Annotated in this window: 48 protein-coding genes (2 of these 48 only partly in view); 17 read left to right on the top strand and 31 right to left on the bottom strand. The window is 65.5% G+C overall.

Annotated elements, in window-relative coordinates; translation table 11 throughout:
- Positions 1-803 carry the 5' portion of a LysR family transcriptional regulator gene (locus BTH42_RS07950; protein ID WP_075297615.1) on the bottom strand. 142 nt of this gene lie to the left of the window's left edge, so only the first 803 of its 945 coding nucleotides appear in the window; its start codon is at positions 801-803; its stop codon lies off the left edge, out of view.
- 186 nt (positions 804-989) lie between these two features.
- Here BTH42_RS07950 and BTH42_RS07945 point away from each other — a divergent pair, with 186 nt between their 5' ends.
- From BTH42_RS07945 to BTH42_RS07935, 3 genes are all read left to right on the top strand, one after another.
- On the top strand, positions 990-1,922 hold the full coding sequence (locus BTH42_RS07945; RefSeq protein WP_075297613.1) for a dihydrodipicolinate synthase family protein: 933 nt from the start codon (positions 990-992) through the stop codon (positions 1,920-1,922).
- 75 nt (positions 1,923-1,997) lie between these two features.
- Entirely contained in the window at positions 1,998-3,287 is a 1,290-nt protein-coding gene (locus BTH42_RS07940) for an FAD-binding oxidoreductase (protein ID WP_075297611.1), read from the top strand.
- A gap of 156 nt (positions 3,288-3,443) precedes the next feature.
- Entirely contained in the window at positions 3,444-4,169 is a 726-nt protein-coding gene (locus BTH42_RS07935; protein WP_075297609.1) for a TetR/AcrR family transcriptional regulator, read from the top strand.
- Between the two features lie 124 nt (positions 4,170-4,293).
- On the opposite strand, the gene BTH42_RS07930 is transcribed toward BTH42_RS07935, so the two are convergent.
- The 3 genes from BTH42_RS07930 to BTH42_RS07920 all read right to left on the bottom strand — a co-directional run bounded on the left by BTH42_RS07930 (position 4,294) and on the right by BTH42_RS07920 (position 8,655).
- Positions 4,294-5,916, bottom strand: a complete 1,623-nt coding sequence (locus tag BTH42_RS07930; protein ID WP_083654695.1) for a glycoside hydrolase family 28 protein — start codon at positions 5,914-5,916, stop codon at positions 4,294-4,296.
- Between the two features lie 401 nt (positions 5,917-6,317).
- Positions 6,318-7,670 (bottom strand): MFS transporter, encoded by a 1,353-nt coding sequence (locus BTH42_RS07925; RefSeq protein WP_075297605.1) that lies wholly within the window; start codon positions 7,668-7,670, stop codon positions 6,318-6,320.
- A 46-nt stretch (positions 7,671-7,716) separates the two neighbouring features.
- A complete protein-coding gene (locus tag BTH42_RS07920) occupies positions 7,717-8,655 on the bottom strand; it encodes a shikimate dehydrogenase (protein WP_075297603.1) in 939 nt (312 codons plus the stop codon).
- A 440-nt stretch (positions 8,656-9,095) separates the two neighbouring features.
- Here BTH42_RS07920 and BTH42_RS07915 point away from each other — a divergent pair, with 440 nt between their 5' ends.
- The 3 genes from BTH42_RS07915 to BTH42_RS07905 all read left to right on the top strand — a co-directional run bounded on the left by BTH42_RS07915 (position 9,096) and on the right by BTH42_RS07905 (position 11,938).
- The gene (locus BTH42_RS07915) at positions 9,096-10,979 is read left to right on the top strand and encodes a bifunctional sugar phosphate isomerase/epimerase/4-hydroxyphenylpyruvate dioxygenase family protein (RefSeq protein ID WP_075297601.1); all 1,884 of its coding nucleotides are present in this window, start codon (positions 9,096-9,098) and stop codon (positions 10,977-10,979) included.
- A gap of 218 nt (positions 10,980-11,197) precedes the next feature.
- Positions 11,198-11,530 (top strand): hypothetical protein, encoded by a 333-nt coding sequence (locus BTH42_RS07910; RefSeq protein ID WP_075297599.1) that lies wholly within the window; start codon positions 11,198-11,200, stop codon positions 11,528-11,530.
- A gap of 153 nt (positions 11,531-11,683) precedes the next feature.
- Complete coding sequence (locus BTH42_RS07905) at positions 11,684-11,938, top strand: hypothetical protein (protein WP_075297597.1); 255 nt, start codon at positions 11,684-11,686, stop codon at positions 11,936-11,938.
- 140 nt (positions 11,939-12,078) lie between these two features.
- Here the strand turns inward: BTH42_RS07905 and BTH42_RS07900 are convergent, their stop codons facing one another.
- From BTH42_RS07900 to BTH42_RS07875, 6 genes are all read right to left on the bottom strand, one after another.
- Positions 12,079-12,405 (bottom strand): hypothetical protein, encoded by a 327-nt coding sequence (locus tag BTH42_RS07900; RefSeq protein WP_075297595.1) that lies wholly within the window; start codon positions 12,403-12,405, stop codon positions 12,079-12,081.
- Positions 12,406-12,430: 25 nt separating this feature from the next.
- The gene (locus BTH42_RS07895; RefSeq protein ID WP_075297593.1) at positions 12,431-13,198 is read right to left on the bottom strand and encodes an AraC family transcriptional regulator; all 768 of its coding nucleotides are present in this window, start codon (positions 13,196-13,198) and stop codon (positions 12,431-12,433) included.
- Positions 13,199-13,338: 140 nt separating this feature from the next.
- Positions 13,339-14,772 carry an FAD-dependent oxidoreductase gene (locus BTH42_RS07890; protein WP_075297591.1) on the bottom strand — a complete coding sequence of 478 codons (1,434 nt, stop codon included), beginning with the start codon at positions 14,770-14,772 and terminating at the stop codon, positions 13,339-13,341.
- Entirely contained in the window at positions 14,769-15,044 is a 276-nt protein-coding gene (locus BTH42_RS07885) for a 2Fe-2S iron-sulfur cluster-binding protein (protein WP_075297589.1), read from the bottom strand. The genes BTH42_RS07890 and BTH42_RS07885 overlap by 4 nt, the downstream gene beginning before the upstream one ends.
- Positions 15,037-16,215 carry an FAD-binding oxidoreductase gene (locus BTH42_RS07880; RefSeq protein ID WP_075297587.1) on the bottom strand — a complete coding sequence of 393 codons (1,179 nt, stop codon included), beginning with the start codon at positions 16,213-16,215 and terminating at the stop codon, positions 15,037-15,039. Before BTH42_RS07880 ends, BTH42_RS07885 begins: the two co-directional genes overlap by 8 nt.
- Complete coding sequence (locus tag BTH42_RS07875) at positions 16,212-17,174, bottom strand: 4-hydroxyproline epimerase (RefSeq protein WP_075297585.1); 963 nt, start codon at positions 17,172-17,174, stop codon at positions 16,212-16,214. Before BTH42_RS07875 ends, BTH42_RS07880 begins: the two co-directional genes overlap by 4 nt.
- Before the next feature lie 490 nt (positions 17,175-17,664).
- Here BTH42_RS07875 and BTH42_RS07870 point away from each other — a divergent pair, with 490 nt between their 5' ends.
- On the top strand, positions 17,665-18,966 hold the full coding sequence (locus BTH42_RS07870; protein ID WP_075297583.1) for an MFS transporter: 1,302 nt from the start codon (positions 17,665-17,667) through the stop codon (positions 18,964-18,966).
- A 347-nt stretch (positions 18,967-19,313) separates the two neighbouring features.
- The gene (locus BTH42_RS07865; protein WP_075297581.1) at positions 19,314-21,095 is read left to right on the top strand and encodes an MFS transporter; all 1,782 of its coding nucleotides are present in this window, start codon (positions 19,314-19,316) and stop codon (positions 21,093-21,095) included.
- A gap of 151 nt (positions 21,096-21,246) precedes the next feature.
- On the opposite strand, the gene BTH42_RS07860 is transcribed toward BTH42_RS07865, so the two are convergent.
- The 5 genes from BTH42_RS07860 to BTH42_RS07840 all read right to left on the bottom strand — a co-directional run bounded on the left by BTH42_RS07860 (position 21,247) and on the right by BTH42_RS07840 (position 23,410).
- Positions 21,247-21,519, bottom strand: coding sequence for a hypothetical protein (locus tag BTH42_RS07860; RefSeq protein WP_075297579.1), 273 nt, complete (start codon positions 21,517-21,519; stop codon positions 21,247-21,249).
- Between the two features lie 76 nt (positions 21,520-21,595).
- Positions 21,596-22,030 (bottom strand): DoxX family protein, encoded by a 435-nt coding sequence (locus tag BTH42_RS07855; protein ID WP_075297577.1) that lies wholly within the window; start codon positions 22,028-22,030, stop codon positions 21,596-21,598.
- 114 nt (positions 22,031-22,144) lie between these two features.
- Positions 22,145-22,609: an RbsD/FucU family protein gene (locus BTH42_RS07850; RefSeq protein WP_075297878.1), complete on the bottom strand. Its 465-nt coding sequence runs from the start codon at positions 22,607-22,609 to the stop codon at positions 22,145-22,147.
- Positions 22,610-22,682: 73 nt separating this feature from the next.
- Positions 22,683-22,991, bottom strand: a complete 309-nt coding sequence (locus tag BTH42_RS07845) for a hypothetical protein (protein WP_256701868.1) — start codon at positions 22,989-22,991, stop codon at positions 22,683-22,685.
- A 50-nt stretch (positions 22,992-23,041) separates the two neighbouring features.
- On the bottom strand, positions 23,042-23,410 hold the full coding sequence (locus BTH42_RS07840) for a nuclear transport factor 2 family protein (RefSeq protein ID WP_075297575.1): 369 nt from the start codon (positions 23,408-23,410) through the stop codon (positions 23,042-23,044).
- Between the two features lie 239 nt (positions 23,411-23,649).
- Between BTH42_RS07840 and BTH42_RS07835 the strand changes: the two genes are divergently transcribed.
- The 4 genes from BTH42_RS07835 (at position 23,650) to flhC (ending at position 27,514) form a co-directional block, all read left to right on the top strand.
- A complete protein-coding gene (locus tag BTH42_RS07835; protein ID WP_256701867.1) occupies positions 23,650-24,522 on the top strand; it encodes a helix-turn-helix domain-containing protein in 873 nt (290 codons plus the stop codon).
- Positions 24,523-24,848: 326 nt separating this feature from the next.
- Positions 24,849-26,072 (top strand): YeeE/YedE family protein, encoded by a 1,224-nt coding sequence (locus tag BTH42_RS07830; RefSeq protein WP_075297571.1) that lies wholly within the window; start codon positions 24,849-24,851, stop codon positions 26,070-26,072.
- Between the two features lie 537 nt (positions 26,073-26,609).
- Positions 26,610-26,930, top strand: coding sequence for a flagellar transcriptional regulator FlhD (gene flhD, locus BTH42_RS07825; protein ID WP_075297569.1), 321 nt, complete (start codon positions 26,610-26,612; stop codon positions 26,928-26,930).
- Between the two features lie 14 nt (positions 26,931-26,944).
- Entirely contained in the window at positions 26,945-27,514 is a 570-nt protein-coding gene (gene flhC, locus BTH42_RS07820) for a flagellar transcriptional regulator FlhC (RefSeq protein WP_075297567.1), read from the top strand.
- 173 nt (positions 27,515-27,687) lie between these two features.
- Here the strand turns inward: flhC and BTH42_RS07815 are convergent, their stop codons facing one another.
- The 6 genes from BTH42_RS07815 to BTH42_RS07790 form a co-directional block, all read right to left on the bottom strand.
- Positions 27,688-29,016: an Nramp family divalent metal transporter gene (locus BTH42_RS07815; protein WP_075297565.1), complete on the bottom strand. Its 1,329-nt coding sequence runs from the start codon at positions 29,014-29,016 to the stop codon at positions 27,688-27,690.
- Positions 29,017-29,075: 59 nt separating this feature from the next.
- Complete coding sequence (locus tag BTH42_RS07810; protein ID WP_372237250.1) at positions 29,076-30,254, bottom strand: acyl-CoA dehydrogenase family protein; 1,179 nt, start codon at positions 30,252-30,254, stop codon at positions 29,076-29,078.
- A gap of 232 nt (positions 30,255-30,486) precedes the next feature.
- Positions 30,487-32,163 (bottom strand): efflux transporter outer membrane subunit, encoded by a 1,677-nt coding sequence (locus tag BTH42_RS07805; RefSeq protein ID WP_075297563.1) that lies wholly within the window; start codon positions 32,161-32,163, stop codon positions 30,487-30,489.
- Between the two features lie 14 nt (positions 32,164-32,177).
- A complete protein-coding gene (locus BTH42_RS07800) occupies positions 32,178-35,363 on the bottom strand; it encodes an efflux RND transporter permease subunit (RefSeq protein ID WP_075297561.1) in 3,186 nt (1,061 codons plus the stop codon).
- 34 nt (positions 35,364-35,397) lie between these two features.
- Positions 35,398-36,618: an efflux RND transporter periplasmic adaptor subunit gene (locus BTH42_RS07795; RefSeq protein WP_075297559.1), complete on the bottom strand. Its 1,221-nt coding sequence runs from the start codon at positions 36,616-36,618 to the stop codon at positions 35,398-35,400.
- A 33-nt stretch (positions 36,619-36,651) separates the two neighbouring features.
- The gene (locus tag BTH42_RS07790; protein WP_075297557.1) at positions 36,652-37,506 is read right to left on the bottom strand and encodes an alpha/beta hydrolase; all 855 of its coding nucleotides are present in this window, start codon (positions 37,504-37,506) and stop codon (positions 36,652-36,654) included.
- Between the two features lie 186 nt (positions 37,507-37,692).
- Between BTH42_RS07790 and BTH42_RS07785 the strand changes: the two genes are divergently transcribed.
- The 3 genes from BTH42_RS07785 to BTH42_RS07775 all read left to right on the top strand — a co-directional run bounded on the left by BTH42_RS07785 (position 37,693) and on the right by BTH42_RS07775 (position 40,516).
- Positions 37,693-38,697 (top strand): LysR family transcriptional regulator, encoded by a 1,005-nt coding sequence (locus BTH42_RS07785; protein ID WP_075297555.1) that lies wholly within the window; start codon positions 37,693-37,695, stop codon positions 38,695-38,697.
- Between the two features lie 242 nt (positions 38,698-38,939).
- A complete protein-coding gene (locus tag BTH42_RS07780) occupies positions 38,940-39,245 on the top strand; it encodes a DUF4148 domain-containing protein (protein WP_075297553.1) in 306 nt (101 codons plus the stop codon).
- A 290-nt stretch (positions 39,246-39,535) separates the two neighbouring features.
- Positions 39,536-40,516, top strand: a complete 981-nt coding sequence (locus BTH42_RS07775) for an aldo/keto reductase (RefSeq protein ID WP_075297551.1) — start codon at positions 39,536-39,538, stop codon at positions 40,514-40,516.
- Between the two features lie 119 nt (positions 40,517-40,635).
- Here the strand turns inward: BTH42_RS07775 and BTH42_RS07770 are convergent, their stop codons facing one another.
- From BTH42_RS07770 to BTH42_RS07755, 4 genes are all read right to left on the bottom strand, one after another.
- On the bottom strand, positions 40,636-41,541 hold the full coding sequence (locus BTH42_RS07770) for a cation diffusion facilitator family transporter (RefSeq protein ID WP_075297549.1): 906 nt from the start codon (positions 41,539-41,541) through the stop codon (positions 40,636-40,638).
- Between the two features lie 147 nt (positions 41,542-41,688).
- Positions 41,689-46,527 carry an NAD-glutamate dehydrogenase gene (locus tag BTH42_RS07765; protein ID WP_075297547.1) on the bottom strand — a complete coding sequence of 1,613 codons (4,839 nt, stop codon included), beginning with the start codon at positions 46,525-46,527 and terminating at the stop codon, positions 41,689-41,691.
- Positions 46,528-46,690: 163 nt separating this feature from the next.
- Entirely contained in the window at positions 46,691-47,563 is an 873-nt protein-coding gene (locus BTH42_RS07760) for an alpha/beta fold hydrolase (protein ID WP_075297545.1), read from the bottom strand.
- Positions 47,560-48,597, bottom strand: a complete 1,038-nt coding sequence (locus BTH42_RS07755; protein WP_075297543.1) for a M14 family zinc carboxypeptidase — start codon at positions 48,595-48,597, stop codon at positions 47,560-47,562. The genes BTH42_RS07760 and BTH42_RS07755 overlap by 4 nt, the downstream gene beginning before the upstream one ends.
- A 210-nt stretch (positions 48,598-48,807) precedes the next feature.
- Between BTH42_RS07755 and BTH42_RS07750 the strand changes: the two genes are divergently transcribed.
- Together BTH42_RS07750 and BTH42_RS07745 are read left to right on the top strand one after the other, a co-directional pair.
- Positions 48,808-49,965 (top strand): aromatic ring-hydroxylating dioxygenase subunit alpha, encoded by a 1,158-nt coding sequence (locus BTH42_RS07750; RefSeq protein WP_075297541.1) that lies wholly within the window; start codon positions 48,808-48,810, stop codon positions 49,963-49,965.
- A gap of 118 nt (positions 49,966-50,083) precedes the next feature.
- A complete protein-coding gene (locus BTH42_RS07745; protein ID WP_075297539.1) occupies positions 50,084-50,920 on the top strand; it encodes a DMT family transporter in 837 nt (278 codons plus the stop codon).
- 22 nt (positions 50,921-50,942) lie between these two features.
- On the opposite strand, the gene BTH42_RS07740 is transcribed toward BTH42_RS07745, so the two are convergent.
- From BTH42_RS07740 to BTH42_RS07715, 6 genes are all read right to left on the bottom strand, one after another.
- Positions 50,943-52,097, bottom strand: coding sequence for a porin (locus tag BTH42_RS07740; protein ID WP_083654693.1), 1,155 nt, complete (start codon positions 52,095-52,097; stop codon positions 50,943-50,945).
- A 184-nt stretch (positions 52,098-52,281) separates the two neighbouring features.
- Positions 52,282-53,493, bottom strand: a complete 1,212-nt coding sequence (locus tag BTH42_RS07735; RefSeq protein ID WP_075297537.1) for a CynX/NimT family MFS transporter — start codon at positions 53,491-53,493, stop codon at positions 52,282-52,284.
- A gap of 79 nt (positions 53,494-53,572) precedes the next feature.
- Positions 53,573-54,376, bottom strand: coding sequence for an amidohydrolase (locus tag BTH42_RS07730; protein ID WP_075297535.1), 804 nt, complete (start codon positions 54,374-54,376; stop codon positions 53,573-53,575).
- A 94-nt stretch (positions 54,377-54,470) separates the two neighbouring features.
- A complete protein-coding gene (locus BTH42_RS07725) occupies positions 54,471-55,193 on the bottom strand; it encodes a hypothetical protein (protein WP_143751995.1) in 723 nt (240 codons plus the stop codon).
- A gap of 91 nt (positions 55,194-55,284) precedes the next feature.
- Positions 55,285-56,703 (bottom strand): MFS transporter, encoded by a 1,419-nt coding sequence (locus BTH42_RS07720; protein ID WP_075297531.1) that lies wholly within the window; start codon positions 56,701-56,703, stop codon positions 55,285-55,287.
- 103 nt (positions 56,704-56,806) lie between these two features.
- A protein-coding gene (locus BTH42_RS07715) for a LysR family transcriptional regulator (protein ID WP_178392132.1) crosses the window boundary here: on the bottom strand, positions 56,807-57,671 show its 3' portion. The gene runs 512 nt beyond the window's last position; the window shows 865 of its 1,377 coding nt (coding positions 513-1,377); its start codon lies beyond the right edge, outside the window; the stop codon is at positions 56,807-56,809.

Raw genomic sequence — 57,671 nt, 5'->3', positions numbered from 1 at the left:
ATTTTATGTCGCACGAACGGTCCGGCAATCGCGCTCGGCAATAGCGACACCAGTTCCGCGCTGCTTTGCAGCAACGCGACCGTGACGAACGTCGATGCGGTCGAGATCGGATTGCCGGGCATGTCGAGGCCGGCCAGATCCATCTCGCGTTCGAGCAGCGCATGCAGCGGCATATGCGACGGATACATGACCCAGCGATGTCCGGCCAGCTCGCGCAGCGTCATCTCGCGGCGCGGCAGCGGCGGGTGTTGGTAGCCGACCACCACTGATAAAGGCTCGTCGCCGAGTTGCCGGTACTGATACTTCGACGGCTCGGCCGCGACCGCCGCGCGCCCGACCACCAGATCGAGCCGGCCGTCGTCGAGTTGCGCGAGCATCCGCGCGCTGGTGTCCTCGACCACCTCGATCGACAGATCCGGCTGCGCCGCATGCAGCTGATTCAGCGCCGGCACCACGCAGTCCGGAATCGCGCCCATGATCGCGCCGACCGCGAGCCGGCCGCCGCGCCCCGAGCGAATCTCGGCGACGTCCTGGCACAGCGCGGTCAGGTCGGTCGTGACCACCCGCGCGTAGCGGATCACGCAGTGGCCGAGCTGGTTCGGAATCATCCCGGTTTTCGAACGCTCGAACAGCGGCGCTTCGAGCATCGATTCGAGTTCCTGCAACGCCTTGCTCGCGGCCGACTGGGTCATCGCCATTACGCCGGCGGCTTTGTGCAGCGACTTGTGGTCGTCGAGCGCGATCAGCAGATGCAGCTGCTTCATGCGCAGTTTCGAGAGCAGGACGTTCAGCGTGTCTTTCATCGGAAGAAGATGCAGTGGCGGCGAGGTGAGTCGCAAAAGCGATCACAGGATGGAAACAATTCAATATACCTGCGGGCCGTGGAGCCGTATAGTCGGCGGCACGGACTTTCAACGGGTGCGCGCTGCGCTCAACCAACGCGAGCGCATCCGATCCATTCAAAAGCATCGCCGGAGACGAGAATCGCCATGATCCAATCCCAGACCCAGGCCGCGCTGCGCGGCGTCTTCCCCGTCGTCCCGACGATCTTCGACGAGGCCGGCCGCCTCGACCTCGAAGGCCAGAAGCGCTGCCTCGACTTCATGATCGACGCCGGTTCGAACGGCCTGTGCATCCTCGCGAACTTCTCCGAGCAGTTCGCGCTGTCCGACGACGAGCGCAACACGCTGATGCAGGTCTCGCTCGAACACGTCGCCGGCCGCGTGCCGGTGATCGTCACGACCACCCATTTCAGCTCGTACCAGTGCGCGGAGCGCAGCCGCGCCGCCCAGGCCGCGGGCGCCGCGATGGTGATGGTGATGCCGCCGTATCACGGCGCGACGATCCGCATCGGCGAGCGCGGCATTGTCGAGTTCTATCGCACGGTCTCCGATGCGATCGACATTCCGATCATGATCCAGGACGCGCCGGTCAGCGGCACGCCGCTGTCCGCGCCGTTCCTCGCCCGGATGGCGCGTGAAATCGAACACGTGTCGTACTTCAAGATCGAAACGCCGCAGGCCGCGAACAAGCTGCGCGAGCTGATCGAACTGGGCGGCGACGCGATCGTCGGTCCGTGGGACGGCGAAGAGGCGATCACGCTGATGGCCGACCTCGATGCGGGCGCGACCGGCTCGATGACGGGCGGCGGCTATGCGGACGGCATTCGCCTGATCATCGATGCATACGCGGCCGGCGATACCGAACTCGCGGCCACGCATTATCAGCAGTGGCTGCCGCTGATCAACTACGAAAACCGCCAGGGCGGCCTCGCGTCGTGCAAGGCGCTGATGAAGGAAGGCGGCGTGATCCGCTCGGACGCGGTGCGTCATCCGCTGCCGCAGATGCATCCGGCCACGCGCGAAGGATTGCTGAAGATCGCGCGCCGGCTCGATCCGCTGGTGCTGCGCTGGGGCCGGTAACGCGCTGCGACACACAGGCTGGACGCCCACCCGCGATTGCCGCTACGCTAGGGCCTCTTCAGAGGCTCTAGTCCCATGCAAAGTTTCTACGAAGCGACCGTCACCCGCCCTTCTGCGTACACGCCGCTCAATGGCCGGCGCAGCGCCAACGTGTGCATCGTCGGCGGCGGACTCGCCGGATTGTCCACCGCGTTGGGACTCGCGGAGCGCGGCGTCGAAGACGTCGTCGTGCTCGAAGCGCGGCAAGTCGGCTTCGGCGCGTCGGGCCGCAACGGCGGCTTCGTGTTCGGCGGCTACAGCCTCGATTGCGCGGACCTGCTGAAAACGCTCGGCCCGCTCCGCGCGCGCGAACTCTATACGCTGACCACCGACGCGGTCGATCTGATGCGCAAACGCATCGCGCGCTACCGGATCGATTGCGACGCGACCGACGCCGGCGTGATCCTCGCAAACTGGTTCGACGAACCCGCACGGCTCGACACCCAGCGGCGGCTGATGCGCGATTCGTTCGGCGTCGACTGGGAACCGCTCGGCGCCGATGCACTCGCGACGCAACTGAACACGCACCGCTATCACGGCGGCCTCTTCGAGCGCAACGCGTTCCACTTCCATCCGCTCAAGTACGTGCTCGGGGTCGCCGCGGCGGCCGCGCGAGCCGGCGTGACGATCCACGAAAACTCGCCGGTCGTCAGCCTGCAACGCGACGGCGCCGGCTTCGTCGTGCAGACCTCGCACGGTGCGCTCGACGCGCGTCACGTCGTGATGGCCGGCGGCGGTTATGCGCGCAACGTGTATGCGCAAGTCGAACGCGCGGTGCTGCCGATCGCCACCTACGTGATGGCCACCGAACCGCTCGGCGCGCGTCTGTCCGACGCAATCGCGACCCGCGCCGCGATCTACGACACCCGTTTCGCATTCGACTACTACCGGCCGCTGCCCGACACGCGCATCCTGTGGGGCGGCCGCATCTCGGTGCGCGACCGCGAACCGGCCGCGATCGCGCGGCTGCTGCGCCAGGATCTGCTGAAGGTTTGCCCACAATTGCACGACGTGCGTATCGAATATGCATGGGGCGGCCTGATGAGCTACGCGCGCCACAAGATGCCGCAGATCGGCCGCAGCACGGACGGCGTCTGGTACGCGGTCGGCTTCGGCGGTCACGGGATGGCGCCGACCACCGTGTCCGGTGAACTGCTCGCGGCGGCGATCGCCGGCGAGCGGCCGGTGCCCGATGCGTTCGCGGCCTTCGGCCTGACTCGCACCTACGGCGCGCTCGGTCTGGCCGCCGCGCAGCTGACCTACAGCGCGATGCAAACGCGCGATGCGTGGGCCGCGCGCCGCCGCCCCGCGCGGCCTGTCACGTAAGGCGTCTGTAAAAATCGACGGGCGTTGCCGGCTCTCCCAGCGATGTCCGGTCACAATCCAACGACGCCCCGCCGAAGCCCAGCCCAAGCCCGAAAGCCGCGCCGGAGGCGGGTTTGCCCATGCTAGAATGCGCCGTCACTGCCGCTTGAATACACAATGAAAAAGGGAAGCAAGGCCACCGAGCCTGATAGCAACGGCATCGTCCAGGAGACACCCACTGCCGATGCCCGTCGTAGCGACGTCCGGCGTGGCGACACCCGGCGCAAGTACGATCCGGAGCAGACGAAACGCAACATCCTCGACGTCGCGACCCAGGAGTTCTCCGCGATGGGCCTGACCGGCGCACGCGTCGATGCGATCGCGGAACGCACGAACACCACCAAGCGCATGCTGTACTACTACTTCGGCAGCAAGGAAGGGTTGTACCAGGCGGTGCTGGAAAAGGTGTACGGCGACATTCGCGCGCTCGAACAGGATCTGCACATCAGCGAACTCGACCCGGTCGAGGGCATGCGCGCGCTGGTCGAATTCACGTTCGACTACCACGACCGCCAACGCGATTTCGTGCGCCTCGTGACGATCGAAAACATCAACGGCGCGAAATACGTCGAGCAGGTGAAGACGTTCAAAGGCCGCAACGTCACGGTGATTCACACGATCGAAGATCTGCTCGCGCGCGGTATCGCGTCCGGGCAGTTCCGCAGCGACATCGATCCGATCGACCTGCATCTGATGATCAGCTCGATGTGCTTTCACCGCGTGGGCAACCGTCATACGTTCGGCACCGCGTTCGGCCGCGACCCGTCGCATCCGCGGCTGCGCGCGCGTCATCGGGCGATGATCGTCGATATGATCCTGCGCTACGTGAAAAAGGAAGCTTGACCGCGCGCGCATTGCGCGGCGGTTCAAATGCACGAATGCAAAACGGGAGGCGGTGAAAACCGCCTCCCGTTTTTTTATCTGGCGCCGCACGCCACATCACGAAGCGCGCGGTCCATTCAGCCGCTTACTGCCCCGGCAAACCGGTCACGTTGGTCGACGTCGCCGCCAGCGTCGGCACGAGGTTGTTGCCCGCCGCGTCCTTGATCGTGCTGTTGGTGAAGGTCCAGTTGCCGGCATTGGCAATCGACCCCGCGCCCACCGAAGCACCCGACGATTTGGACGCCGTGATGTTCACGTTGTTGAACGTGAAGTTGGTGAAACGCCCCTTCTCCGCTTCGCCGGCGATCGTATAACCGGTCACGCCGAACACCGCGCTCTCGACGTGCTTCATGTTGATGTTCTCGAACTTGAAGTTGCGGTAAATCGGATAGCCATCCGAAGCATTCGCGGGCATCGCGAGAATCGACGGCCAGTACGACGGTTCGAGGTAAGTGGTGCCGAACGTCGCCGGCACCGTGCCACCGGCCGGCCAGTTCTCGTTGCCCTGCATGAAGTAGTACGCGTCGTCGACATTGATGTCGTGCACGTAGACGTTTTCCATCGTGCCGCCGCGCGTCGGCGCCGACTTGAACACGAACACGCTATACACGGCCGGGCCGCCCGCCTTGTAGCCGACGTTGCTGTTGATCTGCCCGGTCAGCGGCGACACCTGAATATTCGACACTTCGATGTTGTTCGCGCCGCCCGAGGTTTCGCTGCCGATCGTGAAGGCCGTCGCGCCGGCGCGCACCGTCGAGTTGCGGATCACCACGTTGGCGGTCGGCTTGTTCACGCGCAGCCCGTCGCCGTCGCGGCCCGACTTGATCACGAAGCCGTCGTCGTTGGCGACGATGTCCGCGTTCTCGACGAGGATGTTGGTCGACGAGTCCATATCGATGCCGTCGGTACTCGGCATGATCCCGGTCGCGGCGGTCGGGAAGTTGTAGACCTTCACGCCGTCCAGATGCAGCTGGTCCGAATAGCACAGGTGGATGGTCCAGAACGGCGAGTTCTGCACGGTCACGTCCTTGATCGTCACATTGCTCGACTCATAGGTTTCGATCCCGCGCGGCCGCTGTTCGTCCCAGTTCAGCGCCCAGCCGACGCCCAGCGACGAGTGGAACGACGTGCCGTCCGCGTAATAGTGCGTCCACCACGCCTGGCCATTGCCGTCGATCACGCCCTTGCCGGTGATCGTCACGTTCTGCGCGTTGCGCACGTTGATCAGCGCGGACGCCCAGTTCATCTCGATGCCCTGCACGCGGGTCGGCACCTGCGGATACAGCGCGAGACCGTCCGGATAGAAGCCGTTGGTCACGCCGGACGCGATCGTGGTCTCGACGTTCCACCACGTCTGCGCCTGGATCGCCTTCAGCGTCACGCCTTCGTCGAGTTGCACGGTGGTGTTCGAGCCGACGAACAGCGCGCCGGTCATGAAGGTGCCCTGCGGGAACGTGACCGTGCCCTTCGCGGCGCTCGCCGCGTTCAGCGCTTTCTGGATCGCGGCGGTGTCGTCGGTCGAGCCGTCGCCCTTCGCGCCGTAGTCCGCGACGTTGAAGGTCGTGCTCACCTGCGGGGACGAAGCCGGCGTGTCCGGCTTCGACGGCGTTGCCGCCGCTTGCGAATCACTATCGCTGCCCGACACCCCGCCGCCGCAACCGGCCAACGCCATGCATGCCACTGCGATCGCCAACAATCCCGTCCTCATGTCCCCTCCAATGGTTTCAAGTTACGACTCGAAAATTATGTAGTAGGCATTCTCTTTATTGGTGGGATGTCATACAAGATGGTTTACCCTTGTAGGACGGTGTAATGCTCAGAAATTACTTTTGTCGCATTGATTCGTGTGATTACCCTCTAATTTATTGAGAATCAACGTAGTTTTTAGAAAATTACGCAATGTAATTTCCACCTCCGTACGCAGTAGTTTTTACTGAATTTAGCGAGTTTATAAGACATCCTATAACTAGGCGTGCTTTGACGCCCGCTTGGCCACTCCCCGCCCCAAACGCAAAAATCCCCGGTCATCGCCGCTTTCGCGACAACAACCGGGGATCCGGGTACAGCAACCGGCCGTCGTCGACCCGCGACGACGGCCCGCGAGACCGCTCAATCCACCAGCACGATCCGCTTGATATCGCCGACGATAAAGATGTACGACAGCGCGCCGACCAGCGCGATCACGCCGATAAACACCAGCGCGCCGACGAACGAGCCGGTCGCCGCGACGATCAGACCGACCACCAGCGGCGTGATGATGCCCGCCAGGTTCGCCGCGAAGTTGAAGATGCCGCCGGTCACGCCGAGCAGACCTTCCGGCGCGATATCGGAAACCAGCGTCCAGCCGAGCGCGGCCATCCCTTGCGCGAAGAACGCGACCGACAGGATCGCGATCACCACCACGTTGCTTTCCACGTAGTTCGCGAGAATGATCGTCGACGCGAGCAGCAGGCCGGCGATGATCGGCAGCTTGCGCGCCACGTTCGCCGAGACGCCGCGGCGCAGCAGCCAGTCGGAGAACACGCCGCCGAACATCACGCCGATCGACGCCGCGATGAACGGCATGATCGCGAAGAAGCCGATCTTCAGCCACGCCATGTGACGCTCGGTGGCGAGGTAAGTCGGGAACCACGTGAGGAAGAACACCAGCGTCGAGTTACCGGCGAACTGGCCGAGACAGATGCCGGTCAGCTGACGATGCTTGAGCAGCTTGCCGATCGTGCCCCACTGGAAGCCGCTCTTCTTCGGCTCCGCTGCGGCATCCGCACTCTGGTTGCTATGCGTGAGACCGCCGCCTGCTTCGATGTAGTCGAGTTCTTCCTGATTGGCCGACGGATGATCGCGCGGCTCGCGATACAGCATCCACCAGATCACGCCGAACACGATACCGACGCCGCCGACCACGAGGAACAGCGAGCGCCAGCCGAACGCGCCCATCAGCATGAACAGGAACGGGCTGAAAAACGCGAGGCCGATGTATTCGCCGACCGTGTAGGTGCCGGTCGCCATCGCGCGTTCGCTTTGCGGGAACCATGTGGCGACCACGCGGCTATTGGTCGGGAAGCACGGCGCCTCCGACACGCCCAGCCCGAGCCGGAACGCGAACAGGCCGCCGATCCCGCTGACCAGACCTTGCGCGAGCGTGCACAGCGACCAGAAAGTCATCGACAGGAAGTACGTGAGCTTGCTGCCGAAGCGGTCCAGAAACAGACCGCCCGGAATCTGCGAAGCCACATAGCTCCACGAGAACACCGAGAACAGCAGACCCATCAGCGCGGCGTTGATGCCGAGTTCCTTGGTCAGCTGCGGCGCGGCGATGCCGAGCACGGTGCGGTCGAGGTAGTTGATCATCGTGCCGATCGCGAGCAGCGCGAGGATCTTGTAACGCGCTTTCGAACGGCGGCCGGTGCTCACCGTCCGGCCGTTTTGCGCGGGTTTGCTGGAATGAACCGATTGCTGCATGTCCTGATAGTCTCCTCAGCTTGTGTGCCGGTCTTTACGCGGCCGGTTAGCGTTGCAACAGCGCTTGAAAATGGGTGTACACGCGCTCGGCATCCGGTTCGAGGCCGGTGAAAATGCGCATCGCGTCGACCGCCTGGTAGACCGCCATCCCGCCGCCGCTCAGCGTGCGGCAGCCGAGCGCCTCGGCGGCCTGCAGCAGCGAGGTGCGAATCGGGAAATAAACGATGTCGGCGACCCACAGGTCGCGGTGCAGCAATTCGGCCGGCAGCGGCAGGCCCGGCAGTTTCGCCATGCCGGTCGGGGTCGCGTGGATCAGCCCCTGCGCGGCCGCCATCGAGTCCGCGAGCGAGGTACCCGCGCTGACCTTGGCGTTCGGGAAACGCTGCTGCAATTCGGCGGCGAGCGACTGCGCGCGGTTCGCGTCGACGTCGAACAGCGTCAACGCCTGGGCGCCCATGCTCAGCGCCGCATGCGCGACCGCCGCGCCCGCGCCGCCCGCGCCGAGCTGCACCACGCGCTCGAGCGCGACGCCCGGCAGACCGCGCTGGAACGCGCGGGTGAAACCGGAACAGTCGGTGTTGTGACCGATGCGCTTGCCGTCCTTGAACAGCACGGTATTGACCGCGCCGAGCGCGCGCGCTTCGTCGGACAGATCGTCGAGCAGCGCAATCACCGCCTGCTTGCACGGGTAGGTGATGTTCAGACCGTTGTAGCCCGTCCGTTCGGCCGCGGTCAGCAGCTCCGGCAACGCGGACGCGTCGAGCTTCTGCGCGTCCAGATCGATGCGCCGGTACACGTAATGCAGACCGAGCTTGCTGCCCTCTTCCTCGTGCATCGCCGGGGTCAGCGAGCCGCTGATGCCGGCGCCGATCAGGCCGACCAGGTATGACTGCGGGGTCGCCCGCAAGCTCGCCTGGGCATTCGCCAGCGCGGCGATCTGCGCATCGTCGCGCGGGTTGGGTTGAGTGTTCGCTTGAGTGTTCATTTCACCGCCCTATCCTTAAGAATTGTCGCCATCCGTTCCAGCGCGAGCCTATAGCTCTGGGGTGCCGGGCAGGTTGAGATTCGGTCCGTTCAGGACCCGTACGGAGGCAAAGCCCATGACGACGACTCCTGCAATGTAAAACGCGTGTAGAGGCGCGGCATGCGCGGCGCTCTTTCGACGCGTAGCGAAGTGTGCGCGCATCCGCGCTCGCCGTCATTCGGGGTTTGTACGAATTTGTACCATCTAGTTAGTTTGTATAGACTATCGAAACTCGCGGCTAGTGTGGGAGTTTTCTGGCTTGCGTCTTGCTGAGGTGGGTAACGAAGTGGCCCATTTTGCGCAACGCAGCAAGCTGTCGAGCCGGCGCCGGCCGGCGCTTCCCACCTGTTTGCCCGCTTACGTTTTCACCTTCGTCTGTTCGTTTTCCGTAGGAGCCGTTCATGCAACGTTCGATTGCCACCGTGTCGATTAGCGGGACCCTCGTCGAGAAGCTGAGCGCGATCCGCGCGGCCGGCTTCGAAGGCGTGGAGATCTTCGAGAACGATCTGCTGTACTTCGACGGCTCGCCCGCCGACGTGCGCCGGATCGCCGACGATCTCGGGCTGAAGATCATGCTGTTCCAGCCGTTCCGCGACTTCGACGGGGTCAGCCCGGAGCGGCTCGAACGCAATCTGGAACGGGCCAGGCGCAAGTTCGACGTGATGCACGAGCTCGGCACCGACCGCATCCTCGTGTGCAGCAACGTGTCGCCGGAAACGATCTGCGACGACGCGCTGATGATCGACCAGCTCGGCGCGCTGGCGCGCGCGGCCGAAGCGGCCGGCGTGATCGCCGGCTATGAAGCGCTGGCGTGGGGCAAGCACGTGAAGACCTACCGCCATGCGTGGAAGCTGGTCGACGCGGTCAATCATCCGAATCTCGGGCTGGTGCTCGACAGCTTCCATACGCTGTCGCTGAACGACACGCCGGACGCGATCGCCGATATTCCGGGCGAGCGCATCGCGTTCGTACAGATCGCCGACGCGCCGAAGCTCGCGATGGACGTGCTCGAATGGAGCCGCCACTACCGCTGCTTCCCCGGTCAGGGCGACTTCGATCTGGCGAACTTCACCGCGCAGGTCGTCAAGGCCGGCTACAAGGGGCCGCTGTCGCTGGAGATTTTCAACGACGGTTTCCGCGCCGCGCCGACCACGATCACCGCCGCGGACGGTCATCGCTCGCTGCTGTTCCTCGAAGAGCAGACCCGCGAGCTGCTCGAAAAACAGCAACAAACCGCGACCGATCTGTACCGCTCGCCGGCGGCGCCCGCGCACGTCGGCTATCAATTCCTCGAATTCGCGGTCGACCCGACCACGCGCGAGCGGCTGGTCGACTGGCTCGGCCGGCTGCGCTTCCGCCAGGCCGGCGAGCATCGCTCGAAAGACGTGACGCTGTTCCAGCACGGCGCGGCCTCGATCGTGCTGAACGCCGAACCGGATTCGTTCGCGAACGCGTTCTTCCAGCAGCACGGGCTGTCGCTGTGCGCGTCGGCGTTTCGCGTCGACGATGCGAGCCAGGCGTTCGAGCGCGCGGCCGGCTTCGGCTACGCGCCGTTCTCCGGCCAGATCGGCCCGAACGAGCGCGCGCTGCCCGCGGTCCAGGCGCCCGACAGCAGCCTGAACTATTTCGTCGACGAAACCCCGGATCAGCCGACGCTGTTCGAAGCCGATTTCGTGCTGACCGACGTCAACGGGCCGACCGAAGTCGGGCCGCTCACGCGGATCGATCACGTGTGCCTGTCGGTGCCGGCCGAGTCCCTCGATACCTGGGTGCTGTTCCTGCGCACCGCGCTCGGCTTCCAGGCGGAAGCCGGCGTGCTGGTGCCCGATCCGTACGGCCTCGTGCGCAGCCGCGCGCTGCGCAGCCACGACGGCTCGGTGCGGATCGTGCTCAATGCATCGGTGGATCGCCATACGGCGGTGGCCGAGGCGCTGCACACGTATCACGGCTCGGGTCTGAGCCATGTCGCGTTCAGCACCGGCGACATCTTCAGCGCGATCCCCGAATTCGTCGCCGACGGCGTGCCGGTGCTGCGCATCCCGCGCAATTACTACGACGACCTCGAAGCGCGCTACGCGCTGTCGGACACGATGCTCGAAGCGCTGCGCGCGAACAACATCCTCTACGACCGCGACGAGCGCGGCGGCGAGTTCTTCCACGCGTACACCGAACAGCTCGACCAGCGCTTCTTCCTCGAGATCGTCGAGCGGCGCGGCGGTTACGACGGCTATGGCGCGGCCAATGCGGCGGTGCGGTTGGCCGCGCAGGCGCAGCGGCGTAAGTAAGCGGACGTCCTCGTGCGCTGCCGCTAAGCGATCCGCATAAGCGGCAGCGCCCTTCTCCACGAAACGCGTTCAGGCACGCGACCTGCGTGCCAACCGGGTCCGCCGCGCCGTCTCGATATAATGGCGCCTCTTTTGCAGTCCAGCCCGCGTCATGTGCGCAATGCTCGGCGCGCGCGCCGGACCGTCCGCCGAACCGCCGAATCAACGCCAGGAGAGCCATGAAGAAGTTCGTTGTAGTCCTGTCCCTTCCGCTGCTGCTCAGCGCTTGCGCGTATTTCCAGAAAAATCCGGATGCCGGCGAGCCCGTCACGGACACGACCACGCAACGCTCGGTCGACGATGTGGTCGCCTGCCTGACCCAGTTGGCCAACAAGCACAATGCGTCGTTCAAGTCGACCGCGATCCCGCAGGGCCAGATGCTCGACTTCGGCGACTCCAACGTGATCAAGGTGCGCAGCGACGCCGGCGCGACGACTTACCGTTTCTATGCGGGCAAGCGCCACGTCAGCAATCTGTGGATCGAAGCGGCGGCCAAAACCTGCGCCCCGTAAGGTTTTGGTGCGCATAACGCAAGGTTTCGGGCGGCTTTTTTCCAGCCTTTTGCAATGTTCATGTCACGGTGTTACAGGACAATGGAGTCTTAAGAATCGTTTAAGACTTCGTCCGCAAGATGCCCGGACATGTCACCGCACGAGGTGTGCTCCATGAACCAGCCCGAACCGAATACCAACCCGACACCGGCCAAACGGCCGACGATGCTGCGCCGTCTGCTGAGCCATCACGAACTGGCGACGCTGCTGCTGTTGCTGCACGCGCCGATCGACGCGTCCGCGAAACCCGAGATTCCGCAGCTTTATGAGGCGGGTCTCGTCGAGACCATTTCGAACGATGCGGGCACCCCGCATATCCGTCTGACCAAGGAAGGCAATGCGGTGCTGCGCGGCCTCGGTATCAAGTAACTAGCCAGTCACCCGTCACGCGCAGCCGCCTGACGAACCTCTCCGAATCTTTCCAGGGCCGCGCCGGCATTTGCAGTCGACGCGGCCTTTTCCATTTTTGGCCGCGATACTCAAGCGAGTTCACCCGAGCGCGCAGCCGCTCACGCCTGCCACACCCCGTACCCCGCCTCGCGCAGCCCGATCGCCAGTTCCACTTCCATATCCTGCGCGCCCCGATACGGCATCGGGTTGTACACCTCGTAGAGTTCGGGCAGCAGGCGCAGACCGTAGTCGCGCACATAGCGATTGGACTGGATGCCGGCCTTGTGGCGATCGAAGCGCAAGTCCGGATCGAGCCCGGTCATGCCGACATAAACGCAGGGTTTGAGAAACCGGTAATCCGGATTCGCGCGACGAAACCGGGCCTCGTTCCAGACCCGGTCGTCGAGCGCGACGACGTACACGTAGTAGTGATGCCGGCCAGCCATTACACGATTACCCAGAGAATGCGGGCTAGTTGCGCATGGTGCCGTGCAGCAGCATCCGGTATTCGGTCGGCGTCACGCCGACCGTCGCCTTGAATTGCCGCGTGAATGCGCTGTGATCGGTGTAGCCGCAGCGCGCGGCGACGTCGGTGACCTTGTCGTTCGACACCAGCAGCGCGGTCGCCGCGTCGAGCCGGGTTTTCAGCAGCACCTGGCGCGGCGTCAGATGAAACACCTTGTGGAAATAACGCTCCAGTTGCGCGACCGACATGTCCGCCATCGCCGCCAGTTGCTTCAGGTTCAGCGGCTGCACGTAGTTTTGCTGGATCGACTGCACGACCGCGGCGAGCCGGCTGTAGGCGGGGTGGCTGCTTTCGTCGGCTTTGAGGTCGCGCGAGATGCCGGCGAGGCCGACCACCTTGCCGCTCGCGTCGCGCAGCGGCTGCTTGCAGGTCAGGCACCAGCCCGGCTGGCGCCCCGGATACAGATGCAGTTCGAGCTGATCGAGCATCTGATTGCCGACGCCGATGATCGCCTTGTCCTGCGCGGTGTAGACGCGGCCGAAGCGGCGCGGGAACACGTCCTCGGCGGTCTTGCCGAGCAGCGCGGCCTTGTCCTTGAAGCCGCAGCGCGAGGCCAGCGTGCGGTTCACGAGCGCGTAGCGGGCGTCGGCGTCCTTCACGAAGAACACGACGTCCGGCATCGCGTCGAACACCGGCTCGAGCAACCTGAAGTGCGTCAGCATGCCGGAGAGCGTCGTTTCGTCCGATTCGAGCGGATTGGCCAGCGTGTTCATCGTGCGGGTTCCGTGGTCGGGGTCTCGTGATTACGGTTGGTCGCGGGTGCCGGGTTGCCAGCGCGCGCGGCCGGTTGCGATCGATTATAGAGCCGCCCGCTGGCCGCCAAAATCCGCCGCGCGAGCGCTTCCATCCGTCATCACGCGCCCGCTGGCGGCTCGGCCGCGCTCATCAGCGTGTCGATTCGCGCGGGGCTGAACGGCGAACGCGGTGCGGCGGACGGCCAGCCGAAATACAGGTTCGCGGCCGCGCCGCAGATGCGCCCCTGGCACGGGCCCATCCCGCAACGCGTTTGCAGCTTCGCGTCGCGCCAGTCGGCGCAGCGGCGCACGTCGCCGATGCTCACGTCTTCGCAGCGGCATATCAAAGTCGAATCGGCGGGCGGAGTGCGGGCGGCGTCTCCTAACGCAAATGACGCCGCGACCCGCGCGCCGAAGCGTCGCCAGCGCGCGCGCTGCGCGATCAGTCGTTGCAGCGCGGCGGCGTGGGTGGCGGGTTCCGGCGCCGCGTGTGCGGTGGGGGATGCACCAGCTTGCGTGGTGGAATGCGCGGCGGCATGCGTACCAGCTTGCGTACCAGCTTGCGTGGCGGCTTGCATACCGCGTCGCGCCGCGGCTTGCGTCGCTATCTCCGTGCTCGCCAGCAATCCGGCAATCTCGCCCTCCGCACAGGCGAGTTCCGCGCCGCCGACGCCAGTGCACTCACCCGCCGCGTACACGTAGTCGAGCGAGGTCCGCTGTTCGGCATCGACGACAATTTCACCGGCGTCGTTGATCGCACACCCAAGCGCCTGCGCGAGCGTCACATTCGGCAGCAACCCATACCCACACGCGACGCGCTCGCAGTCGAGCGTCACATCGCGCGCGCCACGCCGGATCGTCACCTGCTGCACGCGTCCGGCGCCGCGCGCTTCGCGCACGATGCTGCCGGTCCAGTAGCGCAGCCCGGCGAAACCGCGCGTGAGGCCGAACGCCTGGCGCAGCTTGGCGGGCTCGCGCAGCAGCGAAGCGCCAAACCGCGCGACCTCGCCCGCCGGCGCCTGCTCGACCACCGCGATCACGTGCGCGCCGGCGTCGCGCGCGGTCGCGAGCGCTGCGATCAACAACGGTCCGCTGCCCGCGATCACGATCCGTTCGCCGCGCACCGGCAGGCCGCCCTTGATCAGCGCCTGCAACGCGCCGGCGCCGGTCACGCCGGGCAAGGTCCAGCCGGGGAACGGCAGCAGTCGTTCGCGCGCGCCGGCCGCAAGGATCAGGCGCTCGTATGTGATCGACACGCCGCCGTGCTGCGCCGATTCGAGCAGCAAGCCCTGCCGGCCGAGCGGTGCGATTACGCGAGTCGACGGCCAGTTGGTGACGCCGGGCTGGGTCTGCAATGCGGCGAGCAGCGCATCCAACGGCGCCTGCGGCGGATAAGCCGGTCCCTGGCGCCAGATCTGACCGCCGGCGCGCGGGTTGTCGTCGATCAGCGCGACCGTCGCGCCGGCCCGCGCCGCCGCCTGCGCGGCGTTGAGCCCGGCCGGCCCGGCGCCGATCACGACGATGTCGAAGTGTTGTGCGAGTGGCTGCGTCATGCGTCGCCCGGCTGTGTTTGTGTGTCGATGCGCTGACCGTCGCGGCACAGCGTCTGGCACGCGAGCACGTGCGCGCGGCCATCGATCGTCACGCGGCATTCCTGGCACACGCCCATCCCGCACAGCGGCGCGCGCGGCTCGCCGCTGACCGAGCGCCGCGCGCCGGCGACACCCGCGATCGCGAGCGCCGCGGCGACGGTCGTGCCGCTTGCGACGTCGATGGCCCGACCATCGACGGTCAAACGCACGCGCGCGGATCGATCGTTAATCATGCGTCACCTGTTCGGCAAAACGGACCGGCAGATAAGGCTCGGCCGGAATCGCCGCCGCGCCGCCGACGATCTGCGCGGCGAGCAGCTTCGCGGTCGCGAGCGAGGTCGTCACGCCAAGTCCTTCGTGACCGACCGCGAGCCAGACACCGGACGCGGCATCGCCCGCGACTGCAGGCACGAAGCCGCCGGCCGGCCCGATCAACGGCAGACCATCCGGCGATGCCGCCCGAAAACCGGTCCACGCGCGAATCCCGCTGAGCGTCGGCAGCGCCGGCAAATACTGCGCGGCGCGTTGCAGCATCCGCGCGAGCACCGGCATTTCGACCGCGGGATCGGTGGTGTCGAACTGGCGCGACGAGCCGATCAGCAATTGCCCGGTCGGGCGCGGCTGCGCATTGAACGCGACCGACGTGCCGGTCGCGTGATGCGCGCTCTTGATATAGCCGAGTTCGAGCAGTTGATGACGAATCAGCCCGGGGTAACGGTCGGTGATCAGCAGATGGCCCTTTTTCGGTTGCAAGGGCAGCGCGGGCAACAATTGCGCGGCGCCCATGCCGTTGGCCACGATCACGTGCGCGGCGCTGATGCGCTCGCCGTCCGCCAGCGTGACGCCATTAGCCCTATTAACCCCAGCAGTCCCATTAGCGCCAACCGACACAACCGCCGCGCCCAGCCGCACCCGAATATTCGCCGCATGCGGCGATTGCGTAAGCAGCCATTCGGCCGCGGTCGGCGCATAGACGATGCTGTCGTGCTCGATCCGCAACCCGCCCGCCATCGATTGCGCGAGCGCCGGCTCGCAAGCCCGCAACGCGCTCGCATCGAGCAGTTGCGCGGCGACGCCCTGCGCCGCGAAGCCGGCGTGCATCGCGCGCGCGGCCTGCCACTCTTCGTCGTCGGCGGCGACCCACAGCGTGCCGCAGCGCGCGAACGCGTCGCGCGTGCGCAACTGCGGCGCGAGTTCCAGCCACAGCTCGCGCGAATAGCGGCTCAGCGCGAACTCCGCGGGCGAGTCGTTCATCACGACGATATGGCCCATGCCCGCCGCGGTCGCGCCGCCGCCGATCCGTTGCGCGTCGAGCACGTCGACCCGCATCCCGCGCGCGGCCAGTTCGGCCGCGCACGCGGCGCCGACGATGCCCGCTCCGATCACCACCGCGTCCGCGCTCATGCGGTGCGAATGCCCCACGCGAACGGATCGCGCTCGTCGAAGCACAGGCGCCCCTCGGCCATGATGTGCGCGTGACCGGTGATGGTCGGAATCACGTGGACGCCGTCGCCGGCATCGCGATAGCTCGCGTCGAACACGCTGCCGATGATGCTCTCCTGCCGCCACACCGCGCCCTCGGCGAGCTTGCCGTCGGCGGCCAGACACGCGACTTTCGCGCTGGTGCCGGTGCCGCACGGCGAGCGGTCGTACGCATTGCCGGGGCACAGCACGAAACTGCGGCTGTCGAGGCCGTCGCGCGAACCCGGTCCGAACAGCTCGATATGGTCGATCAGCGCGCCGTTCGCGCCGGTGATGTGCTGCGCGATCAGCGCATCGCGAATCGCCGAGCTGAACGCAGTCAGATGCGCGAGCCGCGCGGCGTCGAGTTGCTGCCCATGCTCATGCCCGGCGACCAGAAAGAACCAGTTGCCGCCCCAGCCGATGTCGCCTTTGAGCACGCCGTAGCCGGGCACATCGACGGATACCGCCGCGCGATAGCGATACGCGGGCACGTTGCGCACCGCGACGCTGCCGTCGTCGTTCAGCGTCGCCTCGACCACGCCGACCGGCGTCTCGATCCGATGCCGGCCCGGGCCGATACGCCCCATGTGCGCGAGCGACACCACCAGCCCGATCGTGCCGTGCCCGCACATGCCGAGATAGCCGACGTTGTTGAAGAAGATCACGCCGGCCGCGCAATCGGGATCGTCGGGCTCGCACAGCAGCGCGCCGACCACCACGTCCGAGCCGCGCGGTTCGGTGACGATGCCCGCGCGCCAGTCGTCGAAGCGCGTGCGGAAAACGTCGAGCCGTTGCGCGAGCGTGCCGCCGCCGAGGTCCGGGCCACCCGACACCACCAGGCGGGTCGGTTCACCGCCGGTGTGCGAATCGATAATGTCTACGGTTTTCATGGTGTTCATGGTAGAAACCGCGGGCCCGCGGGTCTTGGTGCGCGTGCGCGCGGATCGTGACGATTTCGGCACATTGGTGCGCGCGGAAATTGCGCTGCGCGCCGGCGTCAATCGGGATGCTCGACGGCCGTTGGCCGCGCATCGCGTCAGCGTCGGCCTGGCGCGGATTTCGGCACATGCATGCTCCGCTTTAATCAATCCGCCTCGCCGGCAAATCCCTGGCCGCCACCGCCCTGATCCGGGACCGGCCGCAACGGCCCCACGCTCATTCAAAACGCCCGCTCCGACCCGAGCTAATCAAGCGTTTTATGCGCGTTGATGGAGCCCCAGCTTTCGTCCTGTAAAATCCGCGCCGGCCTTTGTCGTCAGCGCGGCCGCCTTATCCGGGCGGCGCGCCGGTGTCCCGTGCTCTACCCAGCGCCTGCCACACTTCTCGCCCGACGACCGCCGTCTGTCCACGCTGCCCGCGTGGCGTCCAATTCATCACAACGATCTAGCAATGCAAGCGACCAATCTGGGTGGAGCGCAGGCTGCCACCCCACGCCCGCTTGGGCACAGCGATTACAAGACGCTCGGTCTCGCCGCGCTCGGCGGGGCCCTCGAGTTCTACGACTTCATCATCTTCGTGTTTTTCGCGCCGGCGATCGGCCAGCTGTTCTTCCCGGCCGCGATGCCGGACTGGCTGCGTCAGGTGCAGACCTTCGGCATCTTCGCGGCGGGTTATCTGGCGCGCCCGCTCGGCGGCATCATCATGGCGCACTTCGGCGACCTGTTCGGCCGCAAGCGCATGTTCACGCTGAGCGTGCTGCTGATGTCGGTGCCGACGCTGCTGATGGGCCTGCTGCCCACCTACGCGAGCATCGGCGTGCTCGCGCCGGTGCTGTTGCTGCTGTTCCGCGTGATGCAGGGCGCGGCGGTCGGCGGCGAAGTGCCGGGCGCGTGGGTGTTCGTCTCCGAGCACGTCCCGCAGCGCCACGTCGGCTACGCGTGCGGCACGCTGACCGCGGGCCTCACCGCCGGCATCCTGCTCGGCTCGCTGATCGCATCGGCGGTCAATCGACACTTCTCGCCCGCCGATATTTCCGCATACGCATGGCGGATTCCGTTCCTCGTCGGCGGCGTGTTCGGGATGTTCTCGGTCTATCTGCGCCGCTGGCTGCACGAGACGCCGGTGTTCGCCGAACTGAAGCAGCGCAAGGCGATTGCCGCCGAAGTGCCGCTCAAGGCGGTGCTGCGCGACCACGGCCGCGCGGTGATCGTGTCGATGCTGCTCACGTGGATGCTGTCGGCGGCGATCGTCGTGGTGATCCTGATGACGCCGACGCTGCTGCAAAAGCAGTTCCATCTGGAGCCGGCCACCGCGCTGCTGGCGAACTGCGTGGCGACGCTGTGCCTGACGATCGGCTGCGTGATGGCGGGCTCGATCGCCGGACGCATCGGGCCGGGGCGGACGATTTTCGTCGGCGGTCTGGCGCTCGCGGTGACCTATTACGTGATGTTCACGCAACTCGCCGTCGATACCTCGGCGCTGGTGCCGCTCTATGCGCTGGCGGGGCTGTTCGTCGGCGTGATCGGCGCGATTCCGCTGGTGATGGTGCGCGCGTTTCCGCCGGTCGTGCGCTTCTCGGGCATTTCGTTCTCGTATAACGTCGCGTATGCGGTGTTCGGCGGGCTGACGCCGATCGCCGTGTCGCTGATGATGAAATCGAATCCGCTGGCCGCGCCGCTGTATGTCGCGGCGATCTGCGTGCTGGGCGCGCTGACGACGTTCTTTATCAAGGACGCGCCGCAGCAGCGGTGAGTCGAGTTGTTCCGAGTCGCGCGGGCGGTGGCCTCGCGACTCGAGCCGGCTGTTGACGACGGCGCGCTGTTTCAGCGCGCCGTTTCTGTTTGCGGGAGCTGTTGCGGGAGCTGTTGCGGGAGCTGTTGCGGGAGCTGTTGCGGGAGCTGTTGCGGGAGCTGTTGCGGGAGCTGTTTGCCCGCGCTCACGCAGTGCTGCGCGGGCCGCTTCGCGCAGAACCGCCGGCTCACGCATTCCCGTGCAGCGTTCCATTTACATGCGTTTCGCCGACCGCGCCCGCCACCGCTGCATCGATACTTCAGCCCACAGCGAAACATCGCGCGCCGCATCCGTCTTACGATGCAGCCATGAACTCCTCCACTCCGTCCTTCTCGCCCGCCCTCGGCCGCGTGCTCGCGACCGTCAGCGTCGGCTTCGTGGTCACGCAGCTCGATGTGACCATCGTCAACATCGCGTTGCCGAAAATCGGCGCGGACCTGCATGCGAACGTCGCGGGGCTGCAATGGGTCGTCGATGCGTACACGCTTGCGTTCGCGGTGCTGATGCTGTCGGCCGGCGCGCTCGGCGACCGCTTCGGCGCGCGGCGCATGTATGGGTGCGGGATCGTGCTGTTCGCGTTGGCGTCGCTCGCCTGCGGACTTGCACTCGATGCGCCGATGCTGATCGCCGCGCGTGCGCTGCAAGGCATCGGCGCGGCCGCGATGCTGCCGAACTCGCTTGCGCTGCTGAACCAGTCGTTCGGCCATGAGCCGAAGCTGCGGGCGCGCGCGGTCGGGCTGTGGACCGCGTCCGGCGCGATCTCGATCGCGGCGGGGCCGGTGCTTGGCGGGCTGCTGATCGCCGCGTTCGGCTGGCGCAGCATCTTTCTCGTTAATCTGCCGATCTGCGCGGCGGGGTTGCTGGCGACGTTGCGGTGGATTCCGCGGGCGGGGGTTGCTTCTGGCGCTCCGGTCGCTCCGGTCGCTCCGGTCGCTTCTGGCGCTTCTGGCGCTTCTGGCGCTTCTGGCGCTTCTGGCGCTTCTGGCGCTTCTGGCGCTTCTGGCGCTTCTGGCGCTTCTGGCGCTTCTGGCGCTTCTGGCGCTTCTGGCGCTCCGGTCGCTTCTGGCACTTCTGGCGCTGCGGCCGCTCAGTCCGCTCAGTCCACATCAGCCACATCAGCCACATCAGCCACATCAGCCACATCAGCCACGGCAACCAAGGCAACCAAGGCAACCGCGTCGCCCCCCTCAACCGCTTCGGTTCAATCAACCGCATCAACCGCATCAACCGCGTCTCCCGCCGCGCGCGGCACCCCCGCTACGCATTCCGGCGGCATCGACCTCGGCGGCCAGGCACTGGCGATCGTTGCGTTGACCGCCTTCGTCGCCGCGGTGATCGAATGGCGGCCGCTCGGCCTCGCGCATCCGGTCGTCGCCGGCGGCTTCGTGCTCGCGTTGCTGGCGGGCGGCGCGTTCCTGCTGGTCGAAGCGCGCGTCGCGCGACCGATGCTGCCGCTGTCGTTATTCAGCACGCGCACCTTCAGCGCGGCGGTGCTGTTCGGCATCTGCGTGAATTTGACGTACTACGGCATGGTGTTCGTGCTGAGCCTGTATCTGCAGCGGGTGCGCGGCTACACGCCGTTGCAGGCCGGTCTCGCGTTCCTGCCGCTGACGGGCGGCTTCCTGATTTCGAACGTCGCGAGCGGCTGGGTGGTCGGCCGCTTCGGCGCGCGGGTGCCGATGATCGCCGGCGCGATCACCGCCGGCCTCGGCTATGGACTGCTGCATTTCGTCGACGCCGACACCCCGCTCATCGGCCTGCTGCTGCCGTTCCTGCTGATTCCGTCGGGGATGGGGCTCGCGGTGCCGGCGATGACGACCGCGGTACTGGCGTCGACCGAAGCAAAGCGCGCGGGCACCGCGTCGGCGGTGCTGAACACTGCTCGCCAGGCGGGCGGCGCGGTCGGCGTGGCCGCGTTCGGCGCACTCGCGGGCGGTGCGGCCGCCACGCAGATCGTGCCCGGAATGCAACTGGCGACCGCGATTTCGGTGGGGTTACTGGTGCTGGGCGGCGTGCTCGCGTGTCTCGTGCATCCGCAGCCGCATGCGGCCAGGTGCACGGGGCGCCGGGCGAGCGCCGCCGGCGAGTGACAGGCGGTAAGTGGCGGACCAGGTGACGGATAGTCAGCGAAAAGCCAGCGGGCGGGACACGCGACGAGCGCCGCGAAAGACAATGATGCGGTGACGCGCGGCGAGCATCGCGAACCGAGTTGCACGCTAACGCTCGCCTGCCGTGAAGCGTCTACAGCGACGCCTCCTGAATCACACCCGTATCGATCGCGCGTTCGATCAGCCCTTCGCTACGGGCTTTTTCGATTCCATCGGCGATCAGTTTTTCCGGATCCTCGATTTCCGCCTTCAGCGTGCCGAGGAACCCGGACGCGTCCAGCACCACCAGCGTCTTCGCCGACTCCGCCAGACTGATGATCACGCGATGCGGGGTCGGCCCTTCGCCAAGACTCGCGCATAGCTGGGTAAGCTGACCGCCAATCATCTGCTCGAAGTTCTGAATCATTGTGTGCTCCGTTGAATGCCGCGCAAGGGATTGCGCGCTGCCTGGCGAGCGGGCCGCGCCCGCGCCGGGCGGCGCGTCACAGGCCGCCGAGACCGCCACGCGGCGCGCGCGCGCCGTCGATGCTCATACGCCCCGCACCGGTCACGAACAGCAGCAGGAAGCCGCCGGCGATGCCGATGTTTTTCCAGAAGTGGATCACCATGTTGTGCTGCGCGGCCGGGTCGACGACGTTCCAGAAGTCGTGGCCGAGCACCGCGGTCGCGACCGTGTAGACGGCCATGAACAGTGCGAGCGGGCGCACCTTGAAGCCGATCACCAGCAGCAGACCGCCGAGCACTTCGACCGCGGTCGCGATCGGCGCGGCGACCTGCACGAACGGCACGCCCTTCGATTGCAGGTAGCTGACGAAGCCCGCATAGCCCAGCAGCTTCATCACCCCGCTCCACAGAAACAGCACCGAAAGTGCCAGACGGGCGATGAAGATAATGCCGGAATCGACTGGACGCGACATGGGGGGCTCCCTGTAATTGAATAAGCAGCAGACCCGGATAGCCCGCCGCAGTTCCCCGCCTTGCCCCTGAGCATATGTGCAACGGGCGCGTTTTCCAAGCCCGGATCGGTGCGATCAGCCGCGCGGCGCGTCCGGCGCGAGCAGCACGCCCTTGGTGAACACGAAGCAACCGTAGCCGCGCTCCTCGCCGGTCGCGATCACGCAGTAGGCGTTGCGCGCGCGCTCGTAAAACGCGAACCGTTCGATCGAAACGAACGGCACCTCGCGCCCTTCCGCCGCGTTGACCTCGGCCTGGGCCTCGCGCTGCACCGCGGGAATCGTCTGCGGTTCGCCGACCACTTCCATCCGGGACGCCGGATGATCGATGAAGGTATCGAGCGGCAGCACCGACAACACCGCGCGAATCGCGCGCGGCGAACTCACGCCGTCGAGACGCAGCAACTGCCCGAGCACGGTATCGCGCGCGACCGATTCGGCCGGGAAATTGGCGTCGCAAATGACGAGTTCGTCGCCGTGACCCATCGAGCGCAGCGCGTAGAGGATGTCGGCGTTCAGCAGCGGATCCAGATTCTTCAGCACGGTGTCTCCTTGTTGTTCGAGCGAGCGCGCGACGCGTACGACACGCATCGCGCGTGATGCGTTAGCGACGCAGTTATGCGTCAGCCGCACGGCGATCGATTGTAGCAAGCAGTGTTGCGGGCTTGCGGGCCGTGCGCGACACGACGCCCGCATCGCAGCGCGACCGCAACCAGCCGATCACCGCGAGCAACAGTAGCCCCGCACCGCCTAGCACCGGCTCGCGCCAGCCGAGCAGCGCGACGAACATGAACGCCCGCGCGCCGGCCAGCAACGCGAAGCCGGCAATCGCGCTCGATAACAGTTCGACGCCCGCTGCAAAGCGTGTGAATGCGAGGTGACCGTGGCGGACCTCGCGAGATCGAGGGGCAGCGGGCTCGGACATGATCATCTCCGTAAAAAGCGCGAGGCGCGTGGGTTGTTTAGCGGAACGTCTCAGGCTCCGCCCGGGACCTGGTCCAGGAACCCGGTAACCGCTTGCAAGCGGCCTTGCGGATCGACCACGCCAAAGTCCGATCCCTTGACGATCGACTCGCCCGCCGGCGTAGTCAGCGCCCACGAAAACCGCAGCCGGTTCGCGAAGCCGTCGACGTCCGTCGTACGGCGAAACGTGTGCTGCGGAAAGCGCTCATGCACCGCGCGAATCATCGCGTCGATGCCGTCATGGCCGCTGCCCGCGAGCAGCGGGTCGCGATAGTCCGCGTCGTCGCTCCACGTCGCCGCGATCAGCTCACGACGGCGCGCGCCATCGGTCTCGTTCCATGCGTCGAAATAACGGTCGATCAGATCGGTATGCGCATTCATCTCGAACTCCTTGATTGATTGGCAGGACTGAGCACTTCGCGTGGCACACGTCGTATGCGGCGGGCCCGGTATGAAGCTTCGTCGTTCGCCTGCGTCGAGTCGATTACGTGACAGGTAAGTTGGGGACGTCGTCAATGCACACGGCATCGCGAACGTCGCGGCGGCAGCGGGCAGGCTGACGTGCAAGCATTACCTCCCACGTCATGGACTTCTCGCGCGCATTAACTATGATCGGAGGCATGAACACACTTTCACTTGCACACACGGTGTCGTCGCCCGCGACGGCCGCGAGCCGCACGGTCGGCGATCTGCTGCGCGAATGGCGGCAACGGCGGCGCATGAGTCAGTTGCTGCTCGCCACCGAGGCCGAGATTTCGACCCGGCATCTGAGCTTCGTCGAATCGGGCCGCGCGCTGCCTAGCCGGGAGATGGTCATGCATCTGGCTGAACGGCTCGATGTGCCGTTGCGCGCGCGCAATGCGCTGCTGGTCGCCGCCGGTTACGCACCGCTCTTTCGCGAACGTCCGCTCTCCGACCCGCAACTCGCCGCCGCGCGCGAAGCGGTCGAACTGGTGCTCAAGGGACACGAGCCCTACCCGGCGCTGGCGATCGACCGGCACTGGACCATCGTCGCCACCAACAATGCGCTCGCACCATTGTTGAGCGGCGCCAGTCCCGAACTGCTGCAGCCACCGGTCAATGCGCTGCGTCTGAGTCTGCATCCGCAAGGCATCGCCGCGTCGATCGTCAACTGGCATGCGTGGCGCGAACATGTGCTCGCGCGCCTGCAACGGCAGATCGACGTGAGCGGCGACGACACGCTGAGCGCGCTGCGCGACGAGCTCGCCGGCTATCCCGCGCCGCCTGGCGCGGACGCCGCGGACCCGGCGGATGCCGGCTTCAATCAGGTCGCCGTACCGTTGCGGCTGCGCACGCCGATCGGGGTGCTGTCGTTTTTCAGCACGACCACCGTGTTCGGCACGCCGGTGGACGTGACTTTGTCCGAACTCGCGATCGAAGCGTTTTTTCCGGCGGATCAGCAAACCGCGGCGGCGCTGCGGGAGTTTGCCGCCGGCGAACGCGCGGCCGGAGCGGGTGCCAGTGCCGGGTAACAACGCAACCCCACACCACGATGTCCGTCAACGCCGAACCCCGCTGACTCGCCAACCCGGTCCCGCCGACCGCGACGCCTGTTTCCATGTTGTCAGGCCAATCGAGCCCCAGTGCGCGCAGAAACGCGCTTCAGCCCCCGTGCAGCCCTGTCCCACCGCGCCGATGCCCCCGCCGCCAACCCGGCTACCCCGGCCAAAACCCGCGATCCGTGCTATCTTTTCAGGTTGGTTTTTTGCCGCCGCGTCAATCACGTAGCGTATTTCCGGCCGTCGCCACGCGGCCTCGGTTCGCGGCTTTTATCGGCTGCCTGTCTGTCAACTTATCCATGTCCGACCTCTCTACCTCCCTTCCGCGCGTGCCGCGCCGTTTCGACGTCAATCCGAAACCGCTGGTCATCGCGCTCATCCTGATCGCGCTGGGCGCTATTTATCTGGCGCAAGCCGTCAGCGGCCGTCAGGCCGCGCTCTATGTGGTCGGCGCGCTGCTCGGCATGTCGCTGTATCACGCGGCGTTCGGCTTTACGTCCGCATGGCGGGTGTTTATCGCCGATGGCCGCGGCGCCGGTCTGCGCGCCCAGATGCTGATGCTCGCGCTCGGCGTGCTGCTGTTCTTCCCGGCGCTCGCCGCCGGTACGCTGTTCGGCCATCCGGTCACCGGGCTGGTCGCGCCCGCCGGCACCTCGGTGCTGGTCGGCGCGTTCATGTTCGGGATCGGCATGCAGCTGGGCGGCGGTTGCGCGTCCGGCACGCTGTACACGGTCGGCGGCGGCAGCACGCGGATGCTGGTGACGCTGGCGGCGTTCATCGTCGGTTCGGTCGTGGCGACCGCGCATATGCCGTTCTGGACCGCGCTGCCCTCGCTCAAGCCGCTGTCGATGGTCAAGACGCTCGGCGCCGGCCCGGCCATCGCACTGAACCTGGTGATTTTCGCGGTGATCGCCGCGCTGACCGTGGTGGTTGAACGGCGCCGCCACGGCCGCCTCGTGAACGAGCCGGTGCGTGCGCCGCATGCGTCGCCGTGGCTGCATGGCCCGTGGCCGCTGTTCGTCGGCGCGATCGCGCTGGTCTTGCTCAATTTCGCGACGCTCGCGCTGTCGGGCCGGCCGTGGGGCGTGACGTCGGCGTTCGCGCTGTGGGGCGCGAAGATCTTCGGCGCGCTCGGCGTCGACGTCGCCAGCTGGCCGTACTGGGCCGCTCCGGCCAACGCCGGCTCGCTGGCCGCGCCGGTTACCCATGACGTCACGTCGGTGATGGACTTCGGCATCGTGCTCGGCGCAATGACCGCGGCCGCGCTCGCCGGCCGCTATGCGCCGATCTGGAAGGTGCCGGCGCGCTCGCTGATCGCCGCGCTGGTCGGCGGCCTGATGCTGGGCTACGGCGCCCGCCTTGCGTACGGTTGTAACATCGGCGCCTATTTCAGCGGCATCGTGTCCGGCAGCCTGCACGGCTGGCTGTGGCTCGCCGCCGCGTTCGCCGGCAACGTGCTCGGCACGCGCCTGCGGCCCCTGTTCGGCCTCGAAGTCGAGCGCATCCGTTCGACCGGTTGCTAGTCCTTACACAGCTCGTTACAAACGCTGCCCCGCCGCCCCGGTTTGTAACCGGGGCAACATCCCCCCGTTACATCTCCGATCCGTCCCCAGGAGCGCTGCGAAAACAGTATTTATTACTGAATATTTGCACGCCTTTCTTTTTCCTTTCTTGCTTAAAAGCCTATTCGACGACTTGAGGCTTACCTTTGCCAACTGATCGGACAATATTGCCGAACGCCCGTGCGACAAGGGTTTCCACGAATTAGAGGGGAATCTCGGTCAGTCAAAAATTCCGTTTGCATGAGTCATTTCGGTGACATGAAAAACTTACCGAAAAATCATGCATTTTTTTGAGATATTTTTGCGACAAGGGATTGCATTCTCTTTTTACCCTTCATACAATTCGTCCCAAGCTGTTACGAAATGTAACGCGATGTATCAAAAGTTGCGGTCTGTATCAGGCGGCAACATGTAACCGGAGGGGTGCTTCCGGCGAGGCAAAAAAGAGATAACGGCAAAAAGCCGACTTAGTAATTCGGGGCTTCGGAAACACAGAAAATGGACCGTAGCAGCGAGACGCTGGATTCAATCCGCGAGATCAACTTGTCTTACATCATGCTTGCGCAACGCATGTTGCGTGAGGACAAACCGGTCGGCATGTTCCGGCTGGGTCTGTCGTCGGAACTGGCCGATCTGCTTGCCGGGCTGTCGCTCGCGCAGATCGTCAAGCTGGCCTCTTCCGATCAGCTTTTGTGCTTCTTCCGCTTCAACGACCACTCGATGCTGTCGGCGTTGACGCAAACCACGAAGCACACCGCAGTTGCACCGACTCATACGGCGATCCTGCTCGCAGGCCAGCCCGCTGAGCAATTTGCCTGACCGAGGTAACTGCAATGCTCAAGCGAAGCCTGACCGAAGACGCACAGGAAGTATTCCGCGCGATCGCGCTGATCGAGCTCGGCGCCCGCATGCAAGTGCTGGAAAGCGAACTGACGCTCTCGCGCGACCGCATGATCCGCCTGTACCGTGAGGTCAAGGGCGTATCGCCGCCCAAAGGCATGCTGCCGTTCTCGGCGGACTGGTATATGACGTGGCTCGCGAACATTCACGCGTCGCTGTTCTACAACACGTACCTGTTCCTGAAGAACGAGGCGCGCTGCTCGCATCTGGACGCGCTGACCAAAGGGTATCGGCTGTATCTGGAGCATTGCCAGCACAGCGAAACCGAGCCGGTGCTCGACCTGACGCGCGCATGGACGCTGGTGCGTTTCTTCGACGCCGACATTCTGCAGTTGACCAGGTGCTGCCGCTGCACCGGCAAGTTCGTCGCGCACAAGCACGACCTGCAGCACAACGTGGTGTGCGGCGCCTGCCAGCCGCCGTCGCGTGCCGGCAAGACCAAGAAGGCGGCCGCCGCCCGTCAGGAAGCGCTCGAAGCAGCGCAGGTTGCTCAGGCCGCCTGAACGATCAGATTCGCCCGAAGCCGACGGGGCCAACCCGGTTCGAACCGAAGCTCGTAAAAAAATCCGCGTCAGTTCATGTGAACTGCGCGGATTTTTTTCGCCTGCGCTTCCAGTCTTGCGGTCTTGCGGTCTTGCGGTCTTGCGGTCTTGCGGTCTTGCGGTCTTGCGGCCGCTCAGCCGGCGAGCCCCACCGTCTGCGCGACCAGCCACAGATTCGCCGCGCTGATCGCAACGAACAACCCCCACACGAGTAAGCGAGTAGGCAGCCTGTTCGCGAACTCGCCCATCAGCGAGCGATCGTTAGTCATCCGGATCAGCGGATAAAGCGCGAACGGCAGTTGCAGACTCAATACGACCTGGCTCGCGACCAGCAATTTGCCGACCGCGCCGTTGCCGAGCATCTGCACGCCGATCAGCGCCGGAATCAACGCGAGCGCGCGCGTGATGAAGCGCCGCTGCCAGCACGGAATCTTCATCTTCAGGAAGCCTTCCATGATGACCTGCCCCGCCACCGTGCCGGTGAAGGTCGAGCTTTGGCCGGACGCGAGCAGCGTGATCGCGAACAGAATCGCCGCGAAGCCGGTGCCGACGATCGGCGCGAGCAGCCGGTACGCGTCCTCGATCTGCGTGACCTCGCGATGGCCGGTCGCGTGAAACGCGGCGGCCGCGAGGATCAGGATCGCCATGTTGATCAGCGCGGCGAGCACCAGCGACGCGATCGTATCGATGCGCGACAGTCCGATCGCCGAACGCAGGCTCGCCGGATCGCGCTTGACCGCGCGGGTCTGCACGATCGACGAATGCAGATACAGGTTATGCGGCATCACCGTCGCGCCGAGAATGCCGATCGCCAGATACATCGGCTCGCGCGAACTGAGCGCCTGCCACGACGGCACGAGGCCCTGCGCGACCGACGGCCAGTGCGGCTTCACGAGCGCGAGTTCGATGATGTAGCCGATGCCGATCGTCGCGATCAGCCCGAGCATGATCGCCTCGAGATCGCGGAAATTCTTGCCCTTCAGGCCGAGCACGATCAGCGTGTCGAACGCGGTCAGCAGCACGCCGGTGGTCAGCGAGCAGTTGAACAGCAGGTGAAACGCGAGCGCGCCGCCGAGCACCTCGGCCAGATCGCAGGCGATGATCGACAGCTCCGCGAGCAGCCACTGCACGCGCGCGACGTTCCGCGAATAACGCGCGCTCGACAGCTGCGCGAGATCGCGCCCGGTGACGATGCCCAGGCGCATGCTCAGGCATTGCAGCGCCATCGCCGCGAGGCTCGACAGCAGCACCACGAACAGCAGGCTGTAGCCGTAGCGCGAACCGGCTTCGATCGCGGTGGCCCAGTTGCCCGGGTCCATATAGCCGATCGAAATCAGCAGGCCGGGGCCGGCGAATTGCAGGATTTTTTTCCAGAACGGCGCGCCTGGCGAGACGGCGACCGAGCCCTGTACCTCGGATGGGCAGAACGGCGCGGTGGCGGTAGTCGGTAGTTTGAACAGCAAGCCGGGACTCTCTCGAGGGGGAATCGGCGCGATGCCCGGGGCGGGCGTCGCGAACGGCCTCAAGTGTACAAAGAAACCTCCGGCAATGTCCCGCTCAGCGCGTAGCGGCCGACGTCGCGCACCCGATAGTCGAGCGGGTCGTGCAACGTGTGCACGCGCGCGTTGCGCCAGAAGCGGTCGAGCGCGAGCGGCGCATGGGTCGCGCGGGCGCCGCAGGCGTCGAACAGCTGTTCGCCGAGTTCGAGCGCCGCGCGCTGCGCGACGATCTTCGCCTCCGAGGTTGCGAGCGCGACCCGCGCGCGGCTGTCCGCATCGAGCGACGGGCCCTGTTGCCACGCTTGATCCAGTGCTTGCGCGGCGCGCGTGGCCAACGCTTGCGCGCTGACGGTCTGTAGATGCATCTCGCCGAAGCGCTGGATCAGATAGGGATCGTCGGTGGCTTTGGCGACGCCGGCGCTGATCCAGGGCCGCCCGTGCTGGTTCACGTAGGCGCGCGCTTCGTCGAGTGCGCCCTGCGCGAGGCCGACGAACAGATTGGTCAGCACCTGTTGCGAGATCAGCGTGCGCAAACTGGCATGCGGCGTGTCGGGCCGCTCCAGAATTTCGTACGGCTCGATCCGCACGCGCGTGAACGACACGCTGCCGCTATCGGTCTGGCGCTGGCCGATCGGGTTCCAGTCGTCGTGCACGGCGATGCCGTCGCGCGTGGTCGGGACCGCCGCGAAGATCGTCTTGCCGCTCGCGGGATCCTGCGCGGACACGGTCATCATCTGCGAGCCGCGCGTGCCGGAGCAGAAGCCTTTCTGGCCATCGAGCAGGTAGCCGCCGTCGGGCGTCGCGCTCGCGACCAGCCGGGTGTCGAGCGGATTCACCGCGTTGCCCCACCACCAACGGTGCTCGACGGTGCCGCGCAGATAACGCTCGCGTTGCCGCGGACTGCCCCACAGATCGATGCTCACCACTTGCAGGCAGGTGAAGCCGAGCAGATGCGCGAGCGCGCTGTCGACGCGCGCCAGTTCGCGCACCACGTCGTAGATCTCGGACCAGCGCGCGCCCGCGCCGCCGAATTCGCGCGGCACCGCGAGCGTCAGCAGCCCCGCGTCGGCGATCCATTGTTTTTCCTGCGCGGCGTGGCCGCCGTCGCGATCGCGTTGCGCGGCGCTCGCGCGCAACGCCGCGAGTAAGGCCGACAGGTCATGCGCCGGAAGAGATTGCTGTTGCTCGCGCAGTTGCGCGATGCCGTCATGCACGAAAGTCACTGGCTGGCTCTGCTGATGTCGTTGGCTCGATCCGGACGATCATAGAGAGCGTCGCGCGCGCCTGTCTACGAAGCGATTCGCACAAGGAAAGCGCGAAAAACGATTTGCGTGCGACGCATGCGAAAACGCCGGGCGCGCGCTTGCGCGCGGCCCGGCGTTAAACGTACAGATCAATAGCGAAGCAACTGCGAGACCGGCGTGCCGCGCTCGCTCAGCGTTTCGCGACCACCTGCTGCTGCGCCGGCTCCGGCACGGCGGCATCCTGCTGCAAAGAAGATGCTCTGGATCCCGAAGCAACCGGCACAGCCGCAACACCTGAAGCAGCGACAGGCACCGCCGGTGCCGGCGCCGCGCCAACCGCGCCCACGCCCGGCTCGCCCGCCTGCAGATCGCCCCAGCCGCCGCCGAGCGCGCGAATCAGATTCACGGTCGCGACCGCCTGAGTTCCCGCCAGATGGCTCGCCTGCAATTGCGACAACAGCACCTGCCGCTCGCCGTCGATCACGTCGAGATAGCTGACCGCGCCTTCGGTGTACTGCGTACGCGACAGATGCGCGGCGCGTTGCGATGCATCGACCGCGTTGTTCTGCTCGCGCATCTGGTCGTCGAGCAGACGCAGATCGGCCAGGTTGTCCTCGACCTCGCGGAACGCGACCAGCACCTGCTGCCGATATTGCGCGACGTCCTCGTCATACTTCGAACGCGCCTGCGCGAGGTTGGCCTTGCGGCGGCCGCCGTCGAACAGCGGCACGGTCAATGCGGTGCCCGCGAGCGGTCCGAGGATAAACGCGCGGCTCGACCACATGAACAGATCGCCGAGCGTCGCCGACTCGAAACCGAACGCGCCGGTGATATCGAGCTTCGGGAAGAACGCCGACTTCGCGAGCCCGACGCGCGCATTGGCTGCCTGCATCGCGCGCTCGGCCGCCGCGATATCGGGCCTGCGTTCGAGCAGCGCCGACGGCAGACCCGCCGGCACCCGCACCGTCATCGGCCCGAGCGGCGCTTCCGCGAACGAGAAATCCGCCGGCGGCTTGCCGAGCAGAATCGCGAGGCTATGTTCGGACGCCGCGCGTTGCCGCGCGACGCCGACCGCATCGGCCCGCGCGCTCGCGAGTTCGTTACGGGCGCGCGACAGATCCAGCTCGCTGATATCGCCTTCCCTGAAGCGCCGCTGGACCAGCTTCAGCGTATCCTCGCGCAGCGCGACGGTGCGCCGGTACAGGTCCTGATCGGTATCGAGCTCGCGCAACTGGAAGTAGTTCTGCGCGACATCGGCCTGCAACGACAACTGCACCGAGCGGAACAATGCTTCGCTTTGCTGCTCATCGGCGCGCGACGCGTTCACGTTCGAGCCGACCCGCCCGAACAGATCCGCCTCATACGATGCGCCGACCTGCGCGCGCCAGATCGTGGCGTTCGTGCCGCCCACGCTGGCGGGCTGAAATTGCGAGGCCGCCGACGCCCGCTCGCGGGTCGGGCCGAAGCCCGCGTCGAACTTCGGGAACCAGTCGGACTTCGCGGCCTGGGTCACCGCGCGCGCCTGCTGCACGCGCGCCGCCGCGGCTTTCAAGTCCTGGTTCGCAGCGGCGGCCTGCTCTTCGAGCGCGTCGAGTTGCGCGTCGCCGAAGACTTTCCACCATTCGCCGCGCAGCGCATCGTCGTTCGGTTGAGCGGCCTTCCACGTACCGGCGTTTTGCGCGTCGGCAGCAGCGGGCACAGCGGACGCACCGGTCGACGCGGTCACCGGCGCTTCCTTGAAAGCGGCCGGCGCGGCGACGTCGGGCCGCTGATATGTTGGCTCCACCGAGCACGCGGCCAGCAGCGCAACCAGCAAAGCGCTTGCCGCCGCCCGGCCCCAACCGCGCAAAGATTGATAGCGTTTCATTATTGTTTTCTCCCTTAGGCGTCCGTAACGGCCGCCCCATAACGCGGCGAATCCTTCTGCGCGACATGCACGGTGCCGCCCGCGAGCGTACGCAGCACCACGTAGAACACCGGCGTCAGCATCAGCCCGAACAGCGTGACGCCGAGCATCCCGAAGAACACCGCGATACCCATCGCGTGACGCATCTCCGAACCCGCGCCGGTCGACAGCACCAGCGGCACCACGCCCATGATGAATGCGATCGACGTCATCAGAATCGGCCGCAAACGCAAGCGGCTCGCCTCGATCGCCGCCGCGAGCGGCGTGCGTCCATCGTGTTCGAGTTCGCGTGCGAATTCGACGATCAGGATCGCGTTCTTCGCCGACAGCCCCACCAGCACCATCAAACCGATCTGCGTGAAGATGTTGTTGTCGCCGCCGGTCAGCCACACGCCGGTCAGCGCGGACAGCACGCTCATCGGCACGATCAGGATCACCGCGAGCGGCAGCGTCAGACTTTCGTACAACGCGGCGAGCACGAGGAACACCAGCAGCACGCTGATCGGGAACACCCACATGCCCGCATTGCCGGCCAGAATCTGCTGATACGTGAGGTCGGTCCATTCGAGCTTCACGCCGCGCGGCAACACTTCGGCGGCCACGCGTTCGGCCGCGGCCTGCGCCTGTCCCGACGAAAAGCCCGGTGCCGGTCCGCCGTTGATGTCGGCCGCGGTATAGCCGTTGTAGCGCACCACCATCTCCGGTCCGAAGGTCGGCGTCACCGTGACGAGCGACGACAACGGCACCATGTCGCCAGATGTATTGCGCGTCTTCAGTTGCAGGATGTCGTCCGCGCGTTGACGGAACGGCGCATCGGCCTGCACCCGCACCTGATACACGCGGCCGAAGCGGTTGAAGTCGTTCACGTACAGCGAGCCCAGATAGATCTGCATCGTGTTGAACACGTCGGTGACCGGCACGCCGAGCTGCTTCGCCTTCACGCGATCCAGATCGACGTTCAGTTGCGGCACGTTGATCTGATAGCTCGAGAACGTCGGGCCGAGTTCCGGCGTTTGCGCGGCGCGCTTCACGAACGCTTCGGCGGCCTTGTTCAATTCCGCGTAACCGAGCGCGCCGTGATCCTCCAGCTGCATCTTGAAGCCGCCGAGGGTGCCGAGACCGAGCACCGGCGGCGGCGGGAACACCGCGACGAACGAGTCCTTGATCGCGCCGTACTGCTGGTTCAACGCACCGGCAATCGCACCGGCCGACAGTTTCCGGTCGCCACGCTCCTTGAACGGCTTCAGCGTGACGAACACGATCCCCGCGCTCGAACTATTGGTGAAGCCGTTCACCGACAAACCGGGAAACGCGACCGCGCTTTCGACGCCCGGCTGCTTCAGCGCGATCGCACTCATGTCGCGAATCACCTTCTCGGTGCGATCGAGCGACGCGCCATTCGGCAACTGCGCGAATGCAATCAGATACTCCTTGTCCTGCGCCGGCACGAAGCCTCCGGGCACGATCCGCGCGACCAGCACCGTCGCGCCGAGGAGAATCGCGTACACCGCGAGCATCGCGCCCTTACGGCGCAGCACGCCGGTCACGCCGCGGCCGTAGGCTTCCGAGCCGCGTTGGAACACCTTGTTGAAGCGCCGGAAAAAGCCGCCCAGCACCTTGTTCATCACGCGCGTCAACCAGTCTTCCTTCTCGCCGTGGCTGCGCAACAGCAGCGCGGACAATGCCGGCGACAGGGTCAGCGAGTTGAACGCGGAGATCACCGTCGAGATCGCGATCGTCATCGCGAACTGTTTGTAGAACTGACCGGTCAGGCCTGTCATGAACGCGAGCGGCACAAACACGGCGACCAGCGTCAGCGCAATCGCGATGATCGGCCCGCTCACTTCGCGCATTGCTTTATAGGTCGCATCGCGCGCACTGAGCCCGCTCGCGATATTGCGCTCGACGTTCTCGACCACCACGATCGCATCGTCGACGACGATACCGATCGCCAGCACCATCCCGAACAGTGACAACGCATTGATCGAAAAGCCGAATGCAAGCAACAGCGAGAACGTCCCGACAATCGACACCGGCACCGCGATCAACGGAATGATCGACGCGCGCCACGTTTGCAGGAACACGATCACGACGATCACGACCAGCGCAATTGCTTCGAGCAGCGTGTGAATCACCGCCTCGATACTGGAGCGCACGAACTGCGTCGGGTCGTAAACGATCCGGTATTCGACGCCGGCCGGCATGTCCTGCGCGAGGTCCTTCATCGCCGCGCGCACCTGCTCCGAAATCGCCAGCGAATTCGCGCCGGGCGCCTGATTGATCGCGAGCGCGACCGCCGGCTTGTTATCGAGCAGCGAACGCAGCCCGTATTCGGAAGCGGCCAGTTCGATTCGCGCGATATCGCGCAGATACGTCACGCCGCCATCCGGCGCGGTCTTCACGATGATGTCGCCGAATTCGCTTTCGGTTTTCAGACGGCCGCGCGCATTCACCGACAACTGCAACTGCGTGCCCGGCACCGACGGCGACGCGCCGATCACGCCGGCCGCCACCTGAATGTTCTGCTCGCGAATCGCGTTGACGACTTCGGTTGCGGTCAGCCCGCGCTGCGCGACCTTCTGCGGATCGAGCCAGATCCGCATCGCGTAGTCGCCCGAACCCCACAGCTGCACTTCGCCGACGCCCTGAATCCGCGCAAGACGATCCTTCACGTTCAGCAGCGCGTAATTACGCAGATACGTCATGTCGTAACGGTCGTTCGGCGAGATCAGGTGCACGACCATCGTCAGCGTCGGCGAACTCTTGATCGTCGTCACGCCGAGCCGCTGCACGTCTTCCGGCAGACGCGGCAGCGCCTGATTCACGCGGTTTTGCACGAGCTGGGTCGCGAGGTCCGGATCGGTGCCGAGCTTGAACGTGACGGTCAGCGTCAGATTGCCGTCGCTATTGGCTTGCGACTGCATGTACAGCATGTTCTCGACGCCGTTGATCTGCTCTTCGAGCGGCGCGGCGACCGCCTCGGCGATCACCTTCGGGTTCGCGCCCGGATACTGCGCGTGCACCACCACGGACGGCGGCACCACTTCCGGGTATTCGGAAATCGGCAGCTTGAACAGCGCGATGATGCCCCCGAGCAGGATCAATACCGACAGGACTCCTGCAAAGATCGGGCGATCGATGAAGAATTTGGATATGTTCATTGGAAGCTCTTAAAGTTGGTGCAGGCGCCGCGGCTCACGAATTACCGTTCGCATTGGCCGCCGCCTTCGCACGCGACTGCGCGAGCGGCGCGCTGTTCGGGTCCTGGTCGGCGGTCATCGGCACCATGTGCGCGCGCACGGAATCGCCTGGGCGTACCCGCTGAATACCGTTCACGACGATCCGGTCGCCCGGCTTCAGACCGTCCTTGACCACGCGCAGATTGCCCTGCATCGAGCCGGTCGAAATCTCGCGATACACGACGTGATTACCCTGATCGACGACCAGCACGAACTTCTTGTCCTGGTCGGTGCCGACCGCCGCGTCGTCGATCAGCAGCGCCGGATGCGGCTCGCTGCCGCCCACTTTCACGCGTGCATACAGGCCCGGAATCAGCGCGCCGTCCTCGTTGTCGAACTTCGCGCGCACGCGGATCGTGCCCGACGACGTATCGAGGCGGTTGTCGACCGATTCGATCGCGCCGTTGCGCGAGTAGCCGGTTTCATCGGCGAGACCGAGCTGCACCGGCACCTTGCTGCCGTCCTTCGCGCGGCTCAGGTATTGCAGGTAGGTCTGCTCGTCCGCGTCGAACGATGCGTAGATCGGCGACACCGACACCAGCGTGGTCAGCGGCGCGGCGCTCGCGCCCGCCGACACCACGTTGCCCACCGTGATTTCCGCGCGCGACACGCGGCCCGCGACCGGCGCGACGATCTTCGTATAGCCGAGATTGATCTTCGCGGTTTCGAGCGCGGCTTGCGCGGCCTTCAGATTCGCGCTCGCCTCGCGCGCGGCGTTCTGCTTCTCGTCGTAGTCGCGTTTCGCGATTGCGTTGTCGACGATCAGCCGTTGCGCGCGCTCCCAGTCGCTTTGCGTGTAACCGGTACGCGCCTGCGCGGCCGCCAGTTGCGCTTCCGCGCGGTCCACTTCGGCCGCATACGGACGCGGATCGATCACGAACAGCGTGTCGCCCTTCTTCACCAGCGCGCCGTCCTTGAAGTTGACCGACACGATCGTGCCCGGCACCTGCGAACGCACGTCGACTTTTTCGACCGCTTCGAGGCGGCCCGAATAACTCTGCCAGTCGGTGATGGTCTTTTGAATCACGGTCGCGACGTCGACCTCCGGCACGATGGTCGGCGCGGCCGGCGAGCTTGCATCCACGCGGATCGCACCGAACGTGCCGAGCCCGGCGAGTACGAGAACGGACAGCGCGGCTAGCGTCACGCGGCGGCGGGAAAGAGGAAGGATAGTCATGAGTAGCTCCAGATATCGTTGCTTGATTTGTGTTTATCGATGAGCGCGCGCGTCGAAGCGCCACTGGAAAAAGCGCACCGCTTCCTGCAAAGCGGGCGGATGATCGGCGAGTGCCGCGTGCGAGACGCTCGGAAAACGCACCACCTGGGTGCGTACGCCGGCGTCGATCAGATTGCTCGCGTATTTCTCGGCCTCCACGTGCAGCACGTCGTTCTGCGCGGTCGCGATCAGCGTGGCCGGCAAACCGGACAGCCGGCACGATTCGAGCGGCGCCGCATACGGGTGCATGCGCTGCGATGCTTGCGGCAGGTACGCGCGATAACACGCGGCGCACTCGCGCGCGGTGATGTCGGAGCCGAGCCGCTGTTCGTCGCCCAGCCGCGTGAGGCTCGGATCGAGCATCGGCCCGAACAGCGCCTGCGCAACGATCTCCACGTCGCCGCGATCGCGGGCGATAAACGCCAGACAGTTGGCCAGTTGGCCGCCCGCGTCGTGTCCGGCCACGCCGATTTTTCTGCTATTGCCGCCGAATGCGCGCGCCCGCGTCTGCGCCCACAGCGCCGCGCGGTGCGCGTCTTCGGGCGCGGCCGGAAACGGAAAGCGCGGCGCGAGCGAATAGCCGACCGACACGACCAGCGCCGGTAAGTGTTCTGCGAAATAACGCGCAGCGAAGTCCGCCTGCTCGATCGAGCCCTTGGTATAGCCGCCGCCGTGAAAATAAAGCAGTACCGGCAGTGAGGTCTTCTTCGCGAGCCGGTACAGGCGCAGGGTAATTTCCTGCGCGTGCCCGTCGATCCGCACGTCGGTCACTTCGAGAGCCCCGCCGCCGGTGTCCACCGCTTCATTGGCAGCGGGAACCAGCGGGTACGGGAATTTGAATGCATCCATGTCGAGCCGCGCAAATGCGCATAGAACTTCAATGGTGCGAATTGTGGGTTCGGCAGACTCGCAAATAAATGCCTATAATCCGGCAACACAATTCGGTGCCTCTGAACAATCGGCTCGCGATTGCGCTTGCGACTGTTCTTGCGGAATCCATTCCGCGACCGCACCCGCCCCTTCTGGAGGTTTGCAATGGACCGGCTTCAGGCCATGCAAGTGTTCACCCGTGTCGTCGACACCAACAGCTTTACCCGCGCGGCGGAAACGCTCGACTTGCCGCGCGCGTCCGTCACCACGATTATTCAGAACCTCGAAGCGTTTCTCGGCACGCGGCTGATGCACCGGACCACCCGGCGTCTGTCGCTGACGCCCGACGGCGCCGCGTATTACGAGCGCTGCGTGCGCATCCTCGCGGACGTCGAAGAAACCGAGGCGAGTTTTCAGAGCGGCAACAAGAAGCCGCACGGCAAGCTGCGCATCGATATGCCGGGCTCGATCGGCCGGCTGATCGTGATTCCGGCGCTGTGCGAATTTCACACCCGCTACCCGGATATCGATCTGCAACTGGGCCTGACCGACCGGCCCGTCGATCTGCTGCAGGAAGGCGTCGATTGCGTGGTGCGGGTCGGCGAGTTGCAGGATTCGTCGCTGGTCGCGCGCCGGATCGGCATTTTTGAAGGTGTGACCTGCGCGTCGCCGGACTACATCAAGCACGCGGGCATGCCCACGTCGCTCGAAGATCTCGACAATCACAAAGCGGTCAATTATTTTTCGAGCCGCACCGGCCGCACGATCGACTGGGCGTTCATGGTCGACCGTCAGGAAGTGGAAGTGAAGATGAAGAGCATCGTGTCGGTCAACGACGCCGATGCGTACGTGACCTGCGGACTCGAAGGCTTCGGCCTGATTCAGCCGGCGCTCTTCATGGTGCTGCCGCATCTGCGCTCGGGCCAGCTGGTCGAGGTGCTGCCGGAGATGAAGCCGCTGCCGATGCCGATTTCGGCGGTCTATCCGCATAGCCGGCATCTGTCGCCGAAAGTGCGGGTGTTCGTCGACTGGATCGCGGAGCTGTTCGACCGTTGCCCATTGCTGAGCGGCCGCGGCAGTCTCGATGCGACCTGCACGAAGCGCACGTTCGAAGAGCGTGAATCCGCTCCGACGCTCGATACGCCGGTGATGTCCGAGTGGGTTGCCTGAGCGGATAAACGCGCTCGCAAACTGAAACACTCAATTCCAGCCGCGGCACTAATGCCGCGGCTGGCGCATAAAAGCCCTGCAAAACCGGCATATTCCGCCTGCCGCCGCGTTCACTGCGCGATTGTTCTGGAATCGCGACAATTCATTTCGCAAAACCGCGATTTATCCGCGCGGCGCGCACGTCTACATTTCACCCTGTCGCGGCACTACCCGTGCCGCCAATGAATCGACAGGAGTGAATCATGAAACGCCATCTGCTCGCAGGTCTCGCCCTTTCGCTGCTGGTCAGCGCGCCGGTATTCGCCGAAGGCGGCGGCGGTATCGGCCGTGCCGGTACCTACGATACGCAACCGGCGCCGACCGCCAGTACCAAGACCCGCGCCGAAGTCAAAGCCGAACTCGTTGCCGCGTATCGCGACGGCTCGCTGCCCTCGCTGAATCGCAACTCGTATCCGAACAAAGGCCTCGTCGGCGAAACTCAGGCCGCGCGACTCGCGCTGCAGGAAGGCACGAACGGCGAAGTGACCCGCGTCGCGAACGGCCAGTAAGCGCTTCGCACCTCTTTATCAAGGAGTACATCATGACCCCATCGGAACTCGACAACTGGGATACCGACACGCCCGTGTGGACGCCGTATCGTCCGTCGCATTGAGCGCTATCCAGCATCGGTCTCGGCATATGCCGACATACGCCCGCGGGCCTGGCTCCGCGGGCGTATTGCTTTTGAAAGCGTTTGCCGAGCACGTCCACGCGTGCAGCGACGTTTCCCTATAATCGAAGGCCCTCTTCGTTCTGTTCGCGCAGCGTGTTTGTGCACTTCACCACAGGAGCACCAACGATGGATTATGTGAAACTCGGCCGCACCGGTCTCGATGTATCGCGTCTTTGTCTCGGCTGCATGAGCTACGGCGTGCCCTCGCGCGGCACGCATCCGTGGTCGCTCGACGACGAAGCGTCGCGTCCCTTTATCAAGCAGGCACTCGATCACGGCATCAATTTCTTCGACACCGCGAATGTCTATTCGGACGGCACCAGCGAAGAGATCGTCGGCCGCGCGCTAAAGGACTTTGCGAAGCGCGACGAGATCGTGCTGGCCACCAAGGTCAATAGCCGGATGCACGCGGGGCCGAACGGCGCGGGCCTGTCGCGCAAGGCGATCATGGCCGAGATCGACCACAGCCTGCGGCGTCTGGGCACCGATTACGTGGACCTGTACCAGATTCATCGCTGGGACTATCACACGCCAATCGAAGAAACGATGGAAGCGCTGCACGACGTCGTGAAGGCCGGCAAGGCGCGTTATATCGGCGCGTCGTCGATGTACGCGTGGCAGTTTTCGAAGGCATTGCATGTTGCCGAGCGCAACGGCTGGACCCGTTTCGTGACGATGCAGAACTATGTGAATCTGCTGTATCGCGAGGAAGAACGCGAAATGCTGCCGCTGTGCGAGAGCGAAGGGATCGGCGTGATTCCGTGGAGCCCGCTCGCGCGCGGACGCTTGACGCGCGACTGGGACACCGAAAGCGCGCGCTCGGAAACCGATGAATTCGGCCGCACGCTGTACGCGCATACGCAGGACGCCGACCGGCAGATCGTCGAACGCGTCAGCGAGATCGCGAAAGAACGCGGCGTGCCGCGTGCGCAGGTCGCGCTTGCGTGGGTATTGCAGAAGAAGCCGATTACCGCGCCGATCGTCGGGGCGACCAAACTGCATCATCTCGACGATGCGGTCGCGGCGTTGTCGCTGAAGCTTAGTGACGAGGAGGTTCGGCGGTTAGAAGAGCGTTATGTGCCGCATGCGGTGACCGGCTTTAAATAAGCGGCGCGGCGAGTACTGGCATTGGCCGAAGCCGGACGGAACGAACAGCGCACGCTTGCACACGTTGTTCCGCCCGGCCTCGCATCACCGCCGAAGCCGCATTAGCCGCATTAGCCTTATTAGCCGCGCGGCACATCCGGCTCAAAAAACACCCACCGCACCTGCGGAAACGCCGCCTGCAAATCGGCTTCGATCACATTGATCGCATCCACCATCGCGCGGCCGCTCGCGTAGTCGATCATTTCCGCCTGCACCGCGACCACCACGTGACGCCCCCACTGCAGCGTGATCAGATTGATGATCCCGCGAATCTCCGGCCGCGCACGCAAATGCGCGTCGATCGCACGACGCACTTCCGGACTCGCCGATTCACCGACGATCATCGACTTCACTTCGCGCGCAACCAGCCACGCAATCACCGTCAGCAGAAAGCCCACGCCGACCGAACCAAGCGCGTCGAACACCGGATTGCCGGTGATCATCGTCAGCAGCACCGCGACGAAGGCAATCGCGAGACCGAATAGCGCGGCGATATCTTCACCGGCCACGACCAGCAATTCGGATTCGCGCGTCTCGCGAAACCAGCGCCACAGGTTTTTATCCGGATTCGTCTTGCGAATTTCCTTGAGCGCGCCCCACAGCGACAACGCTTCGAGCACCACCGACACACCGAGCACCGCCAGCGCGACGAACGCATATTGCAGCGGCTCGCGCGCGATCAGCCGATGCACGCCTTCATACACCGAAAACGCGCCGCCGACAAAGAACAGCAGCAACGCCACCAGCAACGAATAAAAATTGATCTCGCGGCCGCTGCCCATCGGATGCAACGGGCTGACCGGTTTGCGGGACTCGCGCAAACCGAATAGCAGCAGCAGTTGATTACCGCAATCGGCGGTCGAGTGAATCGCTTCCGCGAGCATCGAGCCGGAACCGGTGAACGCGGCTGCGGCGTACTTGCAAATAGCGATGCCGAAATTGGCGGCGAGGGCGTAAAAAATGGCTTTCGGCGATTCTTCTTTCATCTTCGGGAGAGCGTCCGTGAGAGTACCTGGATCCAATGCCGACCGGCAAAACAGCCGCCAGCAAAATCGGCAAGACTCCGCATTATGGACGACAACGACGGGCACGGCCGCCAACCAGCACGACCATGCCCGCCGCGGCGCGCGCCGCTACGCCCTCTCGAGCGCCGCCATCTCCCGCACGACCACCAGCAACACCGACAGACTCGCGCCGCCGGTCGCGCGCAGATCGGTCAGCAGCCGCGTATAGCGTTCGAGCTGCGCGGCGCGTTTGTCGCGCCACGCGTGCACCAGCGTCTCCGGTGTCGACGCATCGTCCGCGCCGGCCAGCGCGCTGGTCGTCAACGCGCGCTTGAGCCGCGCGAGTTCGGCGAGCGCCGATGCGCGCGCGAGCATGTCCCAGTGCGTCGGCGCGGGCAACGACGCGGCGCGCTCGCTGATCCAGCTGTAATTCAGCAACGTGCCGAGTTCGAAATAAACACCCGCGACCTGTTCGAGATTGCGCCCGCAGGTCGATGCGACTTCCGCGATATCGAGCAACGCGGCCGACACTTCCCCGCTCGCGATCCGCACCGCGAGATCGCTATCGACGCCCGCATCGACGAAACCGCGCTGCCGCTCCGACAGCGCTTCGAGATCTGCATGCGGCAACAGCGCCGGCCATTGCGGCGCGAGCCGTTGCGCGGCATCGCGGCAGCGTGCGAGCAGACCGGTCACGTCGTCGCCGGCCGCGCCCGATTGCAGATGGCGCAGGAACCACAGCGCCGAGCGTTCAACCAGCCGCGCGACTTCGACGAACATGCGCGCCTGCACATCGTCCGGCACGCGGTTGTCGAGCGCGTCGATACTGCGCCAGATCTGGTCGAGATCGAACACGTCGCGCGCCATGATGCATGCGCGCACGATATCGCCGGGCTGCGCGTCGGTCTCCTCCATCAACCGATGCACGAACTCGCAGCCGACCCGGTTCACCAGCGCATTGGTCAGATGCGTCGCGAGGATTTCGCGGCGCAGCGGGTGCCGTTGCATCGGCTCGCGGAAACGCTGCCGCAATGGCTTCGGAAAGTACTCGATCAACATGTCGCTGACGAGCGGATCTTCCGGCATCGACGATTCGAGCAGCGCGTCGTACAGCCACATCTTGCTGTACGCGAGCAGCACCGCGCGCTCCGGCGTCGTGAGCCCCTGCTTCGCGGCCGAGCGTTCAGCGATTTCTTCATCGGTCGGCAGAAACTCGATTACGCGATTCAGGCGCCCTGCCCGTTCCAGATAGCGCATCAGCCGCGTTTCGGCGTCGAGCAGTTCGACCCCATAGCGGCCCGCAATCGACAGCGCCTGGGTCTGGTAGTAGTTGTCGGTCAGCACCAGCAGCCCGACTTCATCGGTCATCTCGGCCAGCAACGCATTGCGCTGCTTCTCGGTCATCTCGCCATCGGCGACCACCAGCCCGAGCAGAATCTTGATGTTGACTTCGTGGTCCGAACAATCGACACCGGCGGAATTGTCGATCGCATCGGTATTGATGCGGCCGCCGCGCTGCGCGAACTCGATCCGCCCCAGTTGCGTGAGGCCCAGATTGCCGCCCTCGGCGACTACCTTGCAGCGCAGATCGGCGCCGCTCACGCGAATCGCGTCGTTCGCGCGATCGCCGACCTGTAGATGCGTTTCGCGGCTCGCCTTCACATAGGTGCCGATGCCGCCGTTATAGAGCAGATCGACCCGCGCCTGCAGAATCGCCCGCATCAGTTCGGCGGGCGAGAGCGCCGCCGCGTTGATGCCGAGCGTCATCTGCACCGCGGCGGACAGCGGAATCGTCTTCGCGCTGCGCGGAAACACGCCGCCGCCCGCCGAGATCAGCGACGGATCGTAGTCGGCCCAGCTCGACCGGTCGAGCATGAACAGTCGCGCGCGCTCGGCCATGCTGGTAGCCGGATCGGGACTCGGATCGAGAAAGATATGGCGATGGTCGAACGCGGCGAGCAGCTTGATATGCGGCGACAGCAGCATGCCGTTGCCGAACACGTCGCCGGACATATCGCCGACGCCAACTACAGTGAAGTCCATGCTCTGCGTGTCGACGCCCATTTCGCGGAAGTGTCGCTTGACCGACTCCCACGCGCCGCGCGCGGTAATGCCCATCTTCTTGTGGTCGTAGCCGACCGAGCCGCCCGACGCGAACGCGTCGTCGAGCCAGAAGCCGTATTCCTGCGAAATCGCGTTCGCGTAATCGGAGAAGGTCGCCGTGCCTTTGTCGGCGGCGACCACCAGATACGGGTCGTCGGGGTCGTGCCGCACCACGTCGGGCGGCGGCACCACGTCGGTGGCCGCGAGATTGTCGGTTACATCGAGCAGGCCGCGCAGGAAGGTCTGATAACACGCCACGCCTTCACGCAGCCACGCATCGCGTTCGCTCGGCGGCGGCGGATTCTTCACGACGAAGCCGCCCTTCGAGCCGACCGGCACGATCACGACGTTCTTCACCATCTGCGCTTTCATCAGCCCCAGTACTTCCGTGCGGAAATCCTCGCGGCGGTCCGACCAGCGCAAGCCGCCGCGCGCGACACGCCCGCCGCGCAGATGCACCCCTTCGACACGCGGCGAATACACCCAGATCTCGAACATCGGTTTCGGCTCGGGCAAGCCGGGCACCTGGGCGGGATCGAACTTGAACGACAGATACGGTTTCGGCTGGCCGTTCGCATCGTAGCGATAGTAGTTGGTGCGCTTGGTCGCCTTGATCACGCCGAGGAACTGCCGCAGGATGCGGTCTTCGTCGAGATTGGGGACCTGGTCGAGCGCGCTGTCGATCGCCTCCAGCGAGCGTTCGACCCGTGCATCGCGCGTATCGCCGAACACCGGATCGAAGCGCGCGATAAACAGCTCGACCAGCATCCGCGCGATCGCCGGATTGCCGGTCACCGCGCGTTCGATATACGCATCGCTGAAGGTCGAACCGACCTGGCGCAAATACTTCGCATACGCGCGCAGAATCGTCACCTCGCGCGCATTGAGCTGCGCGCGCAGCACGAGACGATTGAAGTCGTCGCTTTCGATCGCACCGGTCCACACCTGCTCGAACGCTTCCTCGAACAGATCCTTCACGCGCTCGATATCGAACTCGGCGTCGTCCGCGAGTTCGAGGCCGAAGTCGTGAATCCACGCGGGCAGCGCGCCCGGCGCTTCGATCAGATAAGGCCGCTCTTCATCGACGCGCACGCCCAGATGTTCGAGCATCGGCAGGCTGCGCGACAGTGCGATCGGCGAACCCGCGCGATACACCTTGAAGCGGAACGCGCGCGGTCCCGATTCGATCGGCCGGTACAGGTTCATCGCGAGGCGCTCGCTGCCCTGCACGCGTTCTATCAGTTCGATATCGCGCACCGCGGTGCGGGCCGGATAGTCGTCGCGGTAGCCGGCCGGAAACGAGTCGCTGTAGTGCTGCAACAGCCGGTTGCCGTGTTCTTCGCCGTACGAATCGAGCAGCGCGTCGGCGAGATCGTCCTGCCAGCGGCGCGCGACCTGCACGAGCCGCGCTTCGAGTTCGCGCGTATCGACGCTCGGCATCCCGCCCGCTTTCGCATGGACAACGAAATGAATCCGCGCGAGCGTCGATTCCGACAGCAGCGGCGTGAATTCGACGCTCTCGCCGTTGAACGCGTCGGCCAGCAGGTTCGCGATGCGCTGGCGCAGGTCGGTGTTGTACTTGTCGCGCGGCACGAATACGAGGCACGACACGAAGCGGTCGAAGCGATCGCGCCGCACGAACAGCCGGGTGCGCTGATGCTCCTGCAAGCGCAGCACGCCGAGCGCGGTGTCGTACAGCTGGTCTTCGTCGGCCTGGAACAGCTCGTCGCGCGGATAGGTTTCGAGCACCGTCACCAGCGATTTCGCCAGATGACCTTTCGGCAGGAATGCCGCGCGCCGCACGATGTTCGCGCATTTGCGCCGCACGATCGGAATCTCCGCGGCCGACACGAAATACGCGGTCGATGTGTACAAGCCGATAAAGCGCCGCTCGCCGCGCACCTTGCCGTCCGCGCCGGCCAGCTTGATACCGACGTAGTCCAGATAGCCGGGCCGATGCACGGTCGCGCGCGAATTGGCCTTGGTCAGAAAAATCGGTGAGGACCCCGTGATGATTTCCGCGGCGGCCGGCGGCAGCGGCGTCACTTCCGCGGCGCCGGCGGGCCGCAGTGCGTCGCGCAGAATCCCGAGGCCGGAGCCGGCGACCGCGCGCAAGCCGTAGCCGCCGTCCATCTGCACCAGTTCGTAGTCGCGATGGCCGAGGAAGGTGAAATGATCGGCGACCATCCATTCGAGGAACGCGCGCGCCTCGACGCCTTCCGCGCCGCTCTCGCGCGCCTTCATGTCCTGGATCGTTTCCTTCGCGCGCTCGATCACCTTCGGCCAGTCCTCGACCGCCGCGCGCACGTCGCCGAGCACACGCGCGATGTCGTCGCGCAACGCGTCGAGCTTCGCGGCGTCGCCGCAGCGGTCCACTTCGAAATGGATGCACGAGGTCAGATGCGAGCGCGTGTCGCCGGCTTCTTCGGCGCCCTGGCTCACGCGCTCGATGCCGCCGTCCGCCGCGCGCCAGATCCGGAACACCGGGTGCACGACCGAATGCAGCGCGAGCCCATGACGGTTGACCGCCATCGATACCGAATCGACGAGGAACGGCATGTCGTCGTTGACGATCTCGATCACCGTGTGATCGGAATGCCAGCCGTGCTGTTCGAGAATCGGGTTATAGACGCGCAGCTTCTGCTGGCCCGGCGCGAAACGTTGCGCGGTTTGCCAGTGAGCGAGCGCGGCGCCGTACAGGTCGGCGATCGAGCGGCTTTGCAGGTCGCCCGCGTCGACGAAATCGTAGTAGTGCCGCAGGAAGGGTTCGACGATCTTGAAGGTCGGCTCGGGCAAACGCCCGCGCGCGAATTCGATGACATCGTTCAGCAGGTGCGTGACGGCTTCTTCGTTCTTTGCTTGCATGATCGACTCCCCTGGCTGGCGGCAATGGTGAGTACGGCGAAATTCGCAGGCAACGTCTGAACCGGATTATGCGCCTGCGGCGCGCGCTGCGATGCGCCGCGCCGTCAGGTAATACCCGCTGGTGGGGTCGCCGCGTTGCAGCGCGGCAATGCCCGCAAGCCGTTTAGAACGCGGGTTTCACGGCGGTGGCATCAACCGCATCCCGCAGCGTGTCGCCGCGTTCGAGCCACGCGCGGACCTGCGCGGCGGTCCACTCCGGATCGTCGTGCGGCAGATCGTGACCGGCCCACGGATGCTCGCGATGCACAGCGCCCCACGTGGCCGCGAGCTTCGCCGAACACGCCGGATCGACCAGCCGGTCCGCCCGCGACGACAGAATCAGCAGCGCGCACGCGGGCCGCGCCGGCGCGGCGCTGAAACGCGCGGCGGCCCACAACTGACGCAGCGCGTTCGCGCGGCTGACCGGCGCGCTATGGCGAATCGCGGCCCACGCGTCAAGATCCGCGCTCAATGTTTCAACGTTATTGCAGGTCAACCGATGGATACCGCTCTCGGCATCGAGCGCGTCGCTCCAGTGCGCGGCGACGCCGAGCAGCCCCGGCCACGCCGACGGCCGCAGCCGTTCGTGAGGAAGACTGAATGGCCGCATGCTGGTGTTGATCAGCACCAGCCGTTCGATTTCGTGCGGATGCCGCTGCGCCCAGGCGGTCGCGACCATCCCGCCGAGCGACATTGCCAGCACGCTGTACGGGCCCGGCGCGCCGGTTTGCAGCGCGGCCCGGCGCACGAACTCGACCATCTCCGCGACGGTGGCCGGCGCGCGCTGTTGCGCGAATTCGCCGTTGCCGGGCAGATCGAGCAGCAACAGGCGCGGGCCGGTGATGTCGCTGGCTGGTGGCGCATGAAGGCCATCACGCGCAAACCCGGCTTCCTCCTTCTCCGCACATTCGCCCAACGCCTCGCGCAACGCCTGCGGCAAGCGCCCCCAGTGCCGCGTTTCGCGCGTGAGTCCGCGCAGCAGGATCCATGTGCTCATCGCGGCTTAACCGGTCGATACCAGTGATCGAGCGCGCTTTGCAGCATCTGCTCGCGCTGGTCGCCCTGCGGCAGCCAGCGCGGCGACGAAAACGCCGCGCGCGCGAGGAAGTCGAGCAGGTTCGCGTGGCGGCGCAGCACCCGCGCGGTGCGATGCGCCATCACCGGATTGAACATCCCCTGGCGCGAGAACAGCTGCCGCGGGTTCTTCTTGATCCACAGCCACGAGCCGAGTTCGAGCGTCATCGGCAGAAAGATGTTCGGCGCCGGCGTGCGGTCGTATGCGTAGTCCCACAGATCGCCGTGCAGCAGGTACTGGTGGCTTTGCGGCTCGAACGTATAGCCGTGATGCGGATGCGCGTGCTCGAACATGCTTTTCAGCACGTACATTTCGGGCAGATGCGGCATCTGCCTGCGAGTGCGCGCATACGGAAACCAGATGCTGTCGCCCCAGCCGTAGCCGGAATGGCAATCGAGCGCGAAGCTCAACGGCCGCGCGGCCAGTTGCGTCTCGACCATCCGCAATATCGCGGCCGCTTCCGGCTCCATCGGCGTGCCCCTGCGGCCGCGATACCACGGCAACCATGCGCCGACGCGCTGGCCGCCGGCGAGCAGCGGCACGCGCGCGTCGGCGTTCTGCGGCGCGTTGCGCATCAGGTCGACGCCGTGCGGATTGGCCCGCGTGGACGCCCACATGCCGCCCGGATTGACGATCGGGCAGCAATATATTCTTATCGAATCAAGGGTTTGCAGCAGCAGATCGTCCCACGACAGGCGCGAGATCAGCGACCGCAAGTACTCGAGCACGAGGCGCGAGCCGATCCGCTCGAGCCCGTGCACGCCGCCGAAAAAGGCCACCGCCGGCGCGCGCGGATCGGTCGATCCGACCGATGCCATGTACACCTCGAAGCGGCGCCCGCGTACCTCGACGGTCGCGAGGCTGGTCGTGTCGAACCAGCGCGCGCCCTCGTCCAGCAGAGCTTTCAGGTCCTCGTATTCGTCGAAGGTATCTGGCAGGAAGCTCAGAGCCGGCATAGGGCGTCGATCGGATCGTTGGGAAGAACGCGGCGCGCCGCGCTGTCCTCCAATATATCCGTCCCATATGACGATTGTTTATTCGCAACGTTGGCGAGGGCACAGAAGCGCTGACGTGGAGATCTCGCTAACGCGGCCGTGCCGCCGATCTGCAGTGCGCGGGGCCGCTCGTTTAGACTGCTTGCCACGTTTCATTGCCAATCGCTCTCCATGCTCAAGAACCTCTGGTACGTCGTAGCCGCGTCCGACGATCTGCGCGACGCGCTGCTGCCGGTGACCGTGCTCGGCCATCGCTTCGTGGCGTTTCGCGACGAAGCGGGCCGCGCCCATCTGCTCTCCGATATCTGCGTGCATCGCGGCGCGTCGCTGTCCGCCGGACAGCGCGTGCACGGCGAAGTGCAATGCCCGTATCACGGCTGGCGTTATCGCGGCGACGGACTGTGCGCGCACATTCCGGCGCAACCGGACGCGCGGATTCCGGCGCGCGCACGCGTCGACAGCTACCCGGTCGTCGAACGGCATGGCTGGGTGTGGGCGCTGCTCGGCGATCTCCCCGACGACGAACGCCCGCCGCTGCCCGAGCTCGGCTGGGCCGACGATCCCGCGGTGCGCGTGATCCACGGCACCTTCGAGTGGAACGCCAACTGGGAACGCATCGTCGAAAACGGGCTCGATTTCGCGCACGCGCCGTTCGTGCACGGCACCTCGTTCGGCGCGCCGGACCGCCCCGAAATCGACGCGTTCGACGTAACCGCACAAGACGACTGGAGCGCGCACGCGCGCCTCACGATGCGCCGGCCGGTGCGCAAAGGTCTGCTCAGGCGCCGGGAGACCGGCGAGCACGTCGACGTCGTCACGCAGACCGGCTTTCATCTGAGCGGCCCGTGCGCGACGCTCGAACTCACGCTCGGCAACGGCTGGCGGATTTTTATCGCGTCGGCCCATGTGCCGGTCGATGCGCTGCATACGCGCACTTACTGGATGATGGGCCGCACGTTCCTTAGGAGTCCGCTGCTCGATGCGCGTTTTCGCCAGCGCAATCTGCGGATCTTCGAAGAGGATCACGCGGTGCTCCAGCGGATTCGTCCCGAGTGCGTGCCGGAGGGCTGGCAGAGCGAGGTGTCGGTGAAATCGGACGCGCTGCAGATCGCGTTCCGGCAGCGGGTGCGGGCGCTGGAGAAGCGCGGCTGGCTCGCCGCCGAGGCGAACGGTGCGAACAGCGCGAACGCTGCTAGCGGCACTGGTGACGCCCGGCGCAGCGTGACCGTGATCGCTTGCCCCGCGCGCCACGAAGTGCAAACCTGGGCGCTCGACGCGGCGCTCACGCCGCGAGACGAGCGCCCCAAAACGCCACTTTTCTCCCCATAAAGCCCCTTCGCTTTAGTCGCCCATACGTCGATTACGCCGTTCTGCTGGAATAATCACGGGCTTGCGGCCGCCCGGCGGCCTTCCTTTGCCCTCTTTCCCGCCGCCCGAATCGTTGTCGATGGAAACCTTTGTGGTCCTGCTGGTGCTGTTCTCCGCGCTGCTTCACGCGACCTGGAACGCGTTCCTGCATCTGTCCGAGGATCGCGTGTGGCTGCTCGGCATGATGGCGATGCCGTATATCGCGGTCAGCGCGCTCGGCGTGCTGATCCTGCCGTTGCCGGCGCCGGCAGCGTGGCCGTATATCGTCGCGTCGGCGGTGCTCGAATGGGGTTATCTGCTCGCGCTGATCCGCGCGTATCGCAGCGGCGACTTCGGCCAGATCTATCCGATCGCGCGCGGCCTGTCGCCGATGCTGGTATTCGTCGGCGCGCTGGTGTTCGCCGGCGAAGCGCTGAAGCCGCTCGCCGCGCTCGGCGTCGCGCTGGTGTCGTGCGGAATCGTCTCGCTCGCGTTCCGGCGCGGGATGCGCTTCTCCGGCGAGAGCGTGCCGTTCGCGCTGCTGACCGGCCTGTTCATCGCGACGTATTCGGTCGTCGACGGCATCGGCGCGCGCGTTGCCGGCAACGGGCTCAGCTACATCATGTGGGTCTATCTGATCTGGAACATCCCGCAGTTCCTGCTCGCGTGGCATTGGCGCGGCGGCGCGAAGGGGCTGTTCATCGGCCGCACGCTGGTGCTCAAGGGCGTCGCGTCCGGTGTGCTCGCGCTCGGCGCGTATTGCCTGATCATCGAGGCGTATCGCTATCTGCCGATCGCGATGGTCTCCGCGCTGCGTGAGATGAGTTCGATCTTCGCGGTGCTGATCGGCGTGATCTTCATGGGCGAGAAGCTGACCGCGCGGCGCATCGTGGCGTGCGCGCTGGTGACGCTCGGGGCGGTGTTGATCCGGATTTGAGATCGCCACCGCCCGCCGCGCGTCAGAACCGATGCCGGATACCCGCCTGCACCAATGCTTGCGTGGAACCGCTCGACGCGGTCGTCGTATAGATCTGCGCATACGCGCCCGGACCGCTCGCGCGCTGATAGATGCCGGTCAGGAACAGATCGGTGCGCTTGGACAGCAGGTAGTCGGTTGCGAGCGTCACCTGGTTGTAGTGAGGCGAGCGGCCGCCCGAGTAATCGGCAGCCGTGTACACATACGACACGCCCACCTGGAAAGCCGGCGTAAAGCGCTTCCACACGCCGAGTTCGCCGTTCTGCAGCCGCAAGCCGCTCGAATCCGAATAGTTGAACAGCACGTTCGAGTAGCTGACCAGCACGTTGACGAAACCGAAGTCGTAGCTCGCGCCCGCGCCGAGAATGCGCTGCTGGTCCGTGCCCGCGCCGGTCGGGCTGACGACGAACGGCGAGCTGAAACCCCAGCCGGTGCTGTCGACCGCCCCGCTCGTCAGGTTCGACGGATTCGCATTGCTACGGCGGTTGAACTGCGTGAACGCGACGCCCGCCTTCAACGGCCCGCTCGCATAGTTCGCACTGCCACTGAAGCCGTTGTTGTTGGAAAACTGCGTGGAGTTCGAGAACGCGTAGCTGCCCGCGAACGTTAGCCCCGACAGCGTCGGCGACACGTAGCGCACCGAGTTGTTGAAGCGGTTGGTGAAGAACATGTTGTCGTTATCGCCGATATGCGCGCCGAAGCCGGCGAAGATATTCGCGGACTCGGCCCACCACAGGCTATTGGTCATTTCCTCGTATTGACGGCCCATCGTCACCGTACCGTAGCGCTGATTGCTCAGGCCGACATACGCCTGACGGCCGAACATCCCGCCGAGCATCGCGCCGTTAGTGATCGAAAAGCCGTTTTCGAGCGTGAAGATCGCGTGCGTGCCGCCGCCGAGATCCTCGTCGCCGCGCAGGCCGAAACGCGGCGGCATCATCCCGCCGTTGGCGAGTGCAAACAGATGCGAGCCCTTCACGTTGCTCACGTATTCGATGCCGGTCGAAATAATCCCGTACAGCGTGACGCTGCTCTGCGCATGCGCGCAACCGATCCCCGCCGCGCTCAATGCCGCGCTCAATGCCGCGACCAAACCCGCGCGCCCCGCCGTCTTTCCTGCCAACCGCCAAACCTTCATGATGTCTCCTTCGTTAGTCCCACTAATTTTTATGAATCGACCAACATTTTTATCGAGTGTGTATTGCGCACCTCGTTTCTTATCGCTTCGCTTTTGCTGGATTACGTGACCCGCGCGCTGCCGGATCGGCAGATCAAGGCCCGCGAACGGCAATCGCTAGCGCCGTTCGCGTACGGCCTTCGAGTCAGTTCGGTCCGAGCGCTTCCACCGGAGCATGTCGGCGCTCCTCGAGATTTTCCGGGCGGCCCCAGCCGAGAATCGGCACGAGCTGCAACACGACCGCGATCACCACGAGTCCGACGCGCACCATCCAGCCGCCTTCGTAGAAGCTCGCGAAGATCGCCGGCGGTCCGAGCAGCACGCCGAGATAGGTGGCCTGTGCCACCACCCCGCTGGTCGCGCCGAGCGAGCCGACGCTCGGTGCCGACGACGGCACCAACGTCCAGATATAACCGTTGACGGTGCCGATCCCGAGCGAGAACACGCAGACCGCGACGATTGCGGCGACGAGTCCGACCATCGGCAGATACAGGGCGACGCCGCCGCACAGCATCACGATGCCGCCGATCATCGCGAGCCGCCCGCCGTTCACGCCCGCTTTCAGCAGATGGCCGACGCTCAGACAGCCGCACGCGACGAACACTTCGGCCAGCGTGCCGACCGCCGCCGCGACCGGAATCGCGATTCCGTAGCGGCGCGACAGATACACGGTCAGCGCGGCCATGATGCCGGTCTGGATGAAGGCGGACGCGCCCGACGCAAGCGCCACCCGGTACGGCCGCGGGCTCTTCAGCACGAGCCAGATATCGGCGAGGCGGCGGCTTTGCAGATTCGCCTGCTTCGCGGGCAGCAGCACCACCGCGCACGCGAGCGCCGCCATCAGGATCGCGTGACCGCCGAACGCCCAGCGCCACAACTCGCCGCGCTGCGCGAGCGGCGCGACGATGCTGAGCGTCAGACCGATCCCGACCGCCGTGTGGGAAGTCCACAGGCCGAGCGCGATGCTGCGGCGCGCGCCGGTGGTCGTGCGCATGATCAGCGTGACCGCGCCGACCGTCAGCGACAGATAGCCGACGCCTTGCAGCAGGCGCCCGACAAACATCGTGCTCACGTCATGCGAGCCGAACACGACCAGATTGCCGACCAGCGCGAACACCGAGCCGCCGAAAATCACGCGCTTGTCGCCGATCCGGTCGACCAGCCAGCCGCCGAACACCGCGGCGACCGCGGTAATCAGCGACGGGATCGAGATGACCCAGCCCGCGCTAGCGTGCGACAGGTCGAAGTACTTCGCGATGTCGCCGATCACCGGCACGGACTGGGTGACCAGCGATGTCGCGACGGTGCCGTAGATATACAGCAGGATGATGCAAGGCCAGCTGCCCGGGGAAAGCATGGTTGTCTCCTGGAAAAATCGCCTGATTGTTGTACTTGTTATGCATTTATTGAAGTCGTGCGTGCCCTAACGCATCGCGTCACTCCCATTCGAGCAACCGGCACAAATTGCCGCCCATGATCAGCTCGCGATCCGCCGCCGACAGCCACGGCAACGTCTCGCTGAAATGGGTCACGCACTGCCGGTACGGATGGTGCAGCCGCGACAGTTCGCTCGCCCACACGATCCGCTCGGCGCCGAACGCGTCGAATACCTGGCGCAACGTCGCCTGCAGCGAGCGGAACGGGTACGGATCGAGCGCGTAATCGCCGACGCCCGCCGCCTTCACGTGCACGTTTTCGTGCCTGGCCAGCGCGAGCAGTTCGGGCAGATGATCGAATGCGCTCGGGCCCGACGCGCCGCGCGGCACGCCGAGATGATCGACGATCAGCTTCAGCTGCGGATGGCGCCGCGCGATCGAGTCGACCACGTGCAACGCGTTCGGCACCAGCAGCGCGACGGTCAGGCCGGTCTCCTCGGCGATCGGCCAGAGCCGCTCCAACTCGCCGTCGAGAAGCGGTTGCAGCCGCTCCTTCGTGTTGAACAGAAAACGGATGCCGCGCATGCTCGGTTGCTCGCGCCATGCGCGCAACAGCCGGTCCGGATTGTCGAGCCGGCTATCGAGCAGGCCCATCACCGCGAAACGCTGCGGCTCCGCCGCGGCCAGCGCCAGCGAATACGCGTTGCCGTCCGGGTCCCACAGCGGCGGCACCAGCAATGCGCGGTCGACGCCGGCCTGCGCCATTTCGGCTTTGAGGACCTCGCCGGTGATCGGCGTGCGGCGATGGTGCCCGGTCGAAACCCCGTTGGACCAGGCATGGATTTGTGCGTCTACGATCGGCATGGAAGTTCGTGATTCGATTGTCTTGAGAGGTGCGAACGGCGCGCCGGCGAGCGTCAGCGTGATGCGCGCGGGCCGGCGCAAGTTCGCATGTGCTTCAGCCGCCGGTCTGAAAAAGCCGGCCCGCGCCGCGAATCTGGCCGCGCCAGCCCGCCGCGTTCAACACCGACCACAGCATCGCCTGATTGCTGGTGACCACCGGCAGATCGAGGCCGCGTTCGAGTTCGTCCGCCGCCTCGAACGCGCGCACGTTCGCGCACGACAGCAGCACCGCACGCGTGTCGCCATCCACCTGTTTGCGCACCACCTCGGCGATCTCCGCCGGTTCCATCTGCGCGGCAACTTTCGCGTCGGTAAAACCGAGCGATACCGTGCGCAGCACGTTAAAGCCCGAGTCGAGCAACGACTGCCGTTCGACGCGCGAGAACTCGTCGCTGAACGGGCACACGTGCAAAATGCCGTCGGCGTTCAACGCGCGCAGTGCTTCCTTGATCGCGACCATCGTGTTGGTCGACGGAATTTCCAGTGCTTCCGACATCCGCTGCGCGAGTCTCGAATCGCAGTCCTGACCATTGGCGACGCTCGCGCCGGTGCAGTTGAACGCGATCGCATCGGGCGACAGGTCTTTCAGATAACCGGCCTCGTCGATCGCTTCGAGATACGCGCGCGTCAGGCTCTCCATCGTCACGCGCCCCGCTTCCTTGCGCAGCCGGATGCGGTGCACGTGATACGCGACGCCGTCCGGGCAATACGCGCGGAAGTCGTCTTCGGCGATCGTGTTCAGCGACGGCACGATCATTCCCACCCGCAATTTCTTCATCGATTCCCTCTTGGATTGCTTCGAGTCGTTCCAGCTTGTGGACCAGTCTATGGGCTTACGCTTTGCAGGCCCAATCGAAAAACTGCCGGGGTCATCCGTTTTTGCTGTACTCGGGCGAGTGGTTCTCCGCGCGTGCTTCGTGCTCCGCCTGATCCATCGATTCGAGCGTCTTGCCGCGCGCTTCGATGCCGATCGTCAGATACGTGACGCCGCATACGAGCAGGCACAACGCGAGGAACTGGAACGCCGGCACGATCACGCCGACGGTCGCCGACGGCATCACGACGTTGCTGGAGCCGGCGGTCATCGCGAGCCCGAGCGGGCCGAGAATCTTGCCGACCGAGCCGGCCAGCCCCGCATAACCGGAGCCGGTGCCGCGCAACCGCGACGGCCAGATTTCGGTCGAATACGCGGCGCACACCGAGAAGCTGCCGTCCGCGAAGATGAACGCGAGCAGCAACGGCGCCCAGAACAGCGATGGTGTGAGCAGATCGCCGTGGCCGATATAGCCCGCGGCCAGCAGCGCGAGCGCCGATGCGATCGCGAAGTACCCACCCGTTTTGCGCCGGCCGATCCGGTCCGCGAGCGCCGCCGCGGTCAGCCGCGCGAGCATCCCCAGCAGCGCGAAGCCGATCATCGTTTTCGCGGCGAGTGCCGGTGTGAACTGCTGGATCTGCGCGAGCAGCGTCGGCGCCCACAGCACGATCCCGTAGTAACCGGCGATCAAGCCCACGTTGATCAGCGTTGCAGTAATCACGCTGCGCGGATAACGCAGCAATTCGAACCAGCCGCGCGACGCGACCGGTTGCGGCGCGTCGATCTGCGCATCGAACGACGGCGCGCCGAGCGCCCATGCGATCGAGCGGCGCGCGGCCGCGTCGCGTCCTTGCAGGCTCAGCCAGCGCGGCGACTCGGGAATGTACGCGGCGCCGATCAGCGCGATCACGGCCGGCGCGGCGCCGAGCGCGAAGGTCCAGCGCCAGCCGAGCGCCGGGATCACGTACGCGCCGCTGAATGCGCCGAGCAGCAGACCGCCGGTCGTGATCGCCGACACGATGCCGGTCAGCATCCCGCGCCGCCGTGGCGGCGTGAACTCGTGCACCAGCGCGATCTGGATGAAGTAGCCCGCGGTGCAGAAGCCGATCACGACGCGTAGCACTGCCATATAAACCCAGCCGCGCTCCGGCGTGAAAGCGAGACCGACACTCGCTGCCGCCAGCAGCAACAGCGACAGCACGAACACCGGCTTGCGGCCGAAGCGATCGGCCATGCTGCCCCACACCACGCCGCCGACGATCGCGCCCGCGCCCGACGCCAGCAATACCGCGCCCATGATTCCGTAAGTAATTCCCCACGGCTTGATCAGGTAAGCCATGATGAAACCGATCAGATACGCGTCCCAGAACTCCAGCATGCTGCCGACGCCGACGAGGCCGATCAGCAGTTTCTGGTTGCCGGACAAACGCGTTTGCTCCTGAAACGGGCTGCGCCCGCTGTTGATTTGCAACATCGTCGTCTCCTTGCTTCGATTTTTAATTGGTAGGACTAAGTGACACGTACGGACCCCGTTCCTTTCGATCGATCGGGGTTGGTGCGAGTCGGGTCCTGTCCGCTCAGCCGCGCGTTTTGCGGGCGGGCGATTTGCGTTTGCGGCGCGGGGTTGGCGATTCGGTGGATTCGGCCGATTGCGCGTCGGCCTCGCCCGCTGCCTCGGGCGTCAAAGCCGCAGCGTCGACCGCCAACGCCGCCGGCTCCACCGTCGACTCACCCGCAATCGCGGTCGCGTTGCGCTTCAGATGATGTAAAAACGCCGCCTGCACGTCGTTTGGCCGCCAGTCGCGTTTCGTCGTGATGCCGACGATCGGGCCGTCCCACGGCACCTCGACCGGCAGCGGCGCGATAAAGCCGAAGCGCCGCTCGCTGAGTACTTCGGTCCAGCTCAGCACCGTCAGCATTTCCGCGTCGTACAGCGTGATGCGGATCGTCGATAGCGAGTAGGTTTCGATGCTCGCCGGCGGCGGCGTGGTCTCCGCGAAGATATGCTCGTACGCTTCGCGGCGCGGCGAGCCTTTCGGCGGCAGCACCCATTGGTAGCGCGTCAGATCGTCGACGCTGATCGCATTGCGCCGGGTCAGCGGATGCTCGCGGCTCGCGACCACGCAATAACGCTCGTGATACAGCGGCTGCTCGACGAAATCGAACGCCTTGCCCGGCTGCTTCAGCAGACCCAGCATGAAATCGATCTCGCCGCGCAGCAGCTTGTTCAGCAGCGTCTCGTAGGTGCCGCTCAGCACGACCACGCGCGCATCGGGAAACTGCGCGCTCAGCGAGCGGATCGCATTGACGATCAGGATGGTCGGATCGAGCAGCAGCACGCCGAGCGTCACCGTACGCTCCTTCGGAAACTCGTAGCTGGTGACGGTTTCGGCGAGCGCGGAAATCTGACTCGACACCAGCTTCAGCCGGCGCGCGAATTCA

The sequence above is a fragment of the Burkholderia sp. SRS-W-2-2016 genome, from assembly GCF_001931485.1.
In the GTDB taxonomy this organism is placed as follows: Bacteria; Pseudomonadota; Gammaproteobacteria; order Burkholderiales; family Burkholderiaceae; genus Paraburkholderia.
Note: the sequence above shows the minus strand (reverse complement) of the source record. Positions and strands in the feature narration are given on the sequence as shown.

What these genes read in the sequence shown, in the direction of transcription:
- BTH42_RS07945 (WP_075297613.1), top strand. Translation starts at nt 990, where the DNA reads ATGATCCAATCCCAGACCCAGGCCGCGCTGCGCGGCGTCTTCCCCGTC.
- BTH42_RS07940 (WP_075297611.1), top strand. Translation starts at nt 1,998, where the DNA reads ATGCAAAGTTTCTACGAAGCGACCGTCACCCGCCCTTCTGCGTACACG.
- BTH42_RS07935 (WP_075297609.1), top strand. Translation starts at nt 3,444, where the DNA reads ATGAAAAAGGGAAGCAAGGCCACCGAGCCTGATAGCAACGGCATCGTC.
- BTH42_RS07930 (WP_083654695.1), bottom strand. Translation starts at nt 5,916, where the DNA reads ATGAGGACGGGATTGTTGGCGATCGCAGTGGCATGCATGGCGTTGGCC.
- BTH42_RS07925 (WP_075297605.1), bottom strand. Translation starts at nt 7,670, where the DNA reads ATGCAGCAATCGGTTCATTCCAGCAAACCCGCGCAAAACGGCCGGACG.
- BTH42_RS07920 (WP_075297603.1), bottom strand. Translation starts at nt 8,655, where the DNA reads ATGAACACTCAAGCGAACACTCAACCCAACCCGCGCGACGATGCGCAG.
- BTH42_RS07915 (WP_075297601.1), top strand. Translation starts at nt 9,096, where the DNA reads ATGCAACGTTCGATTGCCACCGTGTCGATTAGCGGGACCCTCGTCGAG.
- BTH42_RS07910 (WP_075297599.1), top strand. Translation starts at nt 11,198, where the DNA reads ATGAAGAAGTTCGTTGTAGTCCTGTCCCTTCCGCTGCTGCTCAGCGCT.
- BTH42_RS07905 (WP_075297597.1), top strand. Translation starts at nt 11,684, where the DNA reads ATGAACCAGCCCGAACCGAATACCAACCCGACACCGGCCAAACGGCCG.
- BTH42_RS07900 (WP_075297595.1), bottom strand. Translation starts at nt 12,405, where the DNA reads ATGGCTGGCCGGCATCACTACTACGTGTACGTCGTCGCGCTCGACGAC.
- BTH42_RS07895 (WP_075297593.1), bottom strand. Translation starts at nt 13,198, where the DNA reads ATGAACACGCTGGCCAATCCGCTCGAATCGGACGAAACGACGCTCTCC.
- BTH42_RS07890 (WP_075297591.1), bottom strand. Translation starts at nt 14,772, where the DNA reads ATGACGCAGCCACTCGCACAACACTTCGACATCGTCGTGATCGGCGCC.
- BTH42_RS07885 (WP_075297589.1), bottom strand. Translation starts at nt 15,044, where the DNA reads ATGATTAACGATCGATCCGCGCGCGTGCGTTTGACCGTCGATGGTCGG.
- BTH42_RS07880 (WP_075297587.1), bottom strand. Translation starts at nt 16,215, where the DNA reads ATGAGCGCGGACGCGGTGGTGATCGGAGCGGGCATCGTCGGCGCCGCG.
- BTH42_RS07875 (WP_075297585.1), bottom strand. Translation starts at nt 17,174, where the DNA reads ATGAACACCATGAAAACCGTAGACATTATCGATTCGCACACCGGCGGT.
- BTH42_RS07870 (WP_075297583.1), top strand. Translation starts at nt 17,665, where the DNA reads ATGCAAGCGACCAATCTGGGTGGAGCGCAGGCTGCCACCCCACGCCCG.
- BTH42_RS07865 (WP_075297581.1), top strand. Translation starts at nt 19,314, where the DNA reads ATGAACTCCTCCACTCCGTCCTTCTCGCCCGCCCTCGGCCGCGTGCTC.
- BTH42_RS07860 (WP_075297579.1), bottom strand. Translation starts at nt 21,519, where the DNA reads ATGATTCAGAACTTCGAGCAGATGATTGGCGGTCAGCTTACCCAGCTA.
- BTH42_RS07855 (WP_075297577.1), bottom strand. Translation starts at nt 22,030, where the DNA reads ATGTCGCGTCCAGTCGATTCCGGCATTATCTTCATCGCCCGTCTGGCA.
- BTH42_RS07845 (WP_256701868.1), bottom strand. Translation starts at nt 22,991, where the DNA reads ATGTCCGAGCCCGCTGCCCCTCGATCTCGCGAGGTCCGCCACGGTCAC.
- BTH42_RS07840 (WP_075297575.1), bottom strand. Translation starts at nt 23,410, where the DNA reads ATGAATGCGCATACCGATCTGATCGACCGTTATTTCGACGCATGGAAC.
- BTH42_RS07835 (WP_256701867.1), top strand. Translation starts at nt 23,650, where the DNA reads ATGAACACACTTTCACTTGCACACACGGTGTCGTCGCCCGCGACGGCC.
- BTH42_RS07830 (WP_075297571.1), top strand. Translation starts at nt 24,849, where the DNA reads ATGTCCGACCTCTCTACCTCCCTTCCGCGCGTGCCGCGCCGTTTCGAC.
- flhD (WP_075297569.1), top strand. Translation starts at nt 26,610, where the DNA reads ATGGACCGTAGCAGCGAGACGCTGGATTCAATCCGCGAGATCAACTTG.
- flhC (WP_075297567.1), top strand. Translation starts at nt 26,945, where the DNA reads ATGCTCAAGCGAAGCCTGACCGAAGACGCACAGGAAGTATTCCGCGCG.
- BTH42_RS07805 (WP_075297563.1), bottom strand. Translation starts at nt 32,163, where the DNA reads ATGAAACGCTATCAATCTTTGCGCGGTTGGGGCCGGGCGGCGGCAAGC.
- BTH42_RS07800 (WP_075297561.1), bottom strand. Translation starts at nt 35,363, where the DNA reads ATGAACATATCCAAATTCTTCATCGATCGCCCGATCTTTGCAGGAGTC.
- BTH42_RS07795 (WP_075297559.1), bottom strand. Translation starts at nt 36,618, where the DNA reads ATGACTATCCTTCCTCTTTCCCGCCGCCGCGTGACGCTAGCCGCGCTG.
- BTH42_RS07790 (WP_075297557.1), bottom strand. Translation starts at nt 37,506, where the DNA reads ATGGATGCATTCAAATTCCCGTACCCGCTGGTTCCCGCTGCCAATGAA.
- BTH42_RS07785 (WP_075297555.1), top strand. Translation starts at nt 37,693, where the DNA reads ATGGACCGGCTTCAGGCCATGCAAGTGTTCACCCGTGTCGTCGACACC.
- BTH42_RS07780 (WP_075297553.1), top strand. Translation starts at nt 38,940, where the DNA reads ATGAAACGCCATCTGCTCGCAGGTCTCGCCCTTTCGCTGCTGGTCAGC.
- BTH42_RS07775 (WP_075297551.1), top strand. Translation starts at nt 39,536, where the DNA reads ATGGATTATGTGAAACTCGGCCGCACCGGTCTCGATGTATCGCGTCTT.
- BTH42_RS07770 (WP_075297549.1), bottom strand. Translation starts at nt 41,541, where the DNA reads ATGAAAGAAGAATCGCCGAAAGCCATTTTTTACGCCCTCGCCGCCAAT.
- BTH42_RS07765 (WP_075297547.1), bottom strand. Translation starts at nt 46,527, where the DNA reads ATGCAAGCAAAGAACGAAGAAGCCGTCACGCACCTGCTGAACGATGTC.
- BTH42_RS07760 (WP_075297545.1), bottom strand. Translation starts at nt 47,563, where the DNA reads ATGAGCACATGGATCCTGCTGCGCGGACTCACGCGCGAAACGCGGCAC.
- BTH42_RS07755 (WP_075297543.1), bottom strand. Translation starts at nt 48,597, where the DNA reads ATGCCGGCTCTGAGCTTCCTGCCAGATACCTTCGACGAATACGAGGAC.
- BTH42_RS07750 (WP_075297541.1), top strand. Translation starts at nt 48,808, where the DNA reads ATGCTCAAGAACCTCTGGTACGTCGTAGCCGCGTCCGACGATCTGCGC.
- BTH42_RS07745 (WP_075297539.1), top strand. Translation starts at nt 50,084, where the DNA reads ATGGAAACCTTTGTGGTCCTGCTGGTGCTGTTCTCCGCGCTGCTTCAC.
- BTH42_RS07740 (WP_083654693.1), bottom strand. Translation starts at nt 52,097, where the DNA reads ATGAAGGTTTGGCGGTTGGCAGGAAAGACGGCGGGGCGCGCGGGTTTG.
- BTH42_RS07735 (WP_075297537.1), bottom strand. Translation starts at nt 53,493, where the DNA reads ATGCTTTCCCCGGGCAGCTGGCCTTGCATCATCCTGCTGTATATCTAC.
- BTH42_RS07730 (WP_075297535.1), bottom strand. Translation starts at nt 54,376, where the DNA reads ATGCCGATCGTAGACGCACAAATCCATGCCTGGTCCAACGGGGTTTCG.
- BTH42_RS07725 (WP_143751995.1), bottom strand. Translation starts at nt 55,193, where the DNA reads ATGAAGAAATTGCGGGTGGGAATGATCGTGCCGTCGCTGAACACGATC.
- BTH42_RS07720 (WP_075297531.1), bottom strand. Translation starts at nt 56,703, where the DNA reads ATGTTGCAAATCAACAGCGGGCGCAGCCCGTTTCAGGAGCAAACGCGT.